This is a genomic window from Kitasatospora sp. NPDC127035, assembly GCF_042726075.1.
Classification (GTDB): domain Bacteria; phylum Actinomycetota; class Actinomycetes; order Streptomycetales; family Streptomycetaceae; genus Kitasatospora.
In genome coordinates this window covers 1-55,475 of the sequence record NZ_JBHXDN010000049.1, presented here as the reverse complement: position 1 = coordinate 55,475, position 55,475 = coordinate 1, and the positions used below count along the sequence as shown (strand labels likewise).

The following is a 55,475-nucleotide window of genomic DNA, read 5'->3' as shown; positions in this document are numbered from 1 at the left end:
CGACCGAGGTGCGGGTGCGGCTGGAGGCGCGGGACAGGACGACCGTGCTGCGGCTGGACCGGCACCGGGTGAAGTCGGATCCGGCGCTGTTCGGGGACCTGAAGCAGCTGCTCGGGCCGAGCTGCCTGGCCGGCTGACCGGTCCTTGACCGGCCGGCCGTGCCGCGGCCGGCCCGGTGCGGCCGCGGGCCGAGCGGGGCGTCCACCCTTCCGGGGGTGGGCGCCCCGGCGCGTTCAGGCCGAGCCGCGCAGCCCCGGCGGGACGGCGGTGTACAGGGCCGAGACGAACGCGGAGATCGCGGGGTGGGCCCCGGCGCCGGCCCGGAAGGCCGTCCGGGTGCGGCGGTACATCGGCAGCCGGGTGAGGGTGACGCCGGGCGGCGGCTCCGCGGTGCCGAGGTGGGGCACCAGGGCCACGCCCTGGCCCGCCGCGACCAGGGCGAGCACGGTGGCGAAGTCGTCGATCTGGTGGCGGATCCGGGGCGCGAACCCGGCGCTCTCGCAGGCCCGGACGGCCATCGTGTGGCAGAGGGTGCCGGCCGGGGCGAGGATCCAGGGCTCGGTGCGCTGGTCGGCCACGCTGCCCGGACCCCGGGCCGCGAGGTACATCGGCTCGGTGAAGACCGGCCGGGTCACCGCCAGCCCCGGCTCCGGATCGGCCGGGACCAGGTCGTACTCGTGCACCAGGGCGACGTCCAGCTCCCCGGCGCGCAGCGCCGCCGCCACGGCGGCCGGGTCGACCTCGGTGACCATCGGCTCCAGCCCCGGGTGCCAGCCGGCCAGTTCGGCGAGCAGGGCGGGGATGATCGCACGGGCCGCCGACGGGTAGGTGCCGATCCGGAGCGGGCCGGCCAACCCCTCACGGGCGTGGGCGAGTTCGGCGTCGGCCTGTTCCAGCCGCTCCAACACCGCCTCGGCGTGCCGGACCAGGTTCAGGCCCGCCGGGGTGAGGGCGACCCGGCGGCCGGTGCGTTCGAGGAGCGGGACGCCGGCCTCCTTCTCCAGGACGGACAGTTGCTGGGACACCGCCGAGGGGCTGAACGAGAGCGCCTCGGCGACGGCGGCGATGGTGCCGAGGTGGGCCAGTTCGCGCAGCAGGCGCAGGCGTCGGACGTCGAGCATCGGCTCAGCTTACGAGAAGCCTCGGAAATGTGAACTGGACCTGTGCGATCGGCCGGCCGCAGGATCGTCGTCATGGAACACACCACGGCTCTCCACGGCATCCACGTCCCGCTGATCACCCCCTTCGCGGCCGACGGCTCGGTCGCCCTCGACGCGCTGGAGAAGCTGGCCGGCTCGCTGCTGGACGCCGGCGCGGCCGGGCTGGTGGCCCTCGGCACCACGGGGGAGCCGGCCACCCTGGACGACGCCGAGCGGCGCGCGGTCGTCGAGGTCTGCGCGGCGGTCTGCGCCGACCGGGGCGCCCGGCTGCTGGTCGGCGCCGGCGGGCCGGACACCCGGGCGGCCGGGGCGGAGCTGGCGGGGCTCGCCGGGCGGGTGCCGGGCGTGACCGCCGCGCTGGTCACCGTGCCGTCCTTCGTGCGGCCCGGCGAGGCCGGGACGGTCGCGCACTTCCGGGCGCTGGCCGAGGCGAGTTCGGTACCGCTGGTCGTCTACCACATCCCGTACCGGACCGGGCAGGACCTGTCGGCCGGCGCGCTGCTGGAGCTCGCGGCCCTGCCGGGCGTGGTGGGCGTGAAGTACGCCACCGGCGGGGTGGACCAGGCCGCGGTGGAACTGCTCGCGGCCGCGCCGGAGGGGTTCGCGGTGCTGTCGGGGGAGGACGCCTTCCTCTCGCCGCTGCTGGCCCTGGGCGCCGCCGGTGGTATCCCCGCCGCCGCCCACCTGGCCACCGCGCGCTTCGTCGAACTGGTGGAGGCGTGGGAGGCCGGGGACGCGGCACGCGCCCGTGCGCTGGGCCACCGGCTGACCGGGCTGGCGCTCGCCGCCTTCGCGGCGCCGAACCCGTCGGTGGTGAAGGGCGTGCTGCACGCGCAGGGGCGGATCCCGACCCCGGACGTCCGGCTGCCGCTGCTGCCGGCCGGGCCGGCCGAGGTCGCGCGGGCCCTGGAGCTGGCCACTGGTCTGGACCACTGAGGGGTCCGGGCCTCTCACACCGTGGAATACCAGGCCGGATTCCGCCCGTGACAAGGCATGATGGGCGGAGTGTTGCGGCTGTGAACAGCACGATCAAGAGGAGTAGTCGGAAATGAAGATCGGCATTGTCGGGGCCACCGGTCAGGTCGGCGGCGTGGTCCGCGAGATCCTGGCGGAGCGGAACTTCCCGGTGGAGCAGCTGCGGCTGTTCGCCTCGGCCCGTTCGGCCGGACGCACCCTGCCGTGGCAGGACACCGAGGTCACGGTCGAGGACGCGGCCACGGCCGACTACACCGGCCTGGACATCGTGATCTTCTCCGCCGGCGGCTCCACCTCCAAGGAGCTCGCCCCCAAGGCCGCCGCCGCGGGCGCCGTCGTCATCGACAACTCCTCCGCCTGGCGCCGCGACCCCGACGTCCCGCTGGTCGTCTCCGAGGTCAACCCGCAGGCCATCGCCGACCGGCCCAAGGGCATCATCGCCAACCCGAACTGCACCACCATGGCCGCCATGCCCGTGCTGCGCCCGCTGCACGACGAGGCAGGACTCGCCGCCCTGGTCGTCTCCACCTACCAGGCGGTCTCCGGCAGCGGCGTGGCCGGCGTGGCCGAGCTGCAGGACCAGGCCGCCAAGGTGGTCGACGGCGCCTCCGCGCTCGCCCACGACGGCTCCGCGGTCGAGTTCCCCGAGCCGCAGGTCTACAAGCGCCCGATCGCCTTCAACGTGCTGCCGCTGGCCGGCGCGATCGTCGACGACGGCTCCAACGAGACCGACGAGGAGCAGAAGCTCCGCCACGAGAGCCGCAAGATCCTCGGCATCCCCGGCCTGAAGGTCGCCGGCACCTGCGTGCGCGTCCCGGTCTTCTCCGGCCACTCGCTGCAGATCAACGCCCGCTTCGAGCGTCCGATCAGCCCCGAGCGGGCCGCCGAGCTGCTCGCCGGCGCCGCCGGCGTCGAGCTGAGCGAGATCCCCACGCCGCTCCAGGCCGCCGGCCGCGACCCGAGCTTCGTCGGCCGCATCCGTGCCGACGAGACGGTCGAGAACGGCCTCTCGCTGTTCGTCTCCAACGACAACCTGCGCAAGGGCGCCGCGCTCAACGCCGTCCAGCTGGCCGAGCTGGTCGCCGCCGAACTCAAGGGCTGACCCGGGGGCCGGGCACCCGGCACCACCGGTACGAAGGGCCCCGCCGAGCCGGCGGGGCCCTTCGACCTGTTGCGGGACCGCGACGGACCGCCGAGGTTCGGCCGGCGAACCAGGGGGAAAAGGTGACCCAACGATCGGGCGGTTGCGGGCACCCCCTCACCCCCTCCCCGCCCGGGAGCCGGGCGGACCGCGCCCACCACGGAACCGCCGCCCCCGGCGGAGCCGGACCCCGAGGGCGAGCGGAACGAGGTGCGCGATGGACCGCTGTGTCGTCCTGGTGGACGCCGGATACCTGCTGGGCGCCGCCGCCAGCCTGCTCGCCGGAGACCCGTCGCGGTCCAAGATCTCCGTCGACCACACCGCGCTGATCGCCGCCCTGCGCGAGCGGGCCGAGGCCGAGACCGGCCTGCCGCTGCTGCGCATCTACTGGTTCGACGCCGCCCCCGAGCGGCGCCCGATGCCGGAGCACCGCCGCCTCCGGGTCCTGCCCCGGGTCACCGTCCGGCTCGGCGCGCTCACCCGGGCCGAGGGCCGCTGGGTGCAGAAGGGCGTCGACGCGGCGATGCACGCCGAGCTGTCCGAACTCGCCCGCAACCGGGCCTGCGCCGACGTCGTCCTGATCACCGGGGACGGGGACCTGCTGCCCGGCATGATGTCCGCCAAGGAACACGGCGTCGTCGTCCACCTCTGGGCGCTCCAGGCCGCCGACGGCGACTTCAACCAGTCCGAGGACCTGGTCGGCGAGGCCGACGAACGGCGGGTCCTGGACCGCGAGTGGATCGAGGGCTCGTTCAGCCTCCGCGAGACCTCCGCCGTCTTCCCCGCTCCCGGCCCCCGCCACGAGATCGTCAAGATCCTCGCCGCCCCGCCCACCGCGCCCCCCGCCGCCCTTCCCGGCACGCTGCCCGGCACGTTGCCCGCCGCCGCGTCGGCCGCCGTCCGCCCGGCCGCAGGCGCTCCCGCCCCCGCCCCCGCCGCCGTCACCGTCCCGGTGGCCAACGGTCGACCGCAGTCGGCCACCGCGCTCAAGGTCGTCCCCACCCCCAAGGACCTCGCCGGGCGCAGCGTCGACCGGCCGGCCCCCGCGGCCCACCACCAGCAGGCCGGTCCGGTGCTGCGCTGGTCCTCCGACCGCGGCTGGGTCGACCGGCCCGTCCCCGAACCGGCCGTCACCGCCGGCGACGGCCTGCCCACCCTCGCCCAGCTCACCACCGCCGAACAGCGCTGGGCCGACCGTGAGGAGGACATCACCACGATCGGCGGCGACGCCCACGAGGTCGGCCAGGTCTTCGCCCGCCGATGGACCGGGCGGCTCGGTGACGTCGAACGGCTCACCGTGCTCTGGCCCGACTACCCGCGCATCCCGCACCGGGTCGACGGCGAGCTGCTCCGCTACGCCGCCCGGTTCGGCCTGCTCGCCCACAAGGACGACCAGATCGACGAGCACGACCGGTACGCGATCCGGGCCGGCTTCTGGAAGGAGCTCGCCGCCCGTGTCCCCGGTGGGGAGCTGGTCGTCGACGACTGACCTGCCGGGACGACTGACCTGCGAAGGGGTGGCGGAACGGGCCCCCTTGTCCGGTTCGCCGGTTGCACCGCGTAGAGTCGTCGGTCGTGAGCGAGACGGCCGGGCGGGCACCCCAGAAGACCTCGCCGTGCTGCGCCGTGCGCGACCTCGTGAGGACGTACCGCGCCGGGCGCGGCGCCGCCGCCACCGAGATCCGGGCCAACGACGGCATCACCCTGACCGTTCGGCAGGGGGAGATCTTCGGGCTGCTCGGACCCAACGGCGCCGGCAAGTCCACCCTGGTCCGCCAGCTGACCGGGCTGCTGCGGCCCGACTCCGGTTCGATCGAGCTGCTCGGCCACGACGTGGTCAAGCACCCCGAGCGGGCCGCCAGGCTGCTGGGCTACCTCGGGCAGGAGTCGACCGCGCTGGACGAGCTGACCGTCGCCCTCGCCGCCGAGACCACCGGCCGGCTGCGCGGCCTCGGCCGGGCGCAGGCCCGGGCGGCGGCCGACGAGGTGATCACCGAGCTGGCGCTGGAGCCGCTCGCCCACCGGCCGCTCGCCAAGCTCTCCGGCGGCCAGCGCCGGCTCGCCTGCTTCGCCGCCGCCCTGGTCGGCGACCGGCCGCTGCTCGTCCTCGACGAGCCCACCACCGGCATGGACCCGATCGCCCGCCGGGCCGTCTGGGCCGCCGTGGAGCGGCGCCGGGCCGAGCGGGCCGCGACCGTGCTGCTGGTCACCCACAACGTCATCGAGGCGGAGACCGTGCTGGACCGGGTCGCCGTGGTCGACGACGGCCGGATCATCGCCTGTGACACTCCGGGCGGCCTCAAGGCGCTGGTCGACGGCGACGTCCGGCTCGACCTGGTCTGGCGGGACGAGGCGCCGCTCGGCGTCCCCGCCGTGGCCGCGCTCGCGGAACGGGCCGAGCGCACCGGCCGCCGCTGGACCGTCCGCACCACCCCCGAGCAGGCCCGCGAACTGGTCGCCGCCGTCACCACCGGCCCGGCCTTCGCGGCCCTGGACGACTTCACTCTGGCCACCCCGAGCCTTGAGGACGCGTACCTCAAGCTGGGCGGCCGCCACGGAGGACTGGCCAAGTGACGCTGCTCTCGGCTCCGCCACGGACCGCACCGGCCACGGGCGGCGGGCCCGCCCCGCTCGCGCCGGCGGCCCGGCTGCTGCCCGCCCTCGCCGCGGTCTACCGGGCGCAGCTGGCGCGGGCCCGGGTGGCGCGGATCCCGCTGCTGTTCGTGGCCACCTTCCAGTCGCTCGGCATCCTGGTGATGATGCGGGGCGTGGTCGACGCCGGGCAGACCTCGGCCGCCCGGTACGTGGTGGCCGGCTCCAGCGTGCTGGTGGTCGCGTTCGTCGCGCTCAACCTGCTCGCCCAGTACTTCGGCCGGCTGCGGGCCACCGGCGGCCTCGACCACTACGCGACGCTGCCGGTGCCGGCCGCCTCGGTGGTGCTCGGGGCGGCCGCCGCGTACGCCTCGTTCACGCTGCCCGGGACGCTGGTCACGGCGGGCGCGGGCGCCGTCATGTTCGGGCTGCCGCTCGGACAGCTGTGGGTGCTGCTCGCGGTGGTGCCGCTGGCCGGTGCGGCGCTCTCCGGGCTCGGAGCGATCTGCGGGCTGCTCGCGCCCCGGCAGGAGCTGGCCACCATGCTCGGGCAGCTCGGCATGTCGGCCGCGCTGCTGCTCGGCGTCCTGCCGGTCGACCACCTGCCGCAGCCGGTGCTCTGGATGCGCGACCTGCTCCCCTCCACGTACGGGGTCGAGGCGTTCGCACGGACCTTCGAACCGGACCCGGACTGGGCGGCGGTGCTCGGCGACCTGGCGGTCTGCGCCGGGGTGGGCGTGGCGTCGCTGGCGGCCGCCACGTGGGCCTACCGGCGGGCGACCCGGCGGTAGGCGCGGCCCGCGCCCGCCGGGCCGGGGTGCGCGGGTGGCGCGGTCGCCGCGGCGGCGGTCGTGAAACGATGGCACCGTGACCGTACCGAACACACCTCCGGATCCCGCGCGAGCCGACGCCGACGCCGTCGCGGACGCCGTTCCCGATCCGTACGCGCCGCCGCGGGCCCCGGCGCCGGGTTCCTACCCGGTGCTGGACCTGGTCTCCGCGAAGCGGTCGAACGAGCCCTCCCTGCAGCGGCTGGCGCCCGAGCTGCGGATCGGTGCGATCACGGTCCTGGCCTGTCTGGTGCTGGGCGTGGCGATGGCCGGGCTGTGGGCCTGGCTGGCGCCCAAGGTGCCGCTGGTGGTGGACGGCAACAAGATCCTCTACGGCGACCCGGAAGGGGAGCAGCGGGCCGGCGCGGACAGCGTCTTCGTGCTGATCGGGCTGGGCATGGGCGTGCTGACGGCGCTCGGGGCGTTCCTGGTCACCCGCAAGCGCGGCGGCGGGATCGCCGTCGCCCTCGGGCTCGCCGTCGGCGGGCTGCTCGCCTCGGTCGGCGCCTGGGGGCTGGGACGCTGGCTCGGGCCGAGCCGCGACCTGATCGCGGAGGCCCGGCGGGTCGGGAACGGCGGGCACTTCCGGGCGGACATCGACCTCGGTGCGTACGGGGCGGTGCTGGCCTGGCCGATGGCGGCGATGGTGGTGCTGCTCGCGCTGTCGGCGGCGTTCGGGAAGCGCGAGGAGGACCCGCCGCCGTACTGGGCGGGGCCGTACGGCGCGCCGGTGCCCCCGGAGGGCGCGGGGCAGGCGTTCCCGGGACACCCGGAGCATCCGGGGCCGGTGCCGCCGGTGGACGCCCGGCCGCTGCCGCCGGAGGACGCCCGCCCGCTGCCGCCGGAGGACGGGCGGCGGGGCTGACTCCCCCGGGCGCTCCCCGGGCGCTCCCCGGGCGCTCCCCGGGCGCTCCCGGAGCCCTGAGGGGCCTCAGCGGGTGATCGGGGCGGTGCGCGCCGCGGTGAGGGTGATCAGGTCGGCCGGGGCCAGCTCGACCTCCAGGCCCCGGCGGCCGGCCGAGACGTAGACGGTGGGATGGGCGAGCGCGCCGTCGTCGACGACGGTGCGCAGCGGACGGCGCTGACCCAGGGGGGAGATGCCGCCCAGGACGTAGCCGCTGCTGCGTTCGGCCGCCGCCGGGTCGGCCATCACGGCGCGCTTGCCGCCGACGGCGGCGGCCAGGGCCTTGAGGTCGAGCCGGCCGGCGACCGGGACGACGCCCACGGTGAGGACGCCGTCGACGTCGGCGACCAGGGTCTTGAAGACCCGGTCGGCCGGGACGCCGAGGGCCTCGGCGGCCTCGCCGCCGTAGGAGGCGGCGGCCGGGTCGTGCGCGTAGGCGTGGACGGTGAACGGCACGGCGGCGGTCTCCAGGGCGACGGTGGCAGGGGTGCCCTGGCCGCCCTTCTTCGGCTTCTTGGCCATGTGCGGGTCTCCGGTGGACGGGCTGCCCGGTCCCGGGGCCGCCCGGGTCGGGCCGGCCCGGGCCGGTCAGTTGGGGCTGAAGGACTGGCGGGTGAGGTCGGCGGCGGGCAGCGAGGGGAGCCAGCCGAGCACGGCCGTCTCGCGGCGGAGCAGGTCGAGTTCGAGGCGCAGCCGCTGGGCGTTGTCGGGGGAGGCGAGCAGCTTCTGCTTGAGCGGGGTCTCCAGGACGGTCGCGGCGGCGACCAGGTAGGAGAGCACCTGGGGGTCGTCGGGCAGCTCCTGGCGGCCGACGGTGCTGGCCTCGCGGGCGCCGGCCAGGCGCTTCTGGTACGTCCGGAAGGCGCGTTCGACCTCGGAGGCGAGGGCGCCGGAGCCCTCCCCGGTGCGCTCCTCGATCGGCTCGGCCTCGCCGGTCAGGTACGGGCCGCCGGTGTCGGCCGAGCGGAGCCGGAACCGGGTGGTGCCGGTGACCAGCAGCTCGTACCGGCCGTCCGGCTGGGGCTGGACGGAGGTGAGGTCGGCGACGCAGCCGATGTGGTGGAGCGCCTCCAGCGGGTCGCCGGTGACGGTGCCGAGGCCGTTCAGCGGGCCGGCCGGGCCGTCGTCGGGGCGGACCGGGGCGACCTCGCGGCCGTCCTTGATGGCCAGCACGCCGAACCGCCGGGGCTGGTCCTCGGGCAGGGCGAGCAGGTCGGCGACGAGACGGCGGTAGCGCTCCTCGAAGACGTTCAGGGGCAGCACCAGGCCCGGGTAGAGCACGGTGTTCAGCGGGAAGAGGGGCAGCCGTTCTGTCACGGCGGACAGCGTAGTTCCCCGGGGCGGGCGGGCGCCCGGGGGTTACCGGCACGGGGCCCCGGCCGGGTGCCCCCACCCGTCCCGGGGGCCCGTGCCGGGGCCGGTTCTAGCCGCGCTGGAGCATCCGGCTGGCGCCGGCGGCGACGGTGGTGGCGAGCACCCACCCGACGATGACCAGGCCGGCGGCCACCCACTGGGAGGTCCCGCCGGGGTTCCAGCCCTGCTGGCCGAGGTCGACCACGGGCAGCAGCTGGCCGAGCGCGTAGAGCACCGGGTTCCAGTGCGGCCGCTCGTCGGCCTTGAGCGGCTGCAGCTCGTGGGTGGCGAAGTAGAGGCTGCCGAGCGCCCAGGCGAGCAGCAGCCAGAGGGCGGCCCGGTTGGGGCGGAAGCCGTAGCCGACGGTGGCGTCCTGGATCCGGCCCCAGATCCGGGACGGCAGCGGCAGGGTCTGCCGGCGGCGGCGCTGCTTGGCGTAGAGCACCTCGCGGGCGTCGTCGTCGGCGCCGTCCCGGCGCAGGGCGGCGGCCAGCTGCTCGTACGACTCGGGCTGGAAGTCGACCGAGGAGCCCTCCAGCCAGGCGATCCGCTGCCGGACGGTGAACGGCACGGCCGGGCGCAGGCACTCGTAGGTGAAGCCGGTGAGGCCCAGGTGGCGGCCGTGCGGCCAGGCCTCGGGGGAGTCGACCAGGTTGCCGATCCGCGCGCGGGAGAGCGAGACCGGCCCGGTGGGCGGGGTGCGGCAGGTGAACCGCAGCTCGGGGGTCTGGATCCGGCGCAGCGCGAGCTCGTCCCCCTCCCCGAGGTGGAACTCGGCGCCGGAGATCAGGCAGGCGTTCTCGAACCGGCCGTCGGAGAGCCGGACCCGGCCGTACGCGCGGAACGGGGTGCTGGAGGCGCTGGGCGGGATGACCTGGCCGTAGCCGGAGCCGTAGTAGGACTGCGAGTCGGTCCAGCCCCGGTCCGCCGAGCTGCTCAGGTACAGCGTGTGGCCGACGGTTATTCGCGGGGCGTTGAGCGCGTTGGGGTTCTCCGGGACGGCCTGCAGCCGGGCGCCGCGCAGCGAGAACCGGCCGCCGATCCGGGCGGTGCGCAGGCTGATCTCGCCGACGGCCTCCAGCCGCTCGGCCTCGAAGTCCTGGCTGACGGCGAGGCCGTCGGCGGACAGCGCCCGGCCGAACCGGTCGCCGCCGAGCACGGCCTGGTTGAGCAGCAGGTCGGTGCCGATCCGGGCGTCGGTGAGCCGGACCCCCTGCGGGAAGCGGCAGCGGGCCAGGTGCAGGTCGCCGGAGGTGGCGAGCCGGGAGGCCTCCAGGCGCGGGATCAGGCAGCCGACGAAGCGCACCGTGCCCGCCTCGGCCTCGGACATCAGGACCTTCTGCTCGAACCGGCACTCGTGCAGTTCGACGTAGTGGCTGATGGTGCCGCCGGCCAGCCGCAGCGGGCCGGCGATCAGGGCGCCGGTCAGCTTGAGCGAGGCGACCCGGCCGGAGACGGCGGTGGGCCCGTCCAGCAACAGCCGGGAGAGCACCTCGGCGCGGACGGTGCGCCCGGGCCCCCAGTCGGCGTCGCCGAACGGGTCGTCCTGCTCGGCCGCGCCGACCCGCAGGTCGTGGATCCGGCCGTGCCGGAACGCGTGCCAGAGCCCCTGCTCGGTCACCGTCCAGCCGTCGGGTGCCCGTTCGGTCATGGTTCCCCCCTGCTTCCCCCGGTCGTCTCGCTCTTCGTATCACGGACTGAAATGCGGGGCCGCCCGTTCCGGCCACTCCTTACACTGGGTGGCGTGATCTCTCGAATCGACCTCCGCGGCTCGCTCGACGACCCGCGTGACCTGCTGCCCCGTGCCGAGTTCGACGTGGCGGCCGCCCTGGAGACGGTGCGGCCGATCGCCGAGGACGTGCACCATCGGGGCGTACGGGCGCTGATCGAGATCACCGAGCGCTTCGACGGCGTGCGGCTGGAGACCACCCGGGTCCCCGCCGAGCAGCTCGCCGAGGCCCTGGAGACGCTCGACCCGAAGGTGCGCGCCGCACTGGAGGAGTCGATCCGCCGGGCCCGCACGGTGCACGCCGACCAGCGCCGCGAGGGGCACACCACCCAGGTGGTGCCCGGCGGCACGGTCACCCAGCGCTGGGTGCCGGTGGACCGGGTCGGGCTGTACGTACCGGGCGGCCTGGCGGTCTACCCGTCCTCCGTTGTGATGAACGTGGTGCCGGCCCAGGAGGCCGGTGTCCGCGGCATCGCGGTCACCTCGCCGCCGCAGAAGGCCTTCGGCGGCCGCGTGCACCCGACCATCCTGGCGGCCTGCGCGCTGCTCGGCGTCACCGAGGTGTACGCGGTCGGCGGCGCCCAGGCGGTCGCCATGTTCGCGCTCGGCACCGAGGAGTGCGAGCCGGTGAACATGGTCACCGGCCCCGGGAACATCTACGTCGCCGCCGCGAAGCGCTACTTCGCCGGCCGGATCGGCATCGACTCGGAGGCCGGCCCGACCGAGATCGCCGTCCTCGCCGACGACAGCGCCGACCCGCGCGAGGTCGCCGCCGACCTGATCAGCCAGGCCGAGCACGGCCCGACCTCGGGTTCGGTGCTGGTCACCGACTCGCCCGAGCTGGCCGAGGCGGTGGAGGCCGAGCTGAAGGTGCAGGTCACCCGGACCCGGCACAGCGAGCGGGTCGCCGAGGCCCTGGGCGGCCGGCAGTCCGGCGTCATCCTGGTCGACGACCTCGACCAGGGCCTCGCGGTGGTCGACGCCTACGCGGCCGAGCACCTGGAGATCCAGACCCGGGACGCCCACGCGGTCGCCGCCCGGGTCCGCAACGCGGGCGCGATCTTCATCGGCCGGTACACGCCGGTCTCACTCGGCGACTACGCCGCCGGCTCCAACCACGTGCTGCCCACCGGCGGCTGCGCCTGCCACTCCTCGGGCCTGTCCGTGCAGACCTTCCTGCGCGGCGTGCAGGTCGTCGAGTACGACCGCGAGGCACTGGCCGGCATCGCCGCGCACGTCGTCACCCTGGCGGACGCCGAGGACCTGCCCGGTCACGGCGACGCGATCAAGGCCCGATTCGACTGGAGTGTGCCGGGCGCGTGAGCACCATCGACTCCCTTCCCATCCGCGACGAGCTGCGCGGGCAGTCCCCGTACGGCGCGCCCCAGCTCGACGTGCCCGTCCAGCTGAACACCAACGAGAACCCGTACCGGCTCCCCGAGGAGCTGGTGGCCCGGATCGCCGAACGGGTCGCCGAGGCCGCCCGCGGCCTCAACCGCTACCCGGACCGGGACGCGGTCGAGCTGCGCGAGGGCCTGGCGGCCTACCTGACCCGCACCACCGGCTTCCCGGTCGCCCGGGCGAACGTGTGGGCCGCGAACGGCTCCAACGAGGTGCTCCAGCAACTGCTGCAGACCTTCGGCGGCCCCGGCCGCACCGCGCTCGGCTTCGAGCCCTCCTACTCGATGCACGCCCTGATCTCCCGGGGCACCGGCACCGGCTGGATCTCCGGGCCGCGCAACGAGGACTTCACCATCGACCTCGACGCGGCCGTCGCCGCCATCGCCGAGCACCGGCCGAACGTCGTGTTCGTCTGCTCGCCGAACAACCCGACCGGCACCGCCGTCGAGGCCGACGTCGTGCTGCGGCTGTACGAGGCCGCGCAGGCCGCCCGGCCCAGCCTGGTGGTGGTCGACGAGGCGTACGTCGAGTTCTCGCACCGGGACTCGCTGCTGGAGCTGATCGAGGGCCGCCCCAACCTGGTGGTCACCCGCACCATGTCCAAGGCCTTCGGCGCCGCCGGGCTGCGCCTGGGCTACCTGGCCGCCGACCCGGCGGTGGTGGACGCGGTCCAGCTGGTCCGCCTGCCCTACCACCTGTCGGCCGTCACCCAGGCCACCGCGCTGGCCTGCCTGGAACACACCGACACCCTGCTCGGCTACGTCGGCCGGCTCAAGGCCGAGCGCGACCGGCTGGTCGACGCCCTGCGCGGGCTCGGGCTGGAGGTGACCGACTCGGACGCCAACTTCGTCCAGTTCGGCCGCTTCGCCGACACCCACGCCGTCTGGCAGGCCATCCTCGACCACGGCGTCCTGGTCCGTGACAACGGCGTCCCGGGGTGGCTGCGCGTCACCGCCGGCACCCCCGCCGAGAACGACGCCTTCCTGGACGCCGTCGCCAAAGTGATCAAGGAGCTGTAACCCCGCATGACCCGCATCGGACGCGTCGAACGCACCACCAAGGAGACCTCGGTCCTGGTCGAGATAGACCTCGACGGCACCGGGAAGACCGACATCTCCACGGGCGTCGGCTTCTACGACCACATGCTGGACCAGCTCGGCCGGCACGGACTCTTCGACCTCACTGTGAAGACCGAGGGCGACCTGCACATCGACACCCACCACACCATCGAGGACACCGCCCTCGCCCTCGGCGGCGCCTTCAAGCAGGCCCTCGGCGACAAGGTCGGCATCTACCGGTTCGGCAACTGCACCGTGCCGCTGGACGAGTCGCTCGCGCAGGTCACCGTCGACCTCTCCGGCCGCCCCTACCTGGTGCACACCGAGCCGGAGACGATGGCGCCGATGATCGGCACCTACGACACCACCATGACCCGGCACATCCTGGAGTCCTTCGTGGCCCAGGCGCAGATCGCCCTGCACGTCCACGTGCCGTACGGGCGCAACGCGCACCACATCGTGGAGTGCCAGTTCAAGGCGTTGGCCCGGGCGCTGCGCTACGCCGCCGAGCGCGACCCGCGCGCGGCCGGCATCCTCCCGTCGACCAAGGGTGCGCTGTGAGCAAGTCTGCGATCGTCCTTCTCTTCGTCGGCCTCTTCCTGGCCGGCGGCGTGATCTCGTTCTGGAAGCAGAAGATCCCGAAGGGCGTCATCGTGGTGCTCGCGCTCGGCTCGGTGATGTGTCTCGTCTCCGGCCTGATGCGCCTGTAATCCGTCGAGCGACCGAAAGACTGGACACCTGAACATGGGCAAGAACGTCGTCGTGCTCGACTACGGCTCCGGCAACCTCCGCTCGGCCCAGCGCGCCCTGGAGCGCACCGGGGCGAACGTCACCGTCACGTCCGACTTCCGGACCGCGATGGACGCGGACGGCCTGCTCGTCCCCGGCGTGGGCGCCTTCGAGGCCTGCATGCGCGGGCTGAGGGCCGTCCGCGGTGACTGGATCATCGGCCGCCGGCTCGCCGGGGGCCGCCCCGTCATGGGCATCTGCGTCGGCATGCAGATCCTCTTCGAGCGGGGGGTCGAGCACGGCGTCGAGACCGCCGGCTGCGACGAGTGGCCGGGCACCGTGGAACCGCTGGAGGCGCCGGTCGTCCCGCACATGGGCTGGAACACCGTCGACGCCCCCGCGGACGGCCGGATGTTCGCCGGCCTCGACGCCGACACCCGCTTCTACTTCGTGCACTCCTACGCGGTGCGCAGCTGGGAGCTGGAGGTCCACAGCGCGCGGATCAACCCCCCGCTGGTGACCTGGGCCACCCACGGCGAGCCGTTCGTGGCGGCCGTCGAGAACGGTCCGCTCTGGGCCACCCAGTTCCACCCGGAGAAGTCCGGCGACGCCGGCGCCGCCCTGCTGACCAACTGGGTCAGCACCCTCTGACGATCTGAGAGTTGCCAACACTATGAGCCGCCTCGAACTGCTCCCCGCCGTCGACGTCCGGGACGGCCAGGCCGTCCGCCTGGTCAAGGGCGCCTCCGGCACCGAGACCTCCTTCGGCGAGCCGCTCGCCGCCGCCCTCGCCTGGCAGAGCGCCGGCGCCGAGTGGCTCCACCTGGTCGACCTCGACGCCGCCTTCGGCACCGGCTCCAACCGCGAGCTGCTCCGCGAGGTCACCGCCGCCCTCGACATCAAGGTCGAGCTGTCCGGCGGCATCCGCGACGACGAGTCGCTGGCCGCCGCGCTCGCCACCGGCTGCACCCGGGTGAACCTCGGCACCGCCGCCCTGGAGAGCCCCGAGTGGGTCGCCAAGGTCATCGCCGAGCACGGCGACAAGATCGCCGTCGGCCTGGACGTGGTCGGCACCACCCTGCGCGGCCGCGGCTGGACCCGCGACGGCGGACAGCTCTTCGACGTGCTGGCCCGCCTCGACTCCGAGGGCTGCGCCCGGTACGTGGTCACCGACGTCAACCGCGACGGCACCCTGACCGGCCCCAACCTGCAGCTGCTGCGCGACGTCTGCGCCGCCACCGACCGCCCCGTGGTCGCCTCCGGCGGCGTCTCCTCGCTGGACGACCTCCGGGCGATCGCGACGCTGGTCGGCGAGGGAGTCGAGGGCGCGATCGTCGGCAAGGCACTCTACGAGCAGAAGTTCACCCTCGAAGAGGCCCTGGAGGCAGTGTCCCGATGAGCGAACCCCCGGCCGCGCGGCGGCTCGACCGAGTACCGGGCTCCTTCCCCCAGGAGGAGGAGTTCGGCTTCTCCCGAGCCGTCGCGGCCGGGGACTTCCTCTTCGTGTCCGGCGCCACCGCCCTCGACGTCGACGGCGTCGTCCACCACGAGGGCGACCCGTACGGGCAGACGCTCGCCGCCTTCGGGACGGCGCGCGAGGCCCTCGAACGGTTCGGCCTCACCCTCGCGGACGTGGTCCGCACCCGGATGTACGTGACCCACGCCCGGGACTGCTCCGAGGCCGGCCGCGCCCACAAGTTCCTCTTCGACACGGTCCGTCCGGCCGCCACCATGGTGGTGGTCGAGGGCCTGGTCGACTCCCGGATGATGGTCGAGGTCGAGATCGACGCCTATCGTGCCGGGCTCGCCAAGACTCTGGAAGGCAGACAGCAGTGACCCTCGCAGTACGTGTCATCCCTTGCCTGGACGTCGACGCCGGCCGCGTGGTCAAGGGCGTCAACTTCCAGAACCTGCGGGACGCCGGCGACCCGGTCGAGATGGCCAAGCTCTACGACGCCGAGGGTGCGGACGAGCTGACCTTCCTCGACATCACCGCCTCCTCCGGCGACCGCGAGACCACCTACGACGTGGTGCGCCGCACCGCCGAGCAGGTCTTCATCCCGCTCACCGTCGGCGGCGGCGTCCGCGCCGTCGAGGACGTCGACAAGCTGCTCCGGGCCGGCGCCGACAAGGTCGGCGTCAACACCGCGGCCATCGCCCGGCCGGAGCTGGTCCGGGAGATCGCCCGGCGGTTCGGCCGTCAGGTGCTGGTCCTCTCGGTCGACGCCCGGCGCTGCCCGCCCGGTACCGAGACGGAGTCGGGCTTCGAGGTCACCACGCACGGCGGGCGCCAGGGCACCGGCCTGGACGCCGTCGAGTGGGCCGGGCGCGCCGCCGAGCTGGGCGCGGGCGAGATCCTGCTCAACTCGATGGACGCGGACGGCACCAAGGACGGGTACGACCTGGAGCTGATCCGGGCCGTCCGCAAGACCGTCTCGGTGCCGGTGATCGCCTCCGGCGGCGCCGGGAAGCTCGCCGACTTCGCCCCGGCGGTGGAGGCCGGTGCGGACGCGGTGCTGGCCGCCAGCGTCTTCCACTTCGGCGACCTGCGGATCGGCGAGGTCAAGAACGCGCTGCGGGAGGCCGGGCAGCCGGTCCGCTGAGGGCGGGCCGGGCACCCGGCGCCCCGGGACTCCGGGGTGCCCGCCCCGGAGTCACTTCAGGGCGAGCAGCACCAGCAGGACGAGCACCAGCAGGCTCAGTGCTCCGATGACGGCGAGGGCGGGACGGCCGAATCCGCCCGGGACGCCCGGAGCCCCCGGCGTCCCGGCGGGCGCTACCGGTCCGGGGCCGCGAGCGACTCCAGGATCCCGCCGAGCAGGATCAGCCCCCGCCCCGCCGAGGTCAGGACCCGCGCGGTCCCGTGCAGCAGACCCGGCGGGATCGGGAGCGGGCGCGGGCCCGGTGGCCCCGCTCCGCCCCCCGGGTGGGAGAGGCACGTCGACGACGTGCAGGAGCTCCTTCGTCCGGCGCGGTTCCAGTTCGGTCAGCGGCAGCTCCTCGCCGCCCTCGGCCGGGCCGGGGAGGTCGGTCGTGCCCGGGAGCGGATCCACGGGGCGGCGCGGGTTGTCGGCGAGGAAGTAGCTCCGGACCGAGCCCCGGACCAGCTCGTGCACCGCGTCGAAGTACGCGGCGGTGGGCCGGCCGGTGGGCCGTTCCAGGGTGACCACCCCCTCGACCAGGGGCGCGATCCGGCTGCCGCTGCGGGCGACCTCGCCCTCCTGGTCCACCTCCCGGGCGCTCAGCGGGACCATCCGGTAGAGCAGCCAGAAGCTTCCGCCGTCGGCGCCGATCAGCTGCACCAGGGAGGCGGAGCCGTTCAGGCTGCCGCCCGCGGTGCTGCTGAGGACGGACGCCCGGCGGCGTTCGACCAGGAAGTCCGGCGCGGCGGCGAGCCCGTAGCCGGTGGTCGGGGCGCAGACGATGGCGAACGGCCAGACCGTCTGGCGGCGGGTGCCGGCGGCGGCGCTCATGCCCGGGCCGTCCAGAGGTCGAGCCGGGAGCCGGGGTGCTCGTCCTCGAACTCCTCCAGCCGGGCCTGGAACGCCTTGGCGATGCGGACCAGTGCCTGCTGGTCGGTGGCGGCCTGCTCGACCGCCCGGCGCAGCTGGGCGGCACTCTCCTCGATCCGGCGGCCGTGGCGCCGCGCCTGCTCGTCGACGTACTCGGCGAGGGCGTCGACGACGACCTCGCCGGCGGTCTTCAGCAGCGGGTTCCTGGTGGCGCGGGTGGCGAGGAACGCCCGGACCAGCGGCATGCCGGCGCTGACCCGCCGGAAGATCCGCAGCAGGCCCTCGGAGTTCCCCGGCGCACGGACGGCGGGGTTCTCCCGGGCCCGGGTGTACTTCCTCAGCTCGGTCGTGAAGAGGTCCACCACGACGGCCATGAACGGCACCTCGACGTCGAGCGGGTCGGGCCGGGCGCCGGGCGTCTTGACCACGTGGCCGTTCTCGTCGAGGCGGGCGAAGCCGCGGCCCACCGAGCTGACGGGGATGAGCCGGATCACGCCGCCGTCGCCCTGCAGCGCGCGTCGGCCGTCGACGAAGAGCCGGAACTCCCGCGTCGCGCAGAGCCGGTCGGCCACCTGCTCCAGGGTGTGGCCGGCCGTCTCCAGCAGGTCCCACTTGGTCAGGACGAAGTGGACCACCGCGTCCTGGTTGGCACCGAGGTGGCTGAAGACGGGCCGGTACTCGCTGATCAGCCGGTTGTCGCCGGCCAGGAAGCGCAGAACCCTCTCGCCGTCCAGCAGGATCAGCAGGAAGGGCGAGGCGGTCATCAGCCGGTCGAGCTTCTCCAGCGACTCCGGGTACAGGTCCCCCTGGGTGAGGAGCTCGCCGCTGTAGTCGACGTAGGAGACGGCGAACGGGGTGAGCCGCCGCCGCGCCGGTGTGCTGACGGTGCAGGTGAAGTCCCAGACCGGGAAGTCCGCCGGGGTGGAGGGGATCGGCCAGTCGCCCGGGCCGACGACCTGCTCGTAGACGGCGTTGAGCTGCTGGGACTGGCCGAGCGGCAGGGTCACCGAGAAGCCGAGTTCGGGGTCCTGCTGGGAGAGCCTGGCGAAGAGACTGGCCAGGTACACGGTCTTGCCGGAGGATCGTGGACCCACCACGGTCACCGGGATCGAAGACATGAGCGCCCTTTCCGTACGAGCGGTCCGCACCACGGGCCCCGCGGGCGGGCCCGGGGCGTAGTAGAGCGCGCCGGCGGCGGCCCGAACCCGTCGCAGGACGGGTTCGGGGGCTTCGCAAGGGTTCCGTGACCGGATCTCGGCCGGGCGGCGATCCTCTGCGGGTCAGCGGCCCGGTTCGCCCTCGGCGGCGACGGCGAGCAGCCCGGGCAGCGACAGGACGACGGTGCTGCGGCGGCCGAGCCGGAGCAGGCCGCGGTCGGCCAGCTCGTGCAGGGCGTGGTGGACCCGCCGCTCGCCGGCGCCGATCAGGGCGCCCAGCTCGACCTGGGTCAGCCGGGGGCGGATGGTGATCCCGCGCGGGCCGGCGCTGCCGTACCGCCGGGCGAGGTCGGCGAGGTCGTGGGCGAGCCGGTTGACGACCTGCTCGGAGGCGAGGCCGACCAGGCGGCGGGTGGCGGTGCGACTGCGGTTCACCAGGCAGCGGCTCAGCGCGATGCCGGCGACCGGGTGGGTGCCGAGCCAGTGCAGCCAGTCGGGTTGGGAGATCCGGCGGACGGTGACCGGACCGGCGGCGCTCACCGTGGCGGACCGGGGGCGGTCGTCGAGGGCGGCGGCCTCGCCGACGATGTCCCCGTACGCGCGGACGTCGAGCAGGACGGGCGTGCCGGCGGTGTCCTCGACGGTGGCCTTGGCGAAGCCGTCCAGCAGGAGCAGGACGAAGCGGCCGTGGTCCTGGTCGAGGATGAGGGTCTCGTCGTGGCCGTGCACGCGCCGGGTGCCCAGCCGGAGGATGTCCTGCTCGGCGGCGAGCGCGGCCGGTGACCCGTCGCGGCGCAGTTCGGCGAGGAGGGTGCCCTCGGGCCAGCCCCGGGCCGGCGGGCGTGCCGCCGGTGGCCGCACGGCCGGCGGGCCCGGCCGGGCGGCCGGGTTCGGCTGCCGGGGGTCCTGGCGGTGGGGGTTCGCGTGGTGGTGGTCCGGGTGGTGGTTCGGTGCTGTCGGCTGCGCCGGTCTCAACCCGTGGTCCTCCGCTGCACGGTGGATGGGCGGCGATCCCGCCGGGGGATCGGCCGTGGGGATGCCCTGGTGAGGCTAGCGCAGCGGCCGGGGTACGGGAAGGCCGCGCGCGGCCCCCGCAGAGGCGCCCTTGGTTCGCCAACTTCCTTGTCCTGTAACGGACATGGCGAACGAGGGGGCCGCCTCCGCGGGGTCGGGCGGGCCGGCCGGACCGGTCAGGACTCCTGCGGCGGCTCGCCCTTGATCAGCGCGAACGGGGCACCGAACGGGTCGGCCAGCCAGGCCAGCACGCCGACGTCCGGGACGTGCTCCGGGCCCATCAGCACCGTGCCGCCGGCCGCGGTGGCCCGGGCGACCACCGCCGGCACGTCCGACGAACCGAAGTACGGGGTCCAGGCGGTCGCCTGGTCCTCGCCCATCACCGGGGCGATGCCGCCGAAGGTGGCGTCCTGCTGGTCGCCGTCGGCGGTGGAGACCACCCGGTACGTACCGCCGGGGGAGGGGAGGTCGGCGTGGCGCCAGCCGAACACCCGCTCGTAGAAGGCGAACCCGGCGTCCACGTCGGTGGTGTGCAGCTCGGCCCAGATCAGCGCGCCGTCCTCGGAGACGACGTCCAGGCCGGTGACCGCGCCGGGCTGCCAGAGCGCGAACCGGGCGCCCTGCGGGTCGGTCAGCTGGGCCATCCGCCCGGCGTCCATCACGTCGAAGGGTGGGACGCGGACGGAGCCGCCGGCCTGCTCGACGGCCTTGGTGGCGGCGTCCGCGTCCGGCGTGCGCAGGTACGTCGTCCAGGCGGACTGCGCGCCCTCCTCGGTGAGCGGGCCGATGGCCGCGACCGTCCGGCCGTCCGACTGGAGGAAGCCGTAGCCGCCGGCCTCCGGGCCGGCCGACCGGAAGGTCCAGCCGAACACCGAGCCGTAGAACGCGGCGGCGGCGGCCGGGTCCGGACTGCCGAGGTCGATCCAACAGGGGGAACCGGTGGGGAAGTCGGTGGTGAGCATGGTGTCGCGCTCCTTCGACGGGACGGGGCCGGGCAGCCCTCAGACGGCCGTGGAGGCGCCCCTCCCCGGCCCTCTGCGAGTCTGCACCCCGCCACTGACATCCGCAGCCGGGGCGGGCCCGGCCTGCGGCGACACCGGTTCGGCCGGCAGGTCCTACGGGAGCGGCAGGACGTGGCGGAGGGCCTCGACGGCGTCCGGCGGGCCGTCCACGGCCAGCTCGGCGCGGGCACCCCGGCCGAAGGCGAAGAGCAGCAGCTCGCCCGGCTCGCCGGTGATCCGCACGGTCGACGAACCGGACGGGCCGACGGTCGGGCCCGCGCCGTCCGGACGGTGCAGCTCCAGCCGTACGGGGGAGCGGCGGCCGGCCTCCAGCCGGGCGATCAGCGGCAGCCGGCGCCAGAGCGCCTCCGTCCGGCCGGGCGGCACCGGCCGGCGCACGGGGTCGGCACCGGCCCGCGCGACGTCCTCGGCGTGCACGAAGTACTCGACGGTGTTGGCCGCCTCGTCCGCTCCGGGCAGCGAGAACAGCGAGAACACCGGAGGACCGGAGCGGAACAGCCGGATCAGCTCCTCGTACGGGCGGTCGGCGTACGCGTCCTGCACCCGTCGGGTCCGGCCGGCCAGCGGGCCGCCCCGGATGCCCGCCGCCGCGTCCGGCCGGCGCTCCCGGAGCACCAGGTGGGCGGCGAGGTCCCGGGTGGACCACCCGGCACAGAGGGTGGGCGCGTCCGGCCCGGCGGCGGCCAGCAGTTCGGCGAGGCGGTGACGCTCGGCGAGGGCGTGGTTCGACATGCCGCCCAGCCTAGTCAGATGACGTGCCCCGGGTGAGGGACCCGGGCACTCACGGGCGGAGGTTGCCGGTGAGCTTGGTGGAGTCGAGGCGGTTGCTCGCCGTCAGGGTGCAGGTGTAGTCCCGCCAGCCCTGCTGGTAGAAGGTCTTGGTCGGACCCACGGGGTAGCTGTAGTACGGGCCGCCGCCGCCCTGGCGGGCCTCGGCGGCGGCCTGCGCCTCCTTGCAGCCGTCCCGCATCGCGTTGGCGATCTGGTAGTCGCCGCTCAGACCCTCCGGGAGCAGCAGGTCGGCGATCGCCTCGCCGTCGTGCCGGCCCTCGCAGGGCCGTGCCTCCGGCTTGGTGATGGTCCTGCTGAGCTGCGGGTGGTCGAAACAGGTGCCGACCGTGAAGAACGTGTACGGGACCACCTTGGTGGGCGTCGGGGTCGGGGTCGGCGTGGGGGTCGGGGTGGGTGTGGGCGTGGGCCTCGGGGAGGTCGTGGCGGGGGAGGGCGGGGGCGGCTGGGCGGCCGGCTTCTCCTCCGGCCAGAGCAGCACGGTGGCCACCACCGCGAGCAGGACGGCCAGCACCGCCACGACGGCGAGCAGCAGCCCCCGCGACGGCCCGGCGGCGGGCCCGGTGCCGGGACGGCCGGCCCCCGGCGCGCCGGCACCCGGCCGGTCGCGGCTCGAACGGTCGGTACTCGGACGGTCGGTGCCCGGGGGCTCGGCGGCGGGCGGCTCGGTGGTCATGGGCACGAGGATGGCCCAGAGCGGTGCCGGTCGGCAGCCGGTTGGCACAACTCGTCCGATCCGGGCCCGGACCTCGGGCGGCGTCCCGCGGACCGGGCCCGGGCCGGCCCGGTCGGCAGGGCGTTCCCCGGCCTCCGGGCGGACCGTCCGGGCCGGGCCCGCGGCGGCGGCCGGGATCCGGACGGCGGGCGTCGCGAGCGGACCGGACTGACACAATGGCCCCATGTCCACCACACCCGCCGCCCCCGGCTCCACCGCCCTCGCCCCCGAGATCGCCGCGCGCCTCAAGCGCACCGAGGACGGCCTGCTCCCGGCTGTCGCGCAGCAGTACGACACCGGCGAGGTGCTGATGCTCGGCTGGATGGACGACGAGGCGCTGCACCGCACCCTCACCACCGGCCGCTGCACCTACTGGAGCCGCAGCCGCCGCGAGTACTGGGTGAAGGGCGACACCTCCGGCCACGTCCAGCAGGTGAAGTCGGTCGCGCTGGACTGCGACGGCGACACCCTGCTGGTCAAGGTGGACCAGACCGGCGCGGCCTGCCACACCGGCGACCGCACCTGCTTCGACGCCGACGTGCTCCCCCTCGGCTGACCACCCCCACCCCACTTCCGTAAGGTGCCGCCCGCCATGGACCTCGAAGCCTTCCGCAAACTCGCCGTCGACACCCGGGTCATCCCGGTCACCCGCAGGCTCCTCGCGGACGGCCTCACCCCGATCGGTCTCTACCGCAGCCTGGCCGCCGAGCGCCCCGGCACCTTCCTGCTGGAGTCCGCGGAGCAGGGCCGCAGCTGGTCCCGCTACTCCTTCGTGGGCGTCCGCAGCGAGGCCGCGCTGACCGTCGGCCCGGACGGCGGCGCCCGCTGGCACGGCGCCCCGCCGGTCGGCATCCCCACCACCGGCGACCCGCTGGAGGTGCTGCGCGCCGCGCTGGAGACCCTGCACACCCCGCGCAGCGCCGACGACGGCCTCCCGCCGCTCACCGGCGGCCTGGTCGGCTACCTCGGCTACGACGTGGTCCGCCGGCTGGAGAAGCTCCCGGACCTCAACCCGGACGACCTGAAGCTCCCCGAGCTGACCATGCTGCTCGCCACCGACCTCGCCGTGCTCGACCACGCCGACGGCACGGTGCTGCTGATCGCCAACGCCGTCAACCACAACGACCTGGCCAGCGGCGTCGACGAGGCGTACGCGGACGCGGTCGCCCGGCTGGACGCCATGGAGACCGACCTGCTGAAGCCGGTCGACCCCGGCCTCGCCACCTTCACCCCGACCGGCCCCGGCGAGGTCCGCTCGCCGTTCGGCGGGGAGCCCTACCGGGCCGCGGTCGAGGAGATCAAGGAGCGGATCCGGGCCGGCGAGGCCTTCCAGGTGGTGCCCTCGCAGCGGTTCGAGGCGCCCTGCCCGGCCTCCGCGCTCGACGTCTACCGCGTCCTGCGCACCACCAACCCCAGCCCGTACATGTACCTGTTCCGGTTCCCCGGGCCGGACGGCGCCGCCGAGGGCGGCTTCGACGTGGTCGGCTCCAGCCCGGAGGCGCTGGTCAAGGTCACCGACGGCGAGGCGATGCTGCACCCGATCGCCGGCACCCGGCACCGCGGCGCCACCCCGCAGGAGGACAGCGACTTGGCCGCCGAGCTGCTCGCCGACCCCAAGGAGCGGGCCGAGCACCTGATGCTGGTCGACCTCGGCCGCAACGACCTCGGGCGGGTCTGCGAGCCGGGCAGCGTCGAGGTCGTCGACTTCATGCACATCGAGCGGTACAGCCACGTCATGCACATCGTCTCCACCGTGACCGGCCGGGTCGCCGAGGGCCGGACCGCCTTCGACGTGCTCACCGCCTGCTTCCCGGCCGGCACCCTCTCCGGGGCGCCCAAGCCGCGCGCGATGCGGATCATCGAGGAGCTGGAGCCCACCCGCCGCGGCCTGTACGGCGGCTGCGTCGGCTACCTGGACTTCGCCGGGGACTCCGACACCGCGATCGCGATCCGGACGGCGGTCCTGCGCGACGGCACCGCGTACGTCCAGGCCGGCGCCGGCGTGGTGGCCGACTCCGACCCGCACGGCGAGGACACCGAATGCCGCAACAAGGCCGCCGCCGTCCTGCGCGCGGTGGCCACGGCGAATACGCTGCGCACGCCGGCGGTGTGAGCCGCCGTAAGGAGCCGGGATGTCGCAGGACCAGGGTGCCGGATCGGCCTGGGACGTGCTGGAGGGCGTGAACCTCCCGCGCGGGTACCGGGTGGAGATCACGGACGGGAAGATCATCATGACGCCCCGGGGGGAGAGCCACCGGGCCGTCGTGCGCAGCGCGGCCGCGCAGCTGGAGCAGCAGCTCGCGGGCCGCGGCACCGTTCTCGCGGACGCCATGGTCGACTTCCCCTCGGCCCGCTCCGGCTACGCCCCCGACCTGGCGGTCGTCGCCCCCGGCGCCGAGCGCAACGGCCGCGGCCGGTTCGCGTGGCACGACCTCGAAGCGGTGATCGAGGTGGTGCCGCCGTCCGGCCGGGACCACGACCACGTGACGAAGGTGCGCACCTACGGCGGGTGCGGGATCCCGCTGTACGTCGTGGTGGACCAGGCCGAGGCGGTCTGCACGGTGCACAGTGCCCCGCAGCGCACCGGCGGCTACCGGGAGGCGGAGCGGGTGCCCTTCGGCAACGACGTGTTCCTGCCGTCGGCGGACCGGACCCTGGTGCTGTCGACCGACGACTTCCCGGTCGACCCGGCGTAGGTCCGGCGCGTGGTGTCAGGGATAGTGGACGGGTGAGCGTTCCTACCCAGTCCCGTACCGAGACCGAGCCCGTCCCCGCGAAGGGCGGCGCCGGGCGGCGGACGCTCGGCCTGATGCTGCTGCTGACCGCGCTGGGCGCGGTCCTGGTGCTGACCGCCGCCGGCCGCGTCTGGGCCGAGGGCCTGGCCGGCACCCTGGAGGTCTCCGTCACCGGCGGGAGGATCTCCGAACTGCCCGCCGGGCTGGCGCTGGTGGCGCTGGCGGCTGCGGTCGCGGTGTTCGCGGTGCGCGGCGCCGGGCGGCTCGCGGTGGGCGCCCTGACCCTGCTGGCCGGGCTCGGCGCGGCGGCGGCCGCCGTGGCGGGCGCCGGGGACACCGCGGCGCTGGACGGCGAGGCGGCCCGCAAGCTCGCCCTGACCGGCTCCGCCGCGACCGGGGTCGGGCACACCGGATGGCCGTGGGTGGCGCTGGCCGGCGGGCTGCTGCTGGCACTGGCCGGGCTGCTCACCCTCCGGTTCGGGCGCGGCTGGCCGGCCATGGGCAGCCGTTACGAGGCCCCGACCGGGAAGGCGCCGGTGTCGCGGAAGACCGCGGCCGCGGAGAGTCCGGCCGACCTGTGGAAGGCGCTGGACCGGGGCGAGGACCCGACCGCCGGCTGACCGGCCGGCGCACGGCGCGCGCTGTGACGCGATAGACCCTCCACCCCCTTTGGGGCACCCGTGTGTGGCCCGGCACAATGGAACCGTCAACCCGCCAGGGGCCCGCAGGCCCGGCCGGGACCCGAGAGCCTAGGAGCACCATCAGATGGCAGCAGCAGCACACGGTCACACCCTCGCCGCCTGGACCGGCGTGACCATCTCCTTCATCGGTTTCGGCATCGCGGGCGTCGCCATGATCCTGCCGTCGGTGCTGCTGGTCTGGGCCGGCCTGGCGGTCGTCCTGCTCGGTGCCGTGGTGGGCAAGGCCATGGCGATGGCGGGCATGGGCCAGCAGCCCAGCACCAACGTGTACACCTCCGAGGAGCAGGCCGCGCTGGTCGCTGCCTGAGGAACTCCCGGTACTGCGCGAACGGCGGGCGCCACGCCCGCCGTTTCGTTTCTGGCGGGAGGCCCGGGCGGGCACAATCGTGGGCGTGAACGCCGCTCCCACCGCTTCCGCCGCCACCGCCCGGTCGTCCGGGCCGCGCCGGCTGGTGCCGCCGCTGACCGCCCTGGTCGCGGTGGCCGTCCCCACCGGGTACGTCGCCGCGGTCGACCCGAACGCCCCCGGGCACTACCCGGACTGTCCGTTCCTCGCGGCCACCGGCTGGTGGTGTCCCGGCTGCGGCGGGTTGCGCTGCGTCCACGCGCTGGCCCACGGGGACCTGAGCGGTGCGCTGCACGACAACGCGGTGGCGGTGCTGCTCTTCGCCGTGCTGGCGGTGCTCTGGCTGCGGTGGATCTGGTCGGCGGCGCGCGGTGTGCCGGTGCCCCGGCTCGCGCTCGGGGCGCGGCGCTGGGTGCTGGTGGGGCTGCTGGTGCTGGTCTTCACGGTGGTGCGCAACCTGCCGATCGGCGCGGGGCTGGCCCCGCCGCTGGTCTGAGGACCCCGCGCCGGTCCCGAGCCGGTCCGGCCCGTCCGGGGTGCGGCGGGCGGGGGTGGAGGAGCCGTGAAACCGCAGCTCGGAGGGGGCCCGGAGGCGTCCGCTCCGCGAGACGCGCGCTGGGCGGATGCGCTGGGCGCCCCCCCTTGCCGATACCATCGAAGGGCCGGAGGCCCACTGGCCGTCCGGCTCCTCGCTAGCAGAACTAGCAGACATGATGGGGGCGCTTGGCGTGAGTGTGCTCGACTCGATCATCGAAGGGGTCCGTGAGGACCTCGCCGAGCGGCAGGCCCGAGTGTCGCTGGACGAGCTCAAGGAGCTCGCCGCCAAGGCCCCGGACGCCAAGGACGGCGTGGCCGCGCTCAAGGGCGACGGCGTACGGGTGATCTGCGAGGTCAAGCGCTCCAGCCCGTCCAAGGGCGCCCTGGCCGCGATCGCGGACCCGGCCGCCCTGGCCGCGGACTACGCGGCCGGCGGCGCCGCCGCGATCAGCGTGCTGACCGAGCAGCGCCGCTTCGGCGGGTCGCTGGCCGACCTGGACGCCGTCCGCGCCGCGGTGGACACCCCGCTGCTCCGCAAGGACTTCATCGTCACCGCCTACCAGCTGTGGGAGGCCCGCGCGCACGGCGCCGACCTCGCGCTGCTGATCGTCGCGGCCCTCGACCAGCCGGCCCTGGTGTCGCTGATCGAGCGTGCCGAGTCGATCGGCCTCACCCCGCTGGTCGAGGTGCACGACGAGGAGGAGATCGCGCGCGCGGTGGACGCCGGCGCACGGATCATCGGCGTCAACGCCCGCAACCTGAAGACCCTCGAAGTGGACCGGAACACCTTCGGCAACGTCGTCCACGCCATCCCGGACAACGTCGTCAAGATCGCCGAGTCCGGCGTGCGCGGCCCGCTGGACGTGATCTCCTACGCCAACCTGGGCGCCGACGCGGTGCTGGTCGGCGAGTCCCTGGTGACGGGCAAGGACCCGCGCGCCGCCGTGGCCGACCTGGTCGCGGCCGGTGCCCACCCCGCGATCCGCCACAAGGACTGATCCCGCCGCCATGAAGATCGCCACCCGTCTCGCCCCCGGCTGCCGCCCGCGCGGCTGCCGCGCGCCCGCACGCCGGGTGCTGGGCAGGCGGGTGCGGTACGTCATCGGCTGCGAGCCCGGGCAGGTGCCGGGACGGCGATGGCGCGGGACGCACGGCTGACCAGCCGTTCCGACGTCCCTCTCGTCATCGTCATCTTCCCGAGTTCCCGAAGGACTTCACCATGTCCGACAAGTCCGCCAAGGACTACCTGCCCGGCGCCGAGGTGCCGGACGCACGCGGCTACTTCGGCGCGTACGGCGGCCGCTTCATCCCGGAGGCCCTCGTCGCCGCCGTGGAGCAGGTCGCCGAGGAGTACGAGAAGGCGAAGGCCGATCCGGCCTTCACCGCCGAGCTCGACGCGCTGCTCAAGGACTACACCGGCCGGCCGAGCCCGCTGACCGACGTCCACCGCTTCTCCGCCGAGGCGGGGGGCGCGCGCGTCCTGCTGAAGCGCGAGGACCTCAACCACACCGGCTCGCACAAGATCAACAACGTGCTGGGTCAGGCGCTGCTCACCCGCCGGATGGGCAAGACCCGGATCATCGCCGAGACCGGCGCCGGGCAGCACGGCGTGGCCACCGCCACCGCCTGCGCGCTGTTCGGCTTCGACTGCACCATCTACATGGGCGAGGTGGACACCCAGCGCCAGGCGCTCAACGTCGCCCGGATGCGGATGCTCGGTGCCGAGGTGGTGTCCGTCACCTCCGGCAGCCGCACCCTCAAGGACGCCATCAACGAGGCGTTCCGCGACTGGGTCGCCAACGTCGACTCCACCCACTACCTGTTCGGCACCGTCGCCGGGCCGCACCCCTTCCCGATGATGGTCCGGGACTTCCACCGGGTGATCGGCATCGAGGCGCGGCAGCAGGTCCTGGACCGGACCGGACGGCTGCCCGACGCCGTCGTCGCCTGCGTCGGCGGCGGCTCCAACGCGATGGGCATCTTCCACGAGTTCATCCCGGACGCGGGCGTGCGCCTGATCGGCTGCGAGGCGGCCGGCGAGGGCGCCGAGACCCCGAAGCACGCCGCCACCCTCACCAAGGGCGACCCGGGCGTGCTGCACGGCTCCCGCACCTACGTCCTCCAGGACGAGGACGGCCAGACCATCGAGTCGCACTCGATCTCGGCCGGCCTCGACTACCCGGGCGTCGGCCCGGAGCACGCCTGGCTGAAGGACACCGGCCGGGCCGAGTACCGGCCGGTCACCGACGACGCCGCCATGCAGGCGCTGCGGCTGCTGTCCCGCACCGAGGGCATCATCCCGGCCATCGAGAGCGCGCACGCGTTGGCCGGCGCCCTGGAGCTGGGCCGCGAGCTCGGGCCCGAGGCCACGATCCTGGTCTCGCTCTCCGGGCGCGGCGACAAGGACATGCACACCGCGGCCGAGTACTTCGGCCTGTACGACGAGCCGGGCGCCGGCTCCGCCCACGGGGGTAAGTGATCATGGCTTCGAAGCTCAGTGGCATCCTGGCCGCGGCCAAGGCGGAGAACCGCGCGGCGCTGATCGGCTACCTGCCGGCCGGCTTCCCGAGCGTGGACGGCGGGGTGCGCGCGGTCAACGCGCTGATCGAGGGCGGCTGCGACGTCGTCGAGATCGGCCTGCCGCACTCCGACCCGGTCCTGGACGGTCCGACCATCCAGACGGCCGACGACATCGCGCTGCGCGGCGGCGTCCGGATCAAGGACGTGCTGCGGACGGTGCAGGAGGTCGCGGCCGCGCACCCCGGGGCGGCGGTGCTGGTCATGACCTACTGGAACCCGGTGGAGCGGTACGGGACCGCGCGGTTCGCCGCCGACCTGGCCGCGGCCGGCGGGGTGGGCTGCATCCTGCCGGACCTTCCGGTGGAGGAGTCCGAGGAGTGGCGCAAGGCGGCGGACGAGCACGGTCTGGACACCGTGTTCGTGGTCGCGCCGAGCAGCAGGGACAAGCGGCTGGCCGAGGTCACGGCGGCCGGCAGCGGCTTCGTGTACGCGGCCGCGGTGATGGGCGTGACCGGCAGCCGGGCCCAGGTCGGCGACCTGGCCGAGGACCTGGTCGCCCGGACCAGGGCCACCACCGAGCTGCCGGTCTGCGTCGGCCTCGGGGTGTCGACCCGTGAGCAGGCCGCGCAGGTGGCCGGGTTCGCGGACGGTGTGATCGTCGGATCGGCGTTCGTGCAGCGGATCCTGGACGCGGACGGGGACGAGCGGGCCGGCCTGGCCGCCGTGCGCGCCCTCGCCGGCGAGCTGGCGGAGGGCGTCCGCCGGCGCTGACCCGCAGGACCGACGGCCCGCCGCCCCGCATTCCGGGGGCGGCGGGCCGTCGGCGTTCCCGGTCCCGGCGGGGACGACCCGAACGGGTGAACAGCGGCGGGTGCACGCATCAACGGGGGTTGACCGGCGTTGAGTGGAGGGACGAGTGCACGAACGACGTGCCCCGGTGGTGCGGAGCGAGCGGAAGGGGTCGGCCGGTGCCAGGTCTCCAGCGAGCCGTGCTGCTGCGGGCGGCCGCGGCCGCCCTGGTGCTGGGGGCCGCCCTCGGCGCCCAGGGCGTGGTCGGTCCGGCGCTGGCCAAACGGGGTGTGGAGCGCGCCGAGCGGGACGCCCACGTCTGTGCGGAGGCGGCCCGGGTGGACGCGGTGGTACGGGCCGGCCGCTCGGTCCGGGAGGGGCGACGGGACCTCGACGCGGGCCGCTACGACCTCGGCCGGCCACCGGGCTGCGATCCGAACACGCGCTAGGGCGCAATCGGACAGGGCGTCATAAACATCACTCTTTCGGCTTAACTCCTGAATATGGAGGAACCCGGCGTCACTGGTTACGGTTCATCAGGACGTGACGGTGTTTCCCGAGGGGGTTGTCCGGATGGCCGGGCCGGTGACGGAGTGGATCGGCACGGCCGCCCGACTGGGCCTCGCCGTGGTGTGGGGCTGGGCCGGGCTGGCCAAGATCGCCGACCCGGCCGAGGCCGCGCAGGCGGTGCGGGCGTACGAGATCCTGCCGGAGGGCCTGGTCAAACCGGTCGGCCACGCGCTGCCCTTCCTGGAGCTGGCGCTCGCGCTGCTCCTGGTGATCGGCCTCGGCGTGCGGCTGGTCGCCGTGGTCTCCGCGGTGCTGCTGCTCGCCTTCATCGGCGGGATCGCCTCCGCGTGGGCGCGCGGCATCTCGATCGACTGCGGCTGCTTCGGCGGCGGCGGGGCGGTGGACGCCTCGCAGACCGAGTACCTGCAGGAGATCCTGCGCGACACCGGGTTCCTGCTGCTGGCCGGGTGGCTGATCTGGCGGCCCCGCACCAAGTTCTCGGTGGACGGCTGGCTGGCGAGCTGAACAGCACGTCGGGCCGCCCCGTCGCACCGCATCCCCACCCCCGAACCTGGAATGTCCAAGGCTGATGAGCGAGAAGAACCGAGAAGGCAAGCGCACCGCCCGCGAGCGGATGCTGGCGGAACGGGCCGAGGACGAGGCCCGCGGCCGGCGCAAGAAGAAGCTGATCATCGGCGGGGTGGCACTGGCCGTGATCGCCGCCGCGGTGGTCACCGGCGTGGTGGTGCAGAACGAACGGTCCAAGCCCGAGACCCCCGCCGCCGCCCCCGCCGGCACCATCGGTGACAAGAACCTGGTCATCCCGGTCGGCGCGGCCGACGCCCCGGCCACGCTCACCGTCTACGAGGACCCGCGCTGCCCGGCCTGCGCGATCTTCGAGAAGGAGTTCGCCGAGACCATCGACCGGCTGCAGGACGAGGGCAAGATCGTCGGGAACTACCACATCGTCTCGTTCATCGACCGGGCGGTGGGCGGCAAGGGCTCCAAGTACGGGGCCAACGCGCTGGGCTGCGCCCAGGACGCCGGGAAGTTCCGCGCCTACCACGACGTCCTCTACCGCAACCAGCCGCAGGAGACCGACGACGCCTTCGGCAAGACCTCGACCCTGATCGAGCTGGCCAAGCAGGTGCCGGGGCTGAACACTCCGGAGTTCGAGGCGTGCGTCAACGACAACAAGTACAGCGGATGGGTGTCGGCGGTGCAGCAGGACTTCGACAAGTCCAGCTACAAGTCCACGCCGACGGTGCTGCTCAACGGGCAGCCGATCTACCCCAAGTACAACAACGAGGAGATCACCCCGGCCAACCTCACCAAGTGGGTGGACGCGGCCAACCAGGGCAAGCAGCCGGGTACCGCGAGCGCGTCGGCCGCCCCCTCCGGCCCGGCCGCCACCCCGACCGCCGGCTGACCCGTACCCGTGCGGATACCGCCGTCTCCTCCCCGTCCGGAGGGGGCGGCGGTGCGCTGTGCGCCGATCTGTGACCCTGGGGGTGCCCGGCGGAGGCCGTGGACCCTGTAGCGTCGGAGCTGCCATGGATATCGCCTACATTCCCAGCCCGTCGCGGGGCGTCCTGTACATCGGACCGGTCCCGCTGCGCGCGTACGCCTTCTGCATCATCCTCGGTGTCGTCGTGGCCGTCTGGCTCGGCAGCAGGCGCTGGGTCGCCCGCGGCGGTGGCAAGCACACGGTCGGCGACATCGCCGTCTGGGCTGTGCCGTTCGGCCTGGTCGGCGGCCGGCTCTACCACGTGATCACCGATCACCAGCTGTACTTCGGCGAGGGGAAGAACCCCTGGAACGCCCTCAAGATCTGGGAGGGCGGCCTCGGGATCTGGGGCGCGATCGCGCTCGGCGCGGTCGGTGCCTGGATCGGCGCCCGCCGCCGGGGCGTTCCGCTGCCCGCCTACGCCGACGCGATCGCACCGGGCATCGCGCTGGCCCAGGCGCTCGGCCGCTGGGGCAACTGGTTCAACCAGGAGCTGTACGGCCGGGAGACCACGCTGCCGTGGGGCCTGGAGATCCAGAAGACGCTGCCCGGCGGCGAAACGGTCACCGGGATCTACCACCCGACCTTCCTCTACGAGTCGCTCTGGTGCGTCGGTGTCGCGGCGCTGGTGATCTGGGCGGACCGCCGGTTCACCCTGGGCCACGGCCGGGCCTTCGCGCTGTACGTGGCCGGGTACACGGTGGGCCGGTTCTGGACCGAGTACCTGCGGATCGACGACGCGCACCACGTGCTCGGCCTGCGGCTCAACGGCTGGGTCGCGGTCGTGGTCTTCGTGGGGGCCGTCGCCTACTTCGTGATCGTGGGGAAGAAGCGGCCCGGCCGCGAGGACCCCGCGAGCATCGACCCGACGGCGCCCGACTCGGCGTCCGCGGCGGCCGTGACGGACCCGGACCCGGCCGTGGACGAGGAGTCGGAGGGCGCGTCCGGCGAGCCGTCGGACGGGAGGACCGGCTCGAAGCCCGGCTCGACGTCCGGCTCGACGTCCGACGCCAAGTCGGAGGACAGGCCCGGCGCGGGATCGGCCGACACGCTCGCCGAGAAGCTCGACAGGTTGGAGAAGGGCGCCAGGAACCCCGCCTGACCTGCGACGTTCATCGACTCCGGCCGCCCTCCGCACCCTGTGCGAGGGCGGCCGGAGCTTTGTTCGGACAGCCTTGCTTTGCTGGAAATGCCCAGCTCAGGAGGGCTACGGTCGATTCGTCAGCCGAACTGACGATCATTCGACCGTATGGAGGCCGGAGTACCGTGAGCGCGACCACCCTCGACCCCGAGGCCGGGCACCACCCCCGGATCCCCGCCGCCGGGCACCACCGCGACGTGAACGGCGGCTGGCTGCGACCGGCCGTGTTCGGCGCGATGGACGGGCTGGTCTCCAACGTCGCCCTGATGACCGGCGTCGTCGGCGGCGCCGTCTCCGGCGGCACCGTGGTGCTCACCGGTCTGGCGGGCCTGGCGGCCGGTGCCTGCTCGATGGCGGCGGGGGAGTACACCTCGGTCGCCTCCCAGCGCGAGCTGGTCCAGGCCGAGATCGAGGCTGAGCGGCGGGAGCTGCGCCGCAACCCGCACGGCGAGCTGGCCGAGCTGGCGCAGCTGTACGTCGAGCGCGGGGTCGATCCGGCGCTGGCCCGCGAGGTGGCCCGGCAGCTCTCGGCCGACCCGGACCGGACGCTGGAGACACACGCCCGGGAGGAGCTGGGCGTCGACCCCAACGACCTGCCCTCGCCGTGGGTGGCGGCCGGGTCCTCGTTCGTCTGCTTCGCGGCCGGTGCGCTGCTGCCGCTGCTGCCCTACCTGCTCGGTGCGACCTCGCTGCTGCCGGCCCTGCTGCTGTCGGCGGCCGGGCTGTTCGCCTGCGGGGCGGTGGTGGCCCGGGTGACGGCGCGCAGCTGGTGGTTCAGCGGGCTGCGGCAGCTGGTGCTGGGCGGGGCGGCGGCCGGGGTGACGTACCTGCTCGGGTGGCTGATCGGCGGGCAGGTCGGCTGACGGGCCCGCCGGGGCCGCTCGGCCGGCCCGCCGGGCCGGCCCGAGGGCTGGGCGGGTGTGCGGGCGGCGCCGTAGGATGGTACGGAAGTGTGCATGATTATGCGGCCGACTGCGTGACGTTCCGCACATGAAGTCCGGATGCGACCTTGCCTAGTCTCACCATTCGGGCTCGGGGTCCGATGATTCGCATCCTGCGGTCGACTCCGGGGATGGATTCGCAGGCGGCCATGATCGGCCTCTGTGGCGTGCGGGTTTCGCCCCTGTTTCGGGCCGCCGAACGCCGGGCACAATCGTCGGTACGTGCGCTGCTGCACGTCCTCTCATTGCACCCTTGACCTGCGGATCAGTCCGCGATGTGGACGCGATATTCCGCTTCCCGGGTTCTTGGGCATCATGTAACTTGCATGAAATCGCATCAGGGCCAACGTCGTCCCTACTGCACCAGCTTCGAAAGACGACGACGGGAGAGCCGATGCTGTCTGCATCCATGCACTCCGCCAACGAGCCCCAGGTCGGCGCCGCGCGCCCGCCGTACGCGCTCGTTCCGGATGCGCGACCTGCTGCTCAGGGCCTGTACGACCCGCGAAACGAGCACGACGCCTGTGGCGTCGGTTTCGTCGCCACGCTGACCGGCATCGCCGACCACACCGTCGTCGAGCAGGCGCTGACCGTCCTGCGCAACCTGGAGCACCGCGGTGCGACCGGCGCCGAGCCGGACTCCGGCGACGGTGCGGGCATCCTCACCCAGGTCCCGGACGCCTTCCTGCGCGCCAGGACCTCCTTCGAGCTCCCGGCGGCCGGCGCCTACGCGGTCGGCATCGCCTTTCTGCCCGACGAGGACGCCGCCGACGCGGCCGCCGTCGCGCAGATCGAGACCATCGCCGCCGAGGAGGGCCTGACCGTCCTCGGCTGGCGCGACGTCCCGGTCACCCCGGACCTGCTGGGCGCCACCGCCCGCAGCGTGATGCCGCGCTTCCGGCAGATCTTCCTGAGCAAGGACGGCGTCGAGGGCATCGTCCTCGACCGGATCGCCTTCGTCGTCCGCAAGCGCTCCGAGCGTGAGGCCGGTGTCTACTTCCCGTCGCTCTCCGCCCGCACCGTCGTCTACAAGGGCATGCTGACCACCGGCCAGCTGGAGCCCTTCTTCCCCGACCTGTCGGACCGGCTCTACGCCTCCGCGCTCGGTCTGGTGCACTCGCGCTTCTCCACCAACACCTTCCCGAGCTGGCCGCTCGCCCACCCGTACCGCTTCGTCGCGCACAACGGCGAGATCAACACGGTCAAGGGCAACCGGAACTGGATGACCGCCCGGGAGTCCCAGCTCGCCACCGACCTGATCCCCGGCGACCTCGGGCGGATCTTCCCGATCTGCACCCCGGACCACTCCGACTCGGCCTCCTTCGACGAGGTCCTGGAGCTGCTCCACCTCGGCGGCCGGTCGCTGCCGCACTCGGTGCTGATGATGATCCCGGAGGCGTGGGAGAACCACGCCACCATGGAGCCGGCCCGCCGTGCGTTCTACCGGTACCACTCCAACCTGATGGAGCCCTGGGACGGCCCGGCCTGCGTCACCTTCACCGACGGCACCCAGATCGGCGCCGTGCTGGACCGCAACGGTCTGCGCCCGGCCCGGTACTGGATCACCGAGGACGGCCTGGTCGTCCTCTCCTCCGAGGTCGGCGTGCTCGACATCGACCAGGAGAAGGTCGTCCGGAAGGGCCGGCTGCAGCCCGGCAAGATGTTCCTCGTCGACACCGCCGAGCACCGCATCGTCGACGACGAGGAGATCAAGTCGGCGCTGGCCTCCGAGCACCCCTACGCGGAGTGGGTCGAGGCCGGCCAGATCCAGCTCGCCAAGCTCCCCGAGCGCGAGCACATCGCGCACACCCACGCCTCGGTCACCCGCCGCCAGCAGACCTTCGGCTACACCGAGGAGGAGCTGCGCGTCATCCTCGCGCCGATGGCCAGGACCGGCGGCGAGGCGCTCGGCTCGATGGGCACCGACTCGCCGATCGCCGCGCTGAGCGAGAAGCCCCGCCTGCTGTTCGACTACTTCGTGCAGCTCTTCGCGCAGGTCACCAACCCGCCGCTGGACGCCATCCGCGAGGAGCTGGTCACCTCCCTGCTCTCCAACCTCGGCCCCGAGGGCAACCTGCTGGCCGCCGAGGCCGCCGCCTGCCGCTCCGTCGGCATCACCTTCCCGGTGATCGACAACGACGAGCTGGCCAAGCTGGTCCACATCAACGCCGACGGCGACCAGCCCGGCCTCAAGGCCGTCACGCTGTCCGGCCTGTACAAGGTCTCCAGCGCCGGCGAGGGCCTGGCCGCCCGGCTCGCCGCGATCGCCGCCGAGGCCGACGCCGCGATCGCCGACGGCGCCCGGATCATCGTGCTCTCCGACCGGCACTCGGACGCCGAGCACGCCCCGATCCCCTCGCTGCTGCTCACCTCGGCCATCCACCACCACCTGATCCGCACCAAGCAGCGCACCCAGGTGTCGCTGCTGGTCGAGGCCGGTGACGTCCGCGAGGTGCACCACGTCGCCCTGCTGATCGGCTACGGCGCCGGCGCGGTCAACCCGTACCTGGCCATGGAGTCGGTCGAGGACCTCGTCGCCCAGGGCGTCTTCATCGAGGGCGTCGAGCCCGAGAAGGCGATCAAGAACCTGATCAAGGCGCTCGGCAAGGGTGTGCTGAAGGTGATGTCCAAGATGGGCATCTCCACCGTCGCCTCCTACCGCGGCGCCCAGGTCTTCGAGGCGATCGGCCTCTCCCAGGAGCTGGTGAACGGCTACTTCGCCGGCACCACCACCAAGCTCGGCGGCATCGGCCTGGACGAGATCGCCCGCGAGACCGCCGCCCGGCACGCCAAGGCGTACCCGGCCTCCGGCATCCCCGCCGCGCACCGCGCGCTGGACATCGGCGGCGAGTACCAGTGGCGCCGCGAGGGCGAGCCGCACCTGTTCGACCCGGACACCGTGTTCCGGCTCCAGCACTCCACCCGCAACCGCCGGTACGACATCTTCAAGCAGTACACGGACCGGGTGAACGAGCAGTCCGAGCGGCTGATGACGCTGCGCGGCCTGTTCCGGCTGGACGGCCTCGGCCGCACCCCGATCTCCGTCGACGAGGTCGAGCCGGTCTCCGAGATCGTCAAGCGGTTCTCCACCGGCGCCATGTCGTACGGCTCGATCTCCCTGGAGGCGCACGAGACCCTGGCGATCGCGATGAACCGCCTCGGCGCCAAGTCCAACACCGGTGAGGGCGGCGAGGACCCGGACCGCCTGTACGACCCGGAGCGCCGTTCGGCGATCAAGCAGGTCGCCTCCGGCCGGTTCGGCGTCACCTCCGAGTACCTGGTCAACGCGGACGACATCCAGATCAAGATGGCCCAGGGCGCCAAGCCCGGCGAGGGCGGCCAGCTGCCCGGCCACAAGGTCTACCCGTGGGTCGCCAAGACCCGGCACTCCACTCCGGGTGTCGGTCTGATCTCGCCGCCGCCGCACCACGACATCTACTCGATCGAGGACCTGGCGCAGCTGATCCACGACCTCAAGAACGCCAACCCGGCGGCCCGCATCCACGTGAAGCTGGTCTCCGAGGTCGGCGTCGGCACGGTCGCGGCCGGCGTCTCCAAGGCGCACGCGGACGTGGTCCTGGTCTCCGGCCACGACGGCGGCACCGGCGCCTCGCCGCTCACCTCGCTGAAGCACGCCGGTGGTCCCTGGGAGCTCGGCCTCGCCGAGACCCAGCAGACCCTGCTGCTCAACGGTCTGCGCGACCGCATCGTCGTCCAGACCGACGGCCAGCTGAAGACCGGCCGCGACGTCGTCATCGCCGCGCTGCTCGGCGCGGAGGAGTTCGGCTTCGCGACCGCCCCGCTGGTCGTCTCCGGCTGCATCATGATGCGCGTCTGCCACCTGGACACCTGCCCGGTCGGCGTCGCCACCCAGAACCCGGTGCTCCGCGAGCGGTTCTCCGGCAAGCCCGAGTTCGTGGTCAACTTCTTCGAGTTCATCGCCGAGGAGGTCCGGGAGATCCTGGCCGAGCTGGGCTTCCGCACGATCGAGGAGGCCGTCGGCCACGCCGAGCACATCAACGCGCAGGCCGCGGTCGACCACTGGAAGGCCGCCGGGCTCGACCTGGCCCCGCTCTTCCACGTCCCCGCGCTGCCCGAGGGCGCCTCGCTCCACCGCACCACCACGCAGGACCACGCGCTCGACAAGGCGCTCGACAACCAGCTGATCGACCTGGCGCAGGACGCCCTGGAGAACGGCGACGCCGTCCGCATCCAGCTGCCGATCCGCAACGTCAACCGGACCGTCGGCACCATGCTCGGCCACCACGTGACCAAGCGGTACCGCGGTGAGGGCCTGCCGGAGGGGACCATCGACGTCACCTTCACCGGCTCGGCCGGCCAGTCCTTCGGCGCCTTCGTGCCCCGCGGCATCACGCTCCGGCTGGAGGGCGACGCCAACGACTACGTCGGCAAGGGCCTGTCGGGCGGTGTGATCGTGGTCCGCCCGGCCCGCGACGCCGCCGCCATCGGCAACGACGCGCAGAACCACGTCATCGCCGGCAACACCATCGGCTACGGCGCCACCAGCGGCCGGATCCACCTGCGCGGCAAGGCCGGCGAGCGGTTCGCCGTCCGCAACTCGGGCGCCACCCTGGTCGTCGAGGGCGTGGGCGACCACGGCCTGGAGTACATGACCGGCGGGCGGGTCGTCGTCCTCGGTGAGACCGGGCGCAACCTGGCGGCCGGCATGTCCGGCGGCATCGCCTACGTGCTCGACCTGCGGCCGGCCAACGTCAACGACGGCATGGTGGGCATCGAGGCCCCCACCGCCGCCGACCGGGACTGGCTGCGCGAGACCGTGCAGCAGCACTACGAGGAGACCGGCTCCACCGTCGCCGCCGAGCTCCTGGCGGACTGGGGCAGCGGTGTCTCCCGCTTCTCCACGATCATGCCGACCGACTACAAGGCAGTGCTCGCCGCCAAGGACGCCGCTGAGCGCGATGGCCTCTCCGAGGCCGAGACCACTCGCAAGATGATGGAGGCGGCACATGGCTGACCCCAAGGGCTTCCTGACCACGCCCAAGCAGCTGGCCGAGCGCCGTCCCGTGGACGTCCGTCTGCGGGACTGGAACGAGGTCTACGTCGAACGCAGCCTCCTGCCGATCATCACCAAGCAGGCCGGCCGCTGCATGGACTGCGGCATCCCGTTCTGCCACAACGGCTGCCCGCTCGGGAACCTCATCCCCGAGTGGAACGACCTCGCCTACCGGGACGAGTGGTCCGGTGCCATCGAGCGTCTGCACGCGACCAACAACTTCCCGGAGTTCACCGGTCGCCTCTGCCCGGCGCCGTGCGAGTCGGCGTGCGTCCTCGGCATCAACCAGGACGCGGTGACCATCAAGAACGTCGAGGTCACCATCATCGACAAGGCCTGGGACCGGGGCGGCGTCACCGCCCAGATCCCGGAGCGGCTCTCCGGCAAGACGGTCGCCGTGGTCGGCTCCGGGCCGGCCGGCCTGGCCGCCGCCCAGCAGCTCACCCGGGCCGGGCACACCGTCGTGGTGTACGAGCGGGCCGACCGGATCGGCGGCCTGCTGCGCTACGGCATCCCCGAGTTCAAGATGGAGAAGCGCCACATCAACCGCCGCGTCGAGCAGATGCGGGCGGAGGGCACCCGGTTCCGCACCGGCGTGCACGTGGGCGAGGACATCACCGGGCAGCAGCTGCGCGAGCGCTTCGACGCCGTCGTCGTCGCCGCCGGTGCGACCACCGCCCGTGACCTGCCGGTGCCCGGGCGCGAGCTCAAGGGCGTCCACCAGGCCATGGAGTACCTGCCGCTGGCCAACAAGGTGCAGGAGGGCGACTTCGTCGAGGCCCCGATCAGCGCCAAGGGCAAGCACGTCGTCGTCATCGGCGGCGGCGACACCGGCGCCGACTGCGTCGGCACCGCCCACCGGCAGGGCGCGGCCTCCGTCACCCAGCTGGAGATCATGCCGCGGCCCGGCGAGGACCGCCCCGGCAACCAGCCCTGGCCGACCATGCCGATGACCTACAAGGTCACCTCCGCGCACGAGGAGGGCGGCGAGCGGATCTACTCCGTCTCCACCACCCACTTCAGCGGCGACGAGGACGGCAACGTGCAGGAGCTGCACCTCGTCGAGGTGGAGTTCAGGAACGGGAAGTTCGAGCAGGTTCCCGGCAGCGCGCGGGCCCTCCCGGCGCAGCTGGTCACCCTGGCCATGGGCTTCACCGGCACCGACGTGAAGAACGGCCTGGTCGAGCAGCTGGGCGTGGACCTCGACGCACGGGGTAATGTTGCCCGTGACGGTCGTTTCGCCACCAACGTCGATGGCGTGTACGTCTGCGGCGACGCCGGGCGTGGCCAGTCCCTGATCGTCTGGGCCATCGCGGAGGGCCGTTCGGCCGCCGCGGCCGTGGACACGTACCTGGGCGGCAAGACCCCGCTGCCCGCCCCGATCCGGCCGACCGACCGCCCGCTGGTGGTCTGACGCACCCCTGAACCGCCCGGCGCCGCATCGCCGGGTTGCACCGAGCCGCATCCCGCCAGAGTCGCCGGGCCACCGCGGTCCCTGGCGCCTGCCCTCTCCCCGACCAGTCAGAGGGCAGGCGCCGCTGTGCGTTCCCGCGCGGCGGTGCCCCCCGCACGGCGGTTCGGCCGTCGTACGGCAGTCCGGCCGTCGCCGTGGTCGCGTGGGCTACCGGCCGTCCAGCAGGAGTTCGGACGCCTCGGTGCGGGCGTACAGCACCGTGCGGCCGGTGCGGTGCCGGGCGGTGAGGCCGGCCCCGCGCAGGGCCGTGAGGTGGTGGGAGACGTTGGCGGGGGAGAGGCCGGTCCGGGCGGCCAGCTCGGTGGTGGAGGCGGGCGCGGCGAGTTCGGCGAGCAGCCGGGCACGGGTGCGGCCGATGACCCCGGCCAGCCCCTCGGGGACGGCGGGGCCGGTGGTCTCCCAGAGCGTGGCCACGCCCCGGGGCGGGTAGACCAGGCCGGGCTGGCCGGCGTTCCCGCTCTGCCAGACCATGCCGGGCCAGATGAACGCGCACGGCACCAGCACCAGCCCCCGGCCCGCGTCCAGCCGCTCCTCGATGTCGTAGCGCCGCTGGGCCAGCGTCAGCCGGCCGTCCCGCCAGCTCACCTTGTGGTGCAGCCCCTCGAACAGCGCCGCCGGCCCCGCCGCCGCCATCCGCCGCGCCCGGTACAGGATCTCGCCCTCCGCCAGTCGCTCGATGCGGGGCCAGTACGGCGCGACGGCCACCGCCCAGTACGCCCGGACCTCGGCCACCAGTCGGGCGATGCCGGCCCCGGGGTCGGCCCGCAGCGCGGCGACCAGCGGGGGCAGCGGTTCGGCCAGCGGGGCGAGGCCGGTGCGGACGGCGGCGGGCGTGGTGGAGGCCAGGAGGGCCAGCTCGGTCTCCAGGTCGGGCGCGGTGGCGGACGGCATCGGGATGAGGAAGCCGGGCAGGTGCCAGGCCGGCATCGGGACGAGCTGGGAGAGCAGGTCGTAGCGGACGCCGGCCGCGGCCAGCCGCTCGCGGGTGCGGCGCACCCACGGCAGGTGGACGGCCTTGGCACCCGGGTCCTTGAGGACCTGGACGCTGGTCACCACCTCCAGGAGGCGCGAGCACGCGAACCGGGTGGCGGCGACGTCCTGGGCGGAGAAGTCCAGGGTGAGCACGAGGTCCTCCGGCGGGGAGCGGGGAGCGAGCGGCGAGGATTCGAACAGGGTCGAATCTCTGGGCGTGGTCGATCATCGCCGAAAGGCTCGGCCCATGACCACCACCGTTGCGCCTGTCGCACTCCGGGACCGCCTCGGACTCCCCGTCACCACCGGCCGCCACCGGCTGATCGCCGCCCACCTCGTGGACAGCCTCGGCACCGGTCTGATCCTCGCCTTCACCCTCGTCTACTTCGCCCGCACCACCTCCCTCACCGTGGCGGCGATCGGCGCCGCCGTCTCCGCCGCCCGGTTGCTGGCGCTGCCCACCGCGATCGTCGTCGGCCCGCTGATCGACCGTTACGGCGCCCGGACCACGGCCGTCTGCGGCAACGCGCTCTCCGCCGTCGCCTTCGCGGGCTACCTGGTCGCCGGGCAGCTGTGGCAGATCGTGCTGGTCTGCCTGCTGGCCCAGATCGGGCACGTCGGCTACTGGACGTCCAGCAGCGGGCTGGTGGTGCTCGCCTCGGCCGACGGCGAGCGGACCCGCTGGTTCGCGCTCGTCCAGACCCTGCGCAACACCGGGATGGGGCTCGGCGGGGCCCTGGGCGCCGTCCTGGTGGCCGGGGGCGGCACGGGCGGGCTGCGGGCGCTGGTGGTGCTCAACGCGGTCAGCTTCGCCCTGGCCTCGGTCATGCTGGCCTCCTGGCGCCCGGCGGCCGATGCGGCCCCGGGGAGGGGCCCGGACGGGGCCGCGGGGGCGGCCCGGGGCGTGGCGCCCGCCGCCCGCGAGCGCGGCGGCTACCGGGCGGTGCTCCGGGACCGGCGGTACCTGCTGCTGGTGGCCGTCAACCTCACCTTCGTCTTCGGCTCGATGATCATCAGCATGCTGCTGGCCGTCTACCTGGTCGAGGGCCTGCACCGGGAGGCCTGGGTGGCCGGCTCGCTGCTCGTCCTCAACGGCGTCCAGGTGGTGCTCACCCAGAGCGCCGTCGCCCGCCGGCTGGAACGGTTCCGGCCGACCCGGGTGGTGGCGGCCGGCGCGCTGCTCAACGCCGTCGCCTTCGGCCTCTTCGCCGCCGTGGCCGCCGCCTCCGGCTGGGCCGTCCTGGCCGGCCTCTACCTGGCGATGGCCGTCTACAACCTCGCCGAGACCGTCTCCACCCCCTACGCCGAGGAACTCTCCGTCTCGCTCGCCGACCCGGCCCGCCGCGGCCGCTACCTCGCCGTCTACCAGCTCTCCTGGAACCTCGGCCAGGCCGTCGCCCCCGGACTCCTCACCCTCCTCCTCGGCCACGGCACCGCGCTGCCCTGGATCTTCCTGCTCGTCCTGAGCCTGGCCGCCGTTCCCGCCCTGATGCGGCTGGAACGCTTGCGGTGACCGGGATCCGGGGATGTCCAGAGGGCCGTCCGACGGCTAGAGTGCAATCCGAGCAGCTACGGGACAACTACCGCGCGTGTCCGGGCGGCAGGTCGGCCCCGGGCACGAAGCCGACGGCGGCCGGGTCACCGGGGACCGCGTCGGGCGGGCTGTTCGCGGGGGCGTACCGAGGACTGTTGTTTGTCGGTCCCTGATGGAAGACTGCGGCCGACGGCCGGGGGGCTGCGCGAGGTGCGGAGGTTGAGGCGATGAGTGCGACTCAGGCGGGCGGCGGTGCCACGGTGCGGCGTCTGCTGCTGGGGTCACAGCTGCGCCGGCTCCGGGAGGCGAGGGGAGTCAGCCGCGAGGAGGCCGGGTACTCGATCCGGGCCTCCGAGTCGAAGATCAGCCGGATGGAGCTCGGCCGGGTCGGCTTCAAGGAGCGCGACGTCGCCGACCTGCTGACGCTGTACGGCGTCGAGGCGGAGCAGGAACGGGCCTCGGTACTGGGGCTGGTCCGCGCCGCCAACGCCACCTCCTGGTGGCAGGGGTACGGGGACGTCCTGCCGGGCTGGTTCCAGAACTACCTGGGGCTGGAGGAGGCGGCCACCCTGATCCGCAGCTACGAGGTCCAGTTCGTGCACGGGCTGCTGCAGACCGCCGACTACGCGCGGGCGGTGATCACCCACGGTGGGCACGTCACCGAGGCGGAGGAGATCGAGCGCCGGGTGGAGGTGCGGCTCAAGCGGCAGGCGGTGCTGACCGCCGAGCAGTCGCCCCGGCTGCTCGCGGTGCTGGACGAGGCCGTGCTGCGCCGCCCCTGGGGCGGGCCGGAGCTGATGCGGGCCCAGGTCGACCGGCTGCTGGAGCTGACCGAACTGCCCAACGTGGTGCTCCAGGTGATGCCGCTGGGGTTCGGCGGCCTGCGGGCGGAGGGCGGCGCGTTCTCCGTGCTGACCTTCGACGACCAGGACCTCCCCGACATCGTCTACCTGGAGCAGTTCACCACCGCGCTCTACCTGGACAAGCCGGCCGAGGTGGCCGAGTACGCCGGTGCGATGGACGGCCTGCTGGCCGACAGTCTCTCCCTCGACCGGACACGGGAACTTCTTCGCTCCGTACGCCAAGAGCTGTAGACGCTCAGTACGATGAGCCTCGATCAGATCTGATCGCGAACTGCTCGCGGGCGTTCACGAATCGGCACGAGAGGGACTTAGATGTCGTACCTTTCCGAGTTGGCGCTGCAGTACATCGACGGCGAGTGGCGCAATGGCAGCGGCTCCTGGGACATCGTCGACGTCGACCCGTTCACCGGTGACAAGATCGCCACCGTCACGGTCGCCACCGTCGACGAGGTCGACCAGGCGTACCGGGCCGCCGAACGGGCGCAGAAGGAGTGGGCGGCCACCAACCCGTACGCCCGCCGGCTGGTCTTCGAGCGCGCGCTGCGGATCGTCGAGGAGCGCGAGCAGGAGATCACCGAGGCCATCATGGTCGAGCTCGGCGGCACCGCGCTCAAGGCCGGGTTCGAACTCGCCCTCACCAAGGACATGCTGCGCGAGGCGATGCAGCTGGCGCTGCGCGCCGAGGGCCGGCTGCTGCCCTCGCCGGTCGACGGCAAGGAGAACCGGCTCTACCGCCTGCCGGTCGGCGTGGTCGGCGTGATCAGCCCGTTCAACTTCCCGCTGTTCCTCTCGATCAAGGCCGTGGCGCCCGCGCTGGCGCTCGGCAACGGCGTGGTGCTCAAGCCGCACCAGGAGACCCCGGTGGTCGGCGGCACCCTGCTCGCCAAGATCTTCGAGGAGGCGGGCCTGCCGGCCGGCCTGTTCAACGTCGTGGTCACGGACATCGCCGAGATCGGCGACGCGTTCATCGAGCACCCGGTGCCGAAGGTGATCTCCTTCACCGGCTCCGACAAGGTCGGCCGGCACGTCGCCACCGTCGCCGCCTCGCACTTCAAGCGGACCGTGCTGGAGCTGGGCGGCAACAGCGCGCTGATCGTGCTGGACGACGCCGACCTCGACTACGCGGTCGCCGCCGCCGTGTTCAGCCGCTTCGCCCACCAGGGCCAGGTCTGCATGGCCGCCAACCGGATCCTCGTCGACCGCAGCGTGGCGGAGGAGTTCACCGCCAGGTTCGTCGCCAAGGTCGCCGGCCTGAAGGTCGGCGACCCCAAGGACCCGGCCACCCAGATCGGCCCGCTGATCAACCCCGTCCAGGCCGCCGCCATCGGGGCCGAGGTCGACCAGGCGCTCGCCGCCGGCGCCACGGCGCTGCTGCGCGGCGAGACCAACGGAAGCCTGATGGACCCGGTCGTCCTCGGCGACCTGCCGGCCGACGCGCCGATCCTGCGCCGCGAACTGTTCGGGCCGGTGGTGCTGGTGGTGCCGTTCGACGGCGAGGACGAGGCGGTGCGGATCGCCAACGACACCCCGTTCGGACTCAGCGGCGCGGTGCACACCGCCGACGTCGAGCGCGGCGTGCGGGTGGCGCAGCGGATCGAGACCGGCATGATCCACGTCAACGACGGCACGATCGCGGACGAGGCGATCGTGCCCTTCGGCGGGGAGAAGAACTCGGGCGTCGGCCGGCTGAACGGCGAGTCCACGGTCGACGCGTTCACCACGGTGAAGTGGATCTCGATCCAGCACGGACGCAGCCGCTTCCCGTTCTGAGGCGCCGCGGCCGGTGCGGCCGTACGGGTCCGGCCGTCCCCCCGCCGTGGCGGGCGGACGGCCGGGTTCCACCTTGTTTCCGTAGGTGTACGGCAGATGCCCTATGCTGCCCGGCATATGACCGGAACGGACCCAGGGGGTATCGGGGATGACCGACTATCAGGAGATCGGCCGGGACTGGCTCGTCGGCGGTGAGGGCGACGAGGCCCGCCCGCCCACCGACCTCCGTCCGGAGATCCCGCACCCCGCCCGGATGTACGACTACTACCTCGGGGGCAAGGACAACTTCCCCGCCGACCGCGCGGCCGCGGAGAAGGTCCTCGCGATCAGCCCGCTGGTGCGGATCAGCGCCGTCGCCAACCGGGCCTTCCTCGGCCGCGCCGTGCGACAGCTCGCCACCGAGGGCATCCGGCAGTTCGTCGACGTCGGCACCGGGATCCCGAGCGCAGGCAACACGCACGAGATCGCCCAGGCGGTGAACCCCGACGCGCGGGTGGTCTACCTGGACAACGATCCGATCGTGCTGGTCCACGGGCGCGCCCTGCTGAGCGGAACCGCCGCCGGGAGCACCTCCGTGGTCCAGGCCGACCTGCGTGACCCCGCGGCGATCCTGGCGACCCCCGAGGTGCGCAGGGCGCTCGACTCCGGCGAGCCGGTCGGCCTGCTGCTCGTCGCGGTGCTGCACTTCGTCGACGAGGAGCGCGACCCGTACGGCATCGTGCGCACCCTCGTGGACGCGCTGCCGGCCGGCAGCCGCCTCGTCCTCTCGCACGGCACTCTCGACTTCACCCCCGACGTCGACGCCTCCCGCGGTCCGGCCGTCTACCGCAGCGCCACCGCACAGCTGACCATGCGCAGCCGCGCGCAGGTGCTGCGCTTCTTCGACGGCCTGGACCTGGCCGAGCCCGGCCTGGTCACCGCGCCGCTCTGGCGCCCCGACGGGCCCGAGCAGTCCACCGACTCCCAGGTGGGCATCTGGGCGGGCGTCGGCGAGAAGCGGTAGGGGCGGCGGGCCGGGCCTCGCGGCCGTCAGGCCGACGGGTGGCGGAGCGGTTCGGCGGGCACCTGCTTGCCGCCCGGCTCGACGGTGGCGATCGGGACGTAGATGAGGTCGGGACTGCGGAGCTTGCCGGTGCGGGGCGAGGCGAGGTCGGTGTTCTCGCGGGGCATCGGATCGGCGGGGCGGCGGGCGTCGGACCGGCGGCGGACGAGCAGCAGGTTCCGCTGGTGGATCACGGACGGCCGGCCGTCATGATGATCTCGTCGCCGGAGACCTCGATCCTCCACCCCGACGGAGGGGTGAGGCTCTGCGCGCAGGCCGGCAACCGGGCGTGCCGTTCGGCGGCGTGGACTCCGGTTGTGCGGTCATTCTCGCACCGCGGCAGGCTGCGTCACGGATAGTTCGTACCGCGAATTGTAAGGTGCCCGACTGCTAGTCTGGGCGGGTGGACAAGAGTGATGACGACCGGATCGGGATCGTGGGGGCGCTGGTGCGGACGGCGTTCCTGGTGGACACGGTGTACACGGAGTCCGCGCGGGACCACGGGATCACGCCGCAGCAGGGTCAGCTGCTCTGCGTGCTGATGGCGCGGTCGTTCGTGATGGGTGAGCTCGGGTCGGTCCTGCGGCTGGCCAAGTCGAGCCTCACCGGCCTGGTCGACCGCACCGAGCGCAACGGTCTGGTGCGACGGGAGAGCTGCGCGGAGGACGCGCGCGCGGTGCGGGTCGCGCTGACGCCCGAGGGTGCCGCGCTGGCCGAGGAGTTCCACACCGAGACCTGCCGCCGGATCGAGGCGCTGCCGGACGGTCTGGCCCCCGGCGAGCGGGAGGTGCTCACCGACCTGCTCGGCCGGGTGGTGTTGGACAACAAGGTGCCCGCGGTCTTCGGGGAGTCGGGCGTAGGCGTCGGGGGGTGCGCCGGCCACACGTGCTGAGGCCCGGCTTTTCGCCGGAAGGGGTTGCAGTTCGCGAAACGAACTAATATGTTCGTGGAGCGAACTGCAACTCTTTTCTGCTTGGGGGCAAGGGACATGAGTCGTACCGTTGTAGTGGTCGGCGGAGGGTACGGGGGAACCGCGGTGGCCAAGGCGCTCGACGCCGAGGCCGACGTCGTCCTGATCGACCCGCGCGACGCCTTCGTCAACGCCGTCGGGTCGCTGCGGGCGCTCGTCCGGCCCGACTGGGCGGGCAACATCTTCTTCCCGTACGACACGCTGCTCGCCCGGGGCGAGGTGATCCGCGACCGCGCCGCCTCGGTGGACCCCGGCGGCGTCACCCTGGCCTCCGGCCGACGCGTCGAGGCCGACTACCTGGTGCTCGCCACCGGCTCGACCTACGCCTACCCGGCCAAGCCCACCGCCGACTCCGCCGGCGAGGCGCTGGAGCACCTCCGCGGGACCCACAAGGAACTGGCCGCCGCCGCCCGGGTCCTGATCGTCGGCGCCGGACCGGTCGGGCTGGAGCTCGCCGGCGAGATCAAGGAGGTCTGGCCGACGAAGGACGTCACCGTCCTCGACCCGGCCGACCGGTTGCTCCCGGCCTTCCTGCCCGAGGTGCGCGAGGACCTGCACCGGCAGCTGGACGAGCTGGGCGTGCGGCTCCGCCTGGGCACCGGCCTCGCCGGGCAGCCCGCCACCGAACCGGGCCGGGCCGGGGAGTTCACCGTCGCCACCACGGACGGCGCGGAGATCACCGCCGACATCTGGTTCCGCGCGTACGGCGTGCGGGTCAACAGCGACTACCTCGCCGACGGCCTGCTGCTGGAGCGCACCGAGCTGGGCCAGGTCCGGGTCGGCGAGACCCTCGCCGTCGAAGGCCACCCGCACGTGTACGCGGTCGGCGACCTCACCGACGTCGCCGAGCCCAAGATGGCGGGCAACGCGGGCCGGCACGCCGAGGTGGTGGCGCGGAACATCCTCGCCCAGCTGAAGGGCGAGCCGGCCGAGGCGGTCTACCAGCCGCTGTCCCACGCGGCGATGCTGGTGCCGCTCGGCCCGCGGGGCGGAGTCGGCCAGCTGCCCGGACCCGACGGGCCGTTCTTCGCCCCGGCGGCCACGGTCGCCCAGTACAAGGGCGGCGACCTGTTCACCGCGCAGTACATCGAGCTGTTCGGCAGGGTCTGAGCCGCGCCGTCCGCCGAGCCGCGCCGTTCGCCGAGCCGCGCCGTTCGCCGAGCCGCACCGTCCGGGCGCGCGGGGGGACTGCGGCGCCCGGGCGGGAGGCCGCCTCCCCCGCTCCGCCGCCCCCGCTCCGGCGCGCCCGGCGGGGGCGGCGGCGGGCAGGCCCTACGCCGTGCGGGCCTCGCGGCGGTAGCCGCCGGGGGCCTGCCCGTACTCGCGCTTGAACGCCTTGGCGAAGGCGTACTCCGAGCCGTAGCCGGTCTGGGCGGCGACGGTGGTGAGCGGGGCCTCGGACTCGCGCAGCAGCCGGGCGGCCGTGGTCATCCGCCACCGGGTGAGGTAGGCCATGGGCGGCTCGCCGACGAGGTTGGTGAAGCGGCGGGCGAAGGCCGCCCGGGAGAGGCCCACGCGGCCCGCCAGGGACTCCACCGTCCACGCGGTGGACGGCGCCTCGTGGATGGCGGTGAGCGCCGGGGCGACGGCCGCGTCGCCGAGGGCCGCCGCCCAGCCGGCGGCCGTCGCCGCAGGCCGGTCCTCGAACCACGCCCGCAGGATGTAGAGGAGCAACGAGTCGATCAGGGCCGGGACGATGCCGGTCGAGCCGATCCTGGGGTTCTCCAGCTCGGCGCCCAACAGCTGCACGGCCGCGCTGAGTTCGGGGTGCCGGCCGTGCCGGGTCGGCAGGTGGATGATCTCCGGCAGCTGGCGCACCAAGGGGTGTGGGCGCCCCTGGTCCAGGTGGTAGTTGCCGCACAGCAGGCTGGTGCGCGGCCCGTCGCCGCCGATGGAGACCGTGCCGATCGGCAGGCTCGGCCGGAACTGGTCCGGCCGTTCCGGGACGGCCGGGGTGTCCGGGTGGTCGGCGAGGATGTGGCCGCGACCGTCCCGCAGGAAGACCACGTCCCCCGGGCTGAGCGCGACCGGCGCCAGCCCGGGGGCGTCGTCCAGCGGGACCAGCCAGCACGTTCCGTACAGCACCACGTGGAACCCGGCGCCCGCGACCGGGGGAAGACGCAGCCCCCAGGGCGCCCGCCCCTCGGTGCGGACGGAGGTGGGCTGCCCCGTCCGCATCGAGCTCAACGCCTCGGTCAGGATGTCCACGTGTTCTCCCCGGTCAGGTGACGCATGTCCGCAGCCTAGAAGCCCGGGCTCAGACGACGGTGAGGACGATCTTGCCCTGGGTCCGCCCCGAGGCGATCAGCTCGTGGGCCTTGCCCGCCTCCTCCAGCGGGAAGGTGTCGGCGATGTGCGGCCGGATCCGGCCCTCGTCGACCAGCTTGGCGATCGCCTCCAGCGAGGCGTAGTCCGGCTCCACCGAGATGCCCGCGAACCGGCGGCCGGCGGCCTCCACCTCGGCGGCGAGCGCGGTGTTCCAGTGCTCCATGATCGAGACGAGCACGCCGCCCGGCCGCAGCACCCGCAGTGAGGCGGTGCCCTGCGAGGAGGAGTCGAAGACCACGTCGACCTCGTCGACCGCCTCCAGGTAGCCGTCGGCCCGGTAGTCGATCACCTCGTCGGCGCCGAGTCCGCGCACGAACGCGTGCTTCGGCTCGCTCGCCAGCGCGATCACGTGGGCGCCCCGGGCCTTGGCGATCTGGACGGCGAGGTGGCCGACGCCGCCCGCCGCACGGTGGATCAGCACCCGCTCGCCCTCGGAGAGCCGCGCCGCGTCCACCAGGCCCTGCCAGGCGGTCAGCCCCGCCAGCGGCAGGGCCGCCGCCTGCACGTGGTCCAGCGAGGCGGGCTTGCGGGCCACCTGGCGGGACGGGACCGCCACGTACTCGGCGTAGCCGGTGGCGGCCCGCGGGAAGAACGGCAGCCCGAACACCTCGTCGCCCGGCTTGAAACGGGCGCCCGGGCCGACCGCCTCGACCACGCCCGAGATGTCCCAGCCGACCCCGAACGGCGGCTCGCCGAGCAGCGGGTAGTTGCCCGAACGGACCGCCGCGTCCACCGGGTTGACGCCGCTGGCGTGGACCCGGACGAGGACCTCGGCGCCGAGCGGGGAGGGACGGTCGATCTCGACGACCTCCAGGACCTCCGGGCCGCCGACGGACTTCTGGATGACTGCGCGCATGGGACTGTTCCTTCTCTGCCGGGGTGATCCGCTGGTGACGTCTCCAACAGTAGGAAGGCCGTGAGCGCGGATGAATATCCTGCTGTCTCCGGAAGATGTCCCGGCGTCTCGCCGGCCGGCCGCCTGGGCCCGTCCGGACGGCCCAGGCCGTCCGGACGGGCGGCCCCGCCGAAGTGGACTCTCCCCCGGAGGGAGGGTCCACGATGGCGGTGTGCCAGACCACGACGAACTCCTCACCATCGGGCGCTTCGCCCGGCTCTGCCGTCTGAGCGTCAAACAGCTCCGCCACTACGACGAGACCGGCCTGCTGGCCCCCGCCCGGGTCGACGCCGCCACCGGCTACCGCTACTACGCGCCCGGGCAGGCCCGTGACGCCCTCACCATCGTGCTGCTGCGCGAACTCGACCTCCCGCTGGCGGTGATCGCCGCCACCCTCTGCGCCGAGCCTCCCGACCGCGCGCGCCTGCTGCGCGCCGAACGCGACCGCGTCGCCGAACGGATCACCCGCGACCGGGCCCGGCTGGACCTGCTGGAACGTCTCGCCGACGGCGGCGGTCTGCCCGGCTACGAGGTCGTCCGCGGCCGGGAGCCGGACCGGCGGCTCGCGGTGGTCCGGGCGACCGCCGGGCCCGCGGAGCTGGGGGAACGGGTCGGCGCGTGCGTCGGGCTGCTGCTGGCCGGTCTCGCCGGTCCGGGCGGACCGGGTGACCCGCGGTGGAGCCCCCCGCTCTGGGGCCTGTTCCCGCTGGACCTGGGGGACGGGATGCGGATCGCCGTCGGGGCGGAAGTGAAGGCTGCGCTACCGGCGACGGAAGGCGTCGGGACGCCGGTCGGGACGCAGGCCGGGGCGCCGGAGGGGTCACCGGAGGAGTCAGCGGAGGGCGGACGGGTGGAGCGGGGCCTCGCGTACGAGGTGCTGCCCGGCGGGCCGGTCGTCGAGACCGTGCACCACGGCCCGTACTCCCGACTGCCGCTCGCCTACCACGCGCTGCTCTCCGCCGTGCACGAGCGCGGGCTGCGCCCGGTGCCCCCGGTCCGGGAGGCGTACCTGGTCGGCCCCGGTGAGGCGCCGGACGAGGAATGGATGACCAGGTTGGTCGTACGGGTCGAGGAGGACGCGACATGACGGAGCCGCGCGGGGCGAAGCACTGCGAGACGACCACCCTGGGGGTGCTGCTGCGCCACGAGGGCCTGGACCTGTCCGAACCGATGCTGTTCGGGCTCGGGGCCGGGCTGTCGTTCGTCTACTGGGACGGCAAGGGCCTGGACTTCCCGTTCCTCGGCGGCCGGGTCAAGCCGTTCGAACTGACCCGGAACCTGGCCGGGCGCCTCGGGCTGGAGCTCGTGGTCAAGGAGACCGGATCCGCGCGCCGGGCCTGGGAGAACGTGGCCGCCGAACTCGACGCCGGCCGGCCGGTCGGGCTCCAGGTGGACAGCTACCACCTGGAGTACTTCACCTCGAAGGTCCACTTCGGCGGGCACGTCGTCGCGATGTACGGCCATGACGGCCGGGACGCGCACCTGGTCGACACCGAGCAGCAGGGCGGCGCCGTCACCACCAGCCTCGCCTCGCTGGCCGCGGCGCGCGCCGAGCGCGGGCCGATGACGGCGCGGAACCGCTCGTTCACGCTCGCCGTGCGGGGCGAACCGGCCGCGTTGCAGGGGCCGTTGGCGCGGGAGAAGCTGGTGCGGGAGGCGATGGTGCCCGCGCTCACCGCCTGCGCCGACGCGTTCCTCCACCCACCGATCGCCAACCTCGGCCACCGGGGTGTCGACAAGGCGGCGGCGCTGGTGCCGGGCTGGCAGGCACGCGCCGACCGGCCGGAGATCCGGCTGCCGCAGGCCGCCCGGATGATGGAGCTGGCCGGTACCGGTGGCGCGCTGTTCCGCAACCTCTACCGGGACTTCCTCGGCGAGTGCGTGGAACTCCTGGACGACCCGCGCCTCCGGGTCGCCCACGCGAAGTACGCGGAGGCGGCCCGGGGTTGGACGGAGGTGGCCCGGCTGGTGGCCGCCGCCGGCACCTCCGGTGAGGCGGCGCAGCTGGTCGAGGCGGGCGCGCTGCTGCGGGAGCTGGCGGCTCTGGAACGTTCGGCGATGGGGGAGTTGACCCGGCTGGGGGAGTTGAGCCGGCTGGGCGAGTGAACGCCCGCTAGCCGGGGGGCAGTTCGCCGACCCGGGTGACGGCGGCCCGGGATGTCCGGCAGTGCCACCAGGCCGTCCCGTCCGGTCCGCCGGCGGCCGGTTCCAGCAGGTGGGTGTGCCCCGGGCAGGGCGGCCACTGGACGAACTCGTAACCGGCCAGGTGGTCCTGGACCTGCTCCGCCACGTACGCGGTGAGCGGGCCGGGCGGGAGGTAGGGGTCCGTGTCGTGGGTGAACAGCGGGTGCTGTGCGCCCAGCCCCAGCAGGAAGCCGGAGTAGTGCTCCTCCGCGAGCTCCCAGCGGACGCCCGGTGGCAGCTCGCGGTCGGCGAGCGTGCGCAGCAGGTCCCGCCCCACCAGGGTGCAGGGCTCGCGGAACTCGGCCGGCACGGTGGCCGGGGGCTCGCCGTCCAGCGGCCAGCTGGCGATGATGCGCATGCCGACAGGCTAACGGCGGGCGGCACGGACGGGAACAGGCCCCGGGGCGAGGGCCCCGGGGCCTGTTCCTTCGACGCGTACGGCGGACGCGGCGGCGCGGCGGCGCGGCGGTCCGCCGGCCCTCCCGTGGGAGGGGCCGCGAAAGGGTCCGCAGGAGTCCGGCCTAGAAGACCGGCCGGCCGGCGCGGACCAGGCGCCACGACGCGGTGTGGAAGTCCGCCGGGTCGATGACGCCCTTCTCCTTCACCCACCCGATCATCGCGTTGCGGATCTCGTCGGAGTTGGCCCACAGCTTCTGGGCGGCCGCGACGTGCGGGAAGTTGCCGCCGCCGTTGGCGCGGTAGTTGTTGACCGCGAGGACGAACTGCGCCTGCGGGTCGATCGGCTTGCCCTCGAAGCTGAGGCCGACGATCCGGGAGCCGACCGGCTGGGCGATGTCGATGTCGTACGAGACGCCGTACACCGCGTCGTAGTTGTAGTCCGGGGTGTTCTGCGCGTTGGTCAGGGCGGCCCGGTCGATCGGCGCGCCGGGGGCGACCTGGGCGTAGTACTTCGCCGAGTACTCCAGGTAGTCCTTGATCTGAGCACCCGTCAGGACGCGGGCCTCCAGGGTGTTCTCGTAGATGTACAGGCCGGCGGCGTCGCGCAGCTTGACCTGGCCGGCCGGGATGACGGCGGTGCGGTTGAACGGCGCGGCCTGGGCGAGGACCGGCAGCTTGGCGTACTGGCCGCCGGCCAGTGCGGCACGGACCACGTCGGCCTGGACCCGGCCGATGAGGTCGATGATCGGCGTGTCCCGGAACGGGGCCTCGGCGATCGAGAGCTCGATCGCGGCGGTGCCGATGACCTGGTTGACGTACTCGACGACCTTCCTGTGCTGGTCGGTCATCAGGTCGACGATCTCCGGGTCCTCCGGGACGGTGTTGGAGTTCAGCACCCGGGCCGAGAGCGAGACGACCTTCCAGGCGCCCTTGTCCAGCTCGACCTCGAAGTCGAAGCAGGTCAGCCGCTGGCCCCAGCAGAGCGGCTCGGAGAGCACGACGGCCTTGCCGGTCTCCTTGTTGGCGATCAGCCGCTGCGGGATCTCCTTGTGGGCGTGGCCGACCAGGATCGCGTCGATGCCGGGCACCTGCTCGGCGAGCGCGCCGGAGGCGTTCTCCGCCCACGGCAGCTGGTCGCCGTAGGAGGTGGCCTCGTCGATGCCGGAGTGGCAGGCGACGACGACGACGTCCGCGCCGGCCGCCTTCAGCCGGGGCACCCAGACCTTGGCGGTCTCGACGATGCCCGGGAAGGTCATCTTGCCGGCGACGTTCGCCTTGTCCCAGATCGCGATGCCCGGGTTGGTGAGGCCGAGGATGCCGACCTTGAGGGCCGGGCCGTTGCCCAGCTTCAGCTTGCGGATCACGTACGGCGGGAAGGCCGGCTTGTCGTTGCGGGCGTTCAGCGCGTTGGCGCCGAGCAGCGGGAAGTCGAGCTGCTCCTCGAAGGCGCGCAGGGTGTCGATGCCGTAGTTGAACTCGTGGTTGCCGAGCGCGGCGGCGGTGTACTCCATGGTGTTCATGGCGAGCGCCATCGGGTGCTCGGGCGCGGTGTCGGCCTCGGTGGCGATCGGCTCGACCCGGGCGTAGTAGTAGGTCAGCTGGGTGCCCTGGATGGTGTCGCCGGCGTCGATCAGCAGGGTGCGGTCCCAGCCCTTCTCCTCGCGGACCTGCTTGGCCAGCGTGGAGATCTTGGCGAGGCCGACCTCGTTGTGCGCCTTGTCCGCGTAGACCGCGTCGGTGAAGTAGTCCCAGTTGAGCACCCGGCCGTGCAGGTCGGTGGTGCCCATGACGGTGAAGGCCTGCCGCTTGTTCCGGCCCTTGGCGCGGGCGTCCTCCGGACCGGCGGCCGCGGCCGGGGAGGCGGCGGCCAGGGTGGCGCTGCCGGCCAGCGCGGCGCCCGCGGCGGTGGCGGCGGACCGGGCGACGAAGTCACGGCGGTTCAGGGGCATGGACGACTCTCCCGGTGGGGACTGCGAAACGGATCGTCAACAAGGGCCGACGACGGCCGACGGTAGCGGCCCACAGGCTCTGTGACGCGCGTAGAGGTACGCGCGTAGAAGTGTGCCGTGCGCCCCCGGCGATGGGTAGCCCCCCGAGCTGTCCGGCAGGTGAGATCTTGGCGACTCGTTCGTTTGGCGGGGGGGGGGGGGGGGTGGCCCCCCCCCCCCCCCCACACACCCCCCCCCCCCCCCCCGCGGCCC

56 protein-coding genes (1 of these 56 running past the window's edge) are annotated in these 55,475 nt (G+C 73.8%); 40 read left to right on the top strand and 16 right to left on the bottom strand.

What is annotated here, in order from left to right; all coding sequences use genetic code 11:
• Positions 1 to 137, top strand: the end of a protein-coding gene (dnaE, locus tag ACFWIC_RS28445) for a DNA polymerase III subunit alpha (RefSeq protein WP_329952049.1). The gene continues 3,397 nt to the left of window position 1, outside the view; 137 of the gene's 3,534 nt are visible here — the last part of the coding sequence; its start codon lies beyond the left edge, outside the window; its stop codon occupies positions 135 to 137.
• Between the two features lie 96 nt (positions 138 to 233).
• Here the strand turns inward: dnaE and ACFWIC_RS28440 are convergent, their stop codons facing one another.
• Complete coding sequence (locus ACFWIC_RS28440; RefSeq protein ID WP_329882125.1) at positions 234 to 1,121, bottom strand: LysR substrate-binding domain-containing protein; 888 nt, start codon at positions 1,119 to 1,121, stop codon at positions 234 to 236.
• Positions 1,122 to 1,193: 72 nt separating this feature from the next.
• Between ACFWIC_RS28440 and ACFWIC_RS28435 the strand changes: the two genes are divergently transcribed.
• From ACFWIC_RS28435 to ACFWIC_RS28410, 6 genes are all read left to right on the top strand, one after another.
• Entirely contained in the window at positions 1,194 to 2,096 is a 903-nt protein-coding gene (locus tag ACFWIC_RS28435) for a dihydrodipicolinate synthase family protein (protein WP_380520324.1), read from the top strand.
• Between the two features lie 112 nt (positions 2,097 to 2,208).
• Positions 2,209 to 3,237, top strand: a complete 1,029-nt coding sequence (locus ACFWIC_RS28430; RefSeq protein WP_380520323.1) for an aspartate-semialdehyde dehydrogenase — start codon at positions 2,209 to 2,211, stop codon at positions 3,235 to 3,237.
• A gap of 256 nt (positions 3,238 to 3,493) precedes the next feature.
• Complete coding sequence (locus ACFWIC_RS28425) at positions 3,494 to 4,765, top strand: NYN domain-containing protein (protein WP_329882121.1); 1,272 nt, start codon at positions 3,494 to 3,496, stop codon at positions 4,763 to 4,765.
• Between the two features lie 86 nt (positions 4,766 to 4,851).
• The gene (locus ACFWIC_RS28420; protein WP_329882120.1) at positions 4,852 to 5,850 is read left to right on the top strand and encodes an ABC transporter ATP-binding protein; all 999 of its coding nucleotides are present in this window, start codon (positions 4,852 to 4,854) and stop codon (positions 5,848 to 5,850) included.
• Positions 5,847 to 6,659 (top strand): ABC transporter permease, encoded by an 813-nt coding sequence (locus tag ACFWIC_RS28415; protein WP_380359363.1) that lies wholly within the window; start codon positions 5,847 to 5,849, stop codon positions 6,657 to 6,659. The genes ACFWIC_RS28420 and ACFWIC_RS28415 overlap by 4 nt, the downstream gene beginning before the upstream one ends.
• A gap of 76 nt (positions 6,660 to 6,735) precedes the next feature.
• Complete coding sequence (locus ACFWIC_RS28410) at positions 6,736 to 7,563, top strand: hypothetical protein (RefSeq protein WP_380520322.1); 828 nt, start codon at positions 6,736 to 6,738, stop codon at positions 7,561 to 7,563.
• Between the two features lie 66 nt (positions 7,564 to 7,629).
• Here ACFWIC_RS28410 and ybaK read toward each other — a convergent pair whose 3' ends face one another.
• The 3 genes from ybaK to ACFWIC_RS28395 all read right to left on the bottom strand — a co-directional run bounded on the left by ybaK (position 7,630) and on the right by ACFWIC_RS28395 (position 10,606).
• Entirely contained in the window at positions 7,630 to 8,124 is a 495-nt protein-coding gene (ybaK, locus tag ACFWIC_RS28405; RefSeq protein ID WP_355401558.1) for a Cys-tRNA(Pro) deacylase, read from the bottom strand.
• A gap of 66 nt (positions 8,125 to 8,190) precedes the next feature.
• The gene (locus ACFWIC_RS28400; protein WP_329882115.1) at positions 8,191 to 8,919 is read right to left on the bottom strand and encodes an LON peptidase substrate-binding domain-containing protein; all 729 of its coding nucleotides are present in this window, start codon (positions 8,917 to 8,919) and stop codon (positions 8,191 to 8,193) included.
• Between the two features lie 106 nt (positions 8,920 to 9,025).
• Positions 9,026 to 10,606, bottom strand: a complete 1,581-nt coding sequence (locus ACFWIC_RS28395) for an oxidoreductase (RefSeq protein WP_380520321.1) — start codon at positions 10,604 to 10,606, stop codon at positions 9,026 to 9,028.
• Positions 10,607 to 10,699: 93 nt separating this feature from the next.
• Here ACFWIC_RS28395 and hisD point away from each other — a divergent pair, with 93 nt between their 5' ends.
• The 8 genes from hisD to hisF are packed head-to-tail and all read left to right on the top strand — an operon-like array spanning position 10,700 to position 16,475.
• Positions 10,700 to 12,007 (top strand): histidinol dehydrogenase, encoded by a 1,308-nt coding sequence (gene hisD, locus ACFWIC_RS28390; RefSeq protein WP_380520320.1) that lies wholly within the window; start codon positions 10,700 to 10,702, stop codon positions 12,005 to 12,007.
• Positions 12,004 to 13,104: a histidinol-phosphate transaminase gene (locus ACFWIC_RS28385; protein WP_380359374.1), complete on the top strand. Its 1,101-nt coding sequence runs from the start codon at positions 12,004 to 12,006 to the stop codon at positions 13,102 to 13,104. The genes hisD and ACFWIC_RS28385 overlap by 4 nt, the downstream gene beginning before the upstream one ends.
• A 6-nt stretch (positions 13,105 to 13,110) precedes the next feature.
• A complete protein-coding gene (gene hisB, locus ACFWIC_RS28380; protein ID WP_329882111.1) occupies positions 13,111 to 13,704 on the top strand; it encodes an imidazoleglycerol-phosphate dehydratase HisB in 594 nt (197 codons plus the stop codon).
• Complete coding sequence (locus tag ACFWIC_RS28375) at positions 13,701 to 13,853, top strand: hypothetical protein (RefSeq protein ID WP_329882110.1); 153 nt, start codon at positions 13,701 to 13,703, stop codon at positions 13,851 to 13,853. Before hisB ends, ACFWIC_RS28375 begins: the two co-directional genes overlap by 4 nt.
• Before the next feature lie 34 nt (positions 13,854 to 13,887).
• The gene (gene hisH / locus ACFWIC_RS28370) at positions 13,888 to 14,523 is read left to right on the top strand and encodes an imidazole glycerol phosphate synthase subunit HisH (protein WP_329882109.1); all 636 of its coding nucleotides are present in this window, start codon (positions 13,888 to 13,890) and stop codon (positions 14,521 to 14,523) included.
• 22 nt (positions 14,524 to 14,545) lie between these two features.
• Positions 14,546 to 15,271, top strand: a complete 726-nt coding sequence (priA, locus tag ACFWIC_RS28365) for a bifunctional 1-(5-phosphoribosyl)-5-((5-phosphoribosylamino)methylideneamino)imidazole-4-carboxamide isomerase/phosphoribosylanthranilate isomerase PriA (RefSeq protein ID WP_329952054.1) — start codon at positions 14,546 to 14,548, stop codon at positions 15,269 to 15,271.
• On the top strand, positions 15,268 to 15,708 hold the full coding sequence (locus ACFWIC_RS28360) for a Rid family hydrolase (protein ID WP_329882107.1): 441 nt from the start codon (positions 15,268 to 15,270) through the stop codon (positions 15,706 to 15,708). Before priA ends, ACFWIC_RS28360 begins: the two co-directional genes overlap by 4 nt.
• Positions 15,705 to 16,475 (top strand): imidazole glycerol phosphate synthase subunit HisF, encoded by a 771-nt coding sequence (gene hisF / locus ACFWIC_RS28355; protein WP_329882106.1) that lies wholly within the window; start codon positions 15,705 to 15,707, stop codon positions 16,473 to 16,475. The genes ACFWIC_RS28360 and hisF overlap by 4 nt, the downstream gene beginning before the upstream one ends.
• Positions 16,476 to 16,526: 51 nt before the next feature.
• Here the strand turns inward: hisF and ACFWIC_RS28350 are convergent, their stop codons facing one another.
• From ACFWIC_RS28350 to ACFWIC_RS28325, 6 genes are all read right to left on the bottom strand, one after another.
• Positions 16,527 to 17,345, bottom strand: a complete 819-nt coding sequence (locus ACFWIC_RS28350; RefSeq protein WP_329952055.1) for a hypothetical protein — start codon at positions 17,343 to 17,345, stop codon at positions 16,527 to 16,529.
• Positions 17,342 to 18,502 carry a hypothetical protein gene (locus tag ACFWIC_RS28345; protein ID WP_380520319.1) on the bottom strand — a complete coding sequence of 387 codons (1,161 nt, stop codon included), beginning with the start codon at positions 18,500 to 18,502 and terminating at the stop codon, positions 17,342 to 17,344. Before ACFWIC_RS28345 ends, ACFWIC_RS28350 begins: the two co-directional genes overlap by 4 nt.
• A gap of 162 nt (positions 18,503 to 18,664) precedes the next feature.
• A complete protein-coding gene (locus ACFWIC_RS28340; RefSeq protein ID WP_380520318.1) occupies positions 18,665 to 19,516 on the bottom strand; it encodes a Crp/Fnr family transcriptional regulator in 852 nt (283 codons plus the stop codon).
• Between the two features lie 215 nt (positions 19,517 to 19,731).
• Positions 19,732 to 20,517, bottom strand: coding sequence for a VOC family protein (locus tag ACFWIC_RS28335; RefSeq protein WP_380520317.1), 786 nt, complete (start codon positions 20,515 to 20,517; stop codon positions 19,732 to 19,734).
• A 153-nt stretch (positions 20,518 to 20,670) separates the two neighbouring features.
• Positions 20,671 to 21,309, bottom strand: coding sequence for a TIGR03085 family metal-binding protein (locus ACFWIC_RS28330; protein WP_329952059.1), 639 nt, complete (start codon positions 21,307 to 21,309; stop codon positions 20,671 to 20,673).
• A gap of 49 nt (positions 21,310 to 21,358) precedes the next feature.
• Positions 21,359 to 22,042, bottom strand: a complete 684-nt coding sequence (locus ACFWIC_RS28325) for a hypothetical protein (RefSeq protein WP_329952060.1) — start codon at positions 22,040 to 22,042, stop codon at positions 21,359 to 21,361.
• A gap of 223 nt (positions 22,043 to 22,265) precedes the next feature.
• Here ACFWIC_RS28325 and hisI point away from each other — a divergent pair, with 223 nt between their 5' ends.
• From hisI to ACFWIC_RS28240, 17 genes are all read left to right on the top strand, one after another.
• Positions 22,266 to 22,637: a phosphoribosyl-AMP cyclohydrolase gene (gene hisI / locus ACFWIC_RS28320; RefSeq protein WP_329882099.1), complete on the top strand. Its 372-nt coding sequence runs from the start codon at positions 22,266 to 22,268 to the stop codon at positions 22,635 to 22,637.
• A 36-nt stretch (positions 22,638 to 22,673) separates the two neighbouring features.
• Positions 22,674 to 24,194: an anthranilate synthase component I gene (locus ACFWIC_RS28315; protein WP_380520316.1), complete on the top strand. Its 1,521-nt coding sequence runs from the start codon at positions 22,674 to 22,676 to the stop codon at positions 24,192 to 24,194.
• 19 nt (positions 24,195 to 24,213) lie between these two features.
• Entirely contained in the window at positions 24,214 to 24,777 is a 564-nt protein-coding gene (locus ACFWIC_RS28310; protein ID WP_355401540.1) for a Uma2 family endonuclease, read from the top strand.
• A gap of 32 nt (positions 24,778 to 24,809) precedes the next feature.
• On the top strand, positions 24,810 to 25,436 hold the full coding sequence (locus ACFWIC_RS28305) for a TIGR02234 family membrane protein (RefSeq protein WP_380359399.1): 627 nt from the start codon (positions 24,810 to 24,812) through the stop codon (positions 25,434 to 25,436).
• A 145-nt stretch (positions 25,437 to 25,581) separates the two neighbouring features.
• Entirely contained in the window at positions 25,582 to 25,824 is a 243-nt protein-coding gene (locus ACFWIC_RS28300; protein WP_329882094.1) for an HGxxPAAW family protein, read from the top strand.
• 85 nt (positions 25,825 to 25,909) lie between these two features.
• Entirely contained in the window at positions 25,910 to 26,359 is a 450-nt protein-coding gene (locus ACFWIC_RS28295; protein ID WP_329882093.1) for a DUF2752 domain-containing protein, read from the top strand.
• 232 nt (positions 26,360 to 26,591) lie between these two features.
• Positions 26,592 to 27,398, top strand: coding sequence for an indole-3-glycerol phosphate synthase TrpC (gene trpC / locus ACFWIC_RS28290; RefSeq protein ID WP_329882092.1), 807 nt, complete (start codon positions 26,592 to 26,594; stop codon positions 27,396 to 27,398).
• 10 nt (positions 27,399 to 27,408) lie between these two features.
• Positions 27,409 to 27,558 (top strand): tryptophan biosynthesis modulator TrpM, encoded by a 150-nt coding sequence (trpM, locus tag ACFWIC_RS28285; RefSeq protein ID WP_167352964.1) that lies wholly within the window; start codon positions 27,409 to 27,411, stop codon positions 27,556 to 27,558.
• Between the two features lie 61 nt (positions 27,559 to 27,619).
• Complete coding sequence (gene trpB / locus ACFWIC_RS28280; RefSeq protein WP_329882091.1) at positions 27,620 to 28,879, top strand: tryptophan synthase subunit beta; 1,260 nt, start codon at positions 27,620 to 27,622, stop codon at positions 28,877 to 28,879.
• Between the two features lie 2 nt (positions 28,880 to 28,881).
• The gene (gene trpA / locus ACFWIC_RS28275) at positions 28,882 to 29,691 is read left to right on the top strand and encodes a tryptophan synthase subunit alpha (RefSeq protein ID WP_329882090.1); all 810 of its coding nucleotides are present in this window, start codon (positions 28,882 to 28,884) and stop codon (positions 29,689 to 29,691) included.
• 197 nt (positions 29,692 to 29,888) lie between these two features.
• A complete protein-coding gene (locus tag ACFWIC_RS28270) occupies positions 29,889 to 30,158 on the top strand; it encodes a hypothetical protein (RefSeq protein WP_329882089.1) in 270 nt (89 codons plus the stop codon).
• Positions 30,159 to 30,252: 94 nt separating this feature from the next.
• Positions 30,253 to 30,744: a MauE/DoxX family redox-associated membrane protein gene (locus ACFWIC_RS28265; protein WP_329882088.1), complete on the top strand. Its 492-nt coding sequence runs from the start codon at positions 30,253 to 30,255 to the stop codon at positions 30,742 to 30,744.
• A 64-nt stretch (positions 30,745 to 30,808) separates the two neighbouring features.
• Complete coding sequence (locus ACFWIC_RS28260) at positions 30,809 to 31,648, top strand: thioredoxin domain-containing protein (RefSeq protein WP_329882087.1); 840 nt, start codon at positions 30,809 to 30,811, stop codon at positions 31,646 to 31,648.
• Positions 31,649 to 31,772: 124 nt separating this feature from the next.
• The gene (gene lgt, locus ACFWIC_RS28255) at positions 31,773 to 32,828 is read left to right on the top strand and encodes a prolipoprotein diacylglyceryl transferase (RefSeq protein WP_329952063.1); all 1,056 of its coding nucleotides are present in this window, start codon (positions 31,773 to 31,775) and stop codon (positions 32,826 to 32,828) included.
• A 209-nt stretch (positions 32,829 to 33,037) separates the two neighbouring features.
• Positions 33,038 to 33,730 (top strand): VIT1/CCC1 transporter family protein, encoded by a 693-nt coding sequence (locus ACFWIC_RS28250; RefSeq protein WP_380361015.1) that lies wholly within the window; start codon positions 33,038 to 33,040, stop codon positions 33,728 to 33,730.
• A gap of 487 nt (positions 33,731 to 34,217) precedes the next feature.
• Positions 34,218 to 38,804 (top strand): glutamate synthase large subunit, encoded by a 4,587-nt coding sequence (gene gltB / locus ACFWIC_RS28245; RefSeq protein WP_329952162.1) that lies wholly within the window; start codon positions 34,218 to 34,220, stop codon positions 38,802 to 38,804.
• Entirely contained in the window at positions 38,797 to 40,257 is a 1,461-nt protein-coding gene (locus ACFWIC_RS28240) for a glutamate synthase subunit beta (RefSeq protein WP_355401529.1), read from the top strand. Before gltB ends, ACFWIC_RS28240 begins: the two co-directional genes overlap by 8 nt.
• A gap of 207 nt (positions 40,258 to 40,464) precedes the next feature.
• Here ACFWIC_RS28240 and ACFWIC_RS28235 read toward each other — a convergent pair whose 3' ends face one another.
• Complete coding sequence (locus tag ACFWIC_RS28235) at positions 40,465 to 41,442, bottom strand: winged helix-turn-helix domain-containing protein (protein WP_380361009.1); 978 nt, start codon at positions 41,440 to 41,442, stop codon at positions 40,465 to 40,467.
• 94 nt (positions 41,443 to 41,536) lie between these two features.
• Here ACFWIC_RS28235 and ACFWIC_RS28230 point away from each other — a divergent pair, with 94 nt between their 5' ends.
• The 4 genes from ACFWIC_RS28230 to ACFWIC_RS28215 all read left to right on the top strand — a co-directional run bounded on the left by ACFWIC_RS28230 (position 41,537) and on the right by ACFWIC_RS28215 (position 46,459).
• Positions 41,537 to 42,802: an MFS transporter gene (locus ACFWIC_RS28230; protein WP_380520315.1), complete on the top strand. Its 1,266-nt coding sequence runs from the start codon at positions 41,537 to 41,539 to the stop codon at positions 42,800 to 42,802.
• A gap of 248 nt (positions 42,803 to 43,050) precedes the next feature.
• The gene (locus tag ACFWIC_RS28225; RefSeq protein ID WP_329882082.1) at positions 43,051 to 43,917 is read left to right on the top strand and encodes a helix-turn-helix transcriptional regulator; all 867 of its coding nucleotides are present in this window, start codon (positions 43,051 to 43,053) and stop codon (positions 43,915 to 43,917) included.
• An 81-nt stretch (positions 43,918 to 43,998) separates the two neighbouring features.
• Entirely contained in the window at positions 43,999 to 45,456 is a 1,458-nt protein-coding gene (locus ACFWIC_RS28220; RefSeq protein WP_329882081.1) for an aldehyde dehydrogenase family protein, read from the top strand.
• A 148-nt stretch (positions 45,457 to 45,604) separates the two neighbouring features.
• On the top strand, positions 45,605 to 46,459 hold the full coding sequence (locus ACFWIC_RS28215) for an SAM-dependent methyltransferase (RefSeq protein WP_329952067.1): 855 nt from the start codon (positions 45,605 to 45,607) through the stop codon (positions 46,457 to 46,459).
• A gap of 26 nt (positions 46,460 to 46,485) precedes the next feature.
• On the opposite strand, the gene ACFWIC_RS28210 is transcribed toward ACFWIC_RS28215, so the two are convergent.
• Positions 46,486 to 46,692, bottom strand: a complete 207-nt coding sequence (locus ACFWIC_RS28210; RefSeq protein ID WP_380520314.1) for a hypothetical protein — start codon at positions 46,690 to 46,692, stop codon at positions 46,486 to 46,488.
• Positions 46,693 to 46,901: 209 nt separating this feature from the next.
• On the opposite strand from ACFWIC_RS28210, the gene ACFWIC_RS28205 reads away from it, so the two are divergent.
• Positions 46,902 to 47,390 carry a MarR family winged helix-turn-helix transcriptional regulator gene (locus ACFWIC_RS28205; RefSeq protein ID WP_380361001.1) on the top strand — a complete coding sequence of 163 codons (489 nt, stop codon included), beginning with the start codon at positions 46,902 to 46,904 and terminating at the stop codon, positions 47,388 to 47,390.
• A 48-nt stretch (positions 47,391 to 47,438) separates the two neighbouring features.
• Positions 47,439 to 48,578, top strand: coding sequence for an NAD(P)/FAD-dependent oxidoreductase (locus ACFWIC_RS28200; RefSeq protein ID WP_380520313.1), 1,140 nt, complete (start codon positions 47,439 to 47,441; stop codon positions 48,576 to 48,578).
• Positions 48,579 to 48,740: 162 nt separating this feature from the next.
• Here ACFWIC_RS28200 and ACFWIC_RS28195 read toward each other — a convergent pair whose 3' ends face one another.
• Entirely contained in the window at positions 48,741 to 49,676 is a 936-nt protein-coding gene (locus ACFWIC_RS28195) for an AraC family transcriptional regulator (protein ID WP_329952069.1), read from the bottom strand.
• Between the two features lie 49 nt (positions 49,677 to 49,725).
• On the bottom strand, positions 49,726 to 50,652 hold the full coding sequence (locus tag ACFWIC_RS28190; protein ID WP_380520312.1) for an NADP-dependent oxidoreductase: 927 nt from the start codon (positions 50,650 to 50,652) through the stop codon (positions 49,726 to 49,728).
• Between the two features lie 211 nt (positions 50,653 to 50,863).
• Here ACFWIC_RS28190 and ACFWIC_RS28185 point away from each other — a divergent pair, with 211 nt between their 5' ends.
• Both ACFWIC_RS28185 and ACFWIC_RS28180 read left to right on the top strand, forming a co-directional pair.
• Positions 50,864 to 51,778 (top strand): MerR family transcriptional regulator, encoded by a 915-nt coding sequence (locus tag ACFWIC_RS28185; protein ID WP_380520311.1) that lies wholly within the window; start codon positions 50,864 to 50,866, stop codon positions 51,776 to 51,778.
• Positions 51,775 to 52,797 (top strand): BtrH N-terminal domain-containing protein, encoded by a 1,023-nt coding sequence (locus ACFWIC_RS28180; protein ID WP_380520310.1) that lies wholly within the window; start codon positions 51,775 to 51,777, stop codon positions 52,795 to 52,797. Before ACFWIC_RS28185 ends, ACFWIC_RS28180 begins: the two co-directional genes overlap by 4 nt.
• Positions 52,798 to 52,804: 7 nt before the next feature.
• On the opposite strand, the gene ACFWIC_RS28175 is transcribed toward ACFWIC_RS28180, so the two are convergent.
• Both ACFWIC_RS28175 and ACFWIC_RS28170 read right to left on the bottom strand, forming a co-directional pair.
• Positions 52,805 to 53,233, bottom strand: a complete 429-nt coding sequence (locus ACFWIC_RS28175) for a hypothetical protein (RefSeq protein ID WP_329882073.1) — start codon at positions 53,231 to 53,233, stop codon at positions 52,805 to 52,807.
• Between the two features lie 163 nt (positions 53,234 to 53,396).
• On the bottom strand, positions 53,397 to 55,223 hold the full coding sequence (locus ACFWIC_RS28170; protein ID WP_380520309.1) for a bifunctional metallophosphatase/5'-nucleotidase: 1,827 nt from the start codon (positions 55,221 to 55,223) through the stop codon (positions 53,397 to 53,399).
• Between the last annotated feature and the right edge of the window lie 252 nt (positions 55,224 to 55,475).

Excerpts from the sequence above, each read along its gene's own strand:
- ACFWIC_RS28395 (WP_380520321.1), bottom strand. The coding sequence starts at position 10,606 with ATGACCGAACGGGCACCCGACGGCTGGACGGTGACCGAGCAGGGGCTC.
- lgt (WP_329952063.1), top strand. The coding sequence starts at position 31,773 with ATGGATATCGCCTACATTCCCAGCCCGTCGCGGGGCGTCCTGTACATC.
- ACFWIC_RS28430 (WP_380520323.1), top strand. The coding sequence starts at position 2,209 with ATGAAGATCGGCATTGTCGGGGCCACCGGTCAGGTCGGCGGCGTGGTC.
- ACFWIC_RS28345 (WP_380520319.1), bottom strand. The coding sequence starts at position 18,502 with ATGTCTTCGATCCCGGTGACCGTGGTGGGTCCACGATCCTCCGGCAAG.
- ACFWIC_RS28200 (WP_380520313.1), top strand. The coding sequence starts at position 47,439 with ATGTTCGTGGAGCGAACTGCAACTCTTTTCTGCTTGGGGGCAAGGGAC.
- ACFWIC_RS28180 (WP_380520310.1), top strand. The coding sequence starts at position 51,775 with ATGACGGAGCCGCGCGGGGCGAAGCACTGCGAGACGACCACCCTGGGG.
- trpA (WP_329882090.1), top strand. The coding sequence starts at position 28,882 with ATGGCTTCGAAGCTCAGTGGCATCCTGGCCGCGGCCAAGGCGGAGAAC.
- ACFWIC_RS28330 (WP_329952059.1), bottom strand. The coding sequence starts at position 21,309 with ATGTCGAACCACGCCCTCGCCGAGCGTCACCGCCTCGCCGAACTGCTG.
- ACFWIC_RS28325 (WP_329952060.1), bottom strand. The coding sequence starts at position 22,042 with ATGACCACCGAGCCGCCCGCCGCCGAGCCCCCGGGCACCGACCGTCCG.
- ACFWIC_RS28440 (WP_329882125.1), bottom strand. The coding sequence starts at position 1,121 with ATGCTCGACGTCCGACGCCTGCGCCTGCTGCGCGAACTGGCCCACCTC.
- ACFWIC_RS28350 (WP_329952055.1), bottom strand. The coding sequence starts at position 17,345 with ATGAGCGCCGCCGCCGGCACCCGCCGCCAGACGGTCTGGCCGTTCGCC.
- hisI (WP_329882099.1), top strand. The coding sequence starts at position 22,266 with ATGTCCACCACACCCGCCGCCCCCGGCTCCACCGCCCTCGCCCCCGAG.
- hisH (WP_329882109.1), top strand. The coding sequence starts at position 13,888 with ATGGGCAAGAACGTCGTCGTGCTCGACTACGGCTCCGGCAACCTCCGC.
- ACFWIC_RS28225 (WP_329882082.1), top strand. The coding sequence starts at position 43,051 with ATGAGTGCGACTCAGGCGGGCGGCGGTGCCACGGTGCGGCGTCTGCTG.
- ACFWIC_RS28435 (WP_380520324.1), top strand. The coding sequence starts at position 1,194 with ATGGAACACACCACGGCTCTCCACGGCATCCACGTCCCGCTGATCACC.
- ACFWIC_RS28175 (WP_329882073.1), bottom strand. The coding sequence starts at position 53,233 with ATGCGCATCATCGCCAGCTGGCCGCTGGACGGCGAGCCCCCGGCCACC.
- ACFWIC_RS28190 (WP_380520312.1), bottom strand. The coding sequence starts at position 50,652 with ATGCGCGCAGTCATCCAGAAGTCCGTCGGCGGCCCGGAGGTCCTGGAG.
- trpM (WP_167352964.1), top strand. The coding sequence starts at position 27,409 with ATGAAGATCGCCACCCGTCTCGCCCCCGGCTGCCGCCCGCGCGGCTGC.
- ACFWIC_RS28425 (WP_329882121.1), top strand. The coding sequence starts at position 3,494 with ATGGACCGCTGTGTCGTCCTGGTGGACGCCGGATACCTGCTGGGCGCC.
- ACFWIC_RS28240 (WP_355401529.1), top strand. The coding sequence starts at position 38,797 with ATGGCTGACCCCAAGGGCTTCCTGACCACGCCCAAGCAGCTGGCCGAG.
- ybaK (WP_355401558.1), bottom strand. The coding sequence starts at position 8,124 with ATGGCCAAGAAGCCGAAGAAGGGCGGCCAGGGCACCCCTGCCACCGTC.
- ACFWIC_RS28260 (WP_329882087.1), top strand. The coding sequence starts at position 30,809 with ATGAGCGAGAAGAACCGAGAAGGCAAGCGCACCGCCCGCGAGCGGATG.
- priA (WP_329952054.1), top strand. The coding sequence starts at position 14,546 with ATGAGCCGCCTCGAACTGCTCCCCGCCGTCGACGTCCGGGACGGCCAG.
- ACFWIC_RS28220 (WP_329882081.1), top strand. The coding sequence starts at position 43,999 with ATGTCGTACCTTTCCGAGTTGGCGCTGCAGTACATCGACGGCGAGTGG.
- trpB (WP_329882091.1), top strand. The coding sequence starts at position 27,620 with ATGTCCGACAAGTCCGCCAAGGACTACCTGCCCGGCGCCGAGGTGCCG.
- ACFWIC_RS28215 (WP_329952067.1), top strand. The coding sequence starts at position 45,605 with ATGACCGACTATCAGGAGATCGGCCGGGACTGGCTCGTCGGCGGTGAG.
- gltB (WP_329952162.1), top strand. The coding sequence starts at position 34,218 with ATGCACTCCGCCAACGAGCCCCAGGTCGGCGCCGCGCGCCCGCCGTAC.
- ACFWIC_RS28360 (WP_329882107.1), top strand. The coding sequence starts at position 15,268 with ATGAGCGAACCCCCGGCCGCGCGGCGGCTCGACCGAGTACCGGGCTCC.
- ACFWIC_RS28170 (WP_380520309.1), bottom strand. The coding sequence starts at position 55,223 with ATGCCCCTGAACCGCCGTGACTTCGTCGCCCGGTCCGCCGCCACCGCC.
- ACFWIC_RS28230 (WP_380520315.1), top strand. The coding sequence starts at position 41,537 with ATGACCACCACCGTTGCGCCTGTCGCACTCCGGGACCGCCTCGGACTC.
- hisB (WP_329882111.1), top strand. The coding sequence starts at position 13,111 with ATGACCCGCATCGGACGCGTCGAACGCACCACCAAGGAGACCTCGGTC.
- ACFWIC_RS28300 (WP_329882094.1), top strand. The coding sequence starts at position 25,582 with ATGGCAGCAGCAGCACACGGTCACACCCTCGCCGCCTGGACCGGCGTG.
- ACFWIC_RS28310 (WP_355401540.1), top strand. The coding sequence starts at position 24,214 with ATGTCGCAGGACCAGGGTGCCGGATCGGCCTGGGACGTGCTGGAGGGC.
- ACFWIC_RS28335 (WP_380520317.1), bottom strand. The coding sequence starts at position 20,517 with ATGCTCACCACCGACTTCCCCACCGGTTCCCCCTGTTGGATCGACCTC.
- ACFWIC_RS28315 (WP_380520316.1), top strand. The coding sequence starts at position 22,674 with ATGGACCTCGAAGCCTTCCGCAAACTCGCCGTCGACACCCGGGTCATC.